Raw genomic sequence first — 55,275 nt, 5'->3', positions numbered from 1 at the left:
TCGGCCTCGCTGGCCGGCTTGTCGTGGCGCCAGCGCAGGATGCGCGGAAAACGCACGGCGATTCCCGATTTGTGCCGTGCACTGCGGTTGACCGCCTCGAAGCCGAGTTCGAACACCTGCTCGGCGCGGACGCTGCGTACCGGCCCGAAGCGCTCGCGGGTGTTGGCGCGGATCCAGCGATCGAGGGCGAGGATTTCCTGGTCGTCCAGTCCCGAGTATGCCTTGGCCACCGGAACCAGCGCATCGCCGTCCCATACGCCGAAGGTGTAATCGGTGTACAGCGTGCTGCGCCGGCCATGGCCGGCCTGTGCGTACAGCAGCACGGCGTCGATGGTGAGTGGATCGACCTTCCACTTCCACCAGTCACCACGGCGCCGGCCGGACTGATACGCCGAGCTGCGGCGCTTCAGCATCAGGCCCTCCACGCCGCGCTCGCGCGCCGCGTCGCGCAGCGCGGCCGCCCGTGCCCAGTCCCCGGCGGGCACCTCCGGCGACAGCTGGATGCGCGCATCGCCGAGCGTGCCGAGCAGTTCCGCCAGCTGCACGCGCCGCTGCTGGAGCGGCAATGCGCGCAGGTCGTTGCCGTCGCGTTCGAGCAGGTCGTAGGCCAGCATCCGCACCGGCGTCGTACGCAGCGTGGTGGCGCCCGGCTTGCGGCGCTGGATGCGGGTCTGCAGGGCGGTGAAGGCTTTCGGAAGATCGGCCGGCTCATCCCAGGCCAGCAGTTCGCCATCCAGCACCGATCCCTCCGGCAGCAGTGCGGCGGCCTGCTCGATCTCGGGGAACCGGCCGTCCAGGCGCTCTTCGCCACGCGACCACAGCGCCACCTCGCCGCGACGACGCAGCAGCTGCAGGCGGATGCCGTCCCATTTCCATTCCAGCAGCCAGTCGTCGATGCTGCCCAGGCGATCACCGGGCTCACCTTCCAGCGGCGAAGCGAGGAAGAACGGATACGGCTGCTGACGGTCCAGCGGCAGTTCTTCCGGCGACAGCAACTGTGCGAGCAGGGTGGGCGAGGGCACCCAGGTGCCCAGCATGCGCTGCGCGATGCGCGCGATGTCCAGCCCGGACAGTTCGGCCAGTGCCTGCTGGACCAGCCGCTGCGACACGCCGACGCGCAGTGCACCGGTCAGCAGCTTGTTGAACACCAGGCGCTCGTTCGCGGGCAGCTGGCGCCAGCCCTCGACCACGGCTGCACGTCGCTCGGGCTCGGGCTGATTGGCCACGGCCAGCAGATGCTGTTCGATCCAGTCGGCCAGAGGGCGGTCCGGCGCCATTGCCGTTGGGTCGTCCAGCAGCAGGGTCAGCGTCTCTGCCAGATCGCCGACCTGCGCATAGCTGTCCTCGACCAGCCACGCAGGCAGTCCGGCTTCCTCGCCGATCCAGCGGCGCAGCTCGCCGCTGGCAGCGATCTTCCGGCGCGCACCCCCGACCTTGCCACCACTGAGCAGGAACAGGGCCCAGGCCGCATCGTGCGGTCGCGCGTGACGGAAGTAATCGACCATCGCCGCGCGCTTGTCCAGCGTGGCGGTGCTGCGATCGAGGCGTTGGTACAGCGCGGCGAAGGCCTTCATTCCTCGCTCCCGAAATCGGTGCGGAAAGCCTCCGCGGCGACACCGCGTTCGCGCAGGAACGGAATCAGCGCATCGGTGTTGCCATGCGTCGCGATGACGCGTCGTGCGCCGGTCTGCTCGATGGTACGCAGCAACGCGGGCCAGTCGGCGTGGTCGGAGATCACGAAGCCACGATCGACGTTGCGGCGCCGGCGGTTTCCGCGCAGCTGCATCCAACCGGAGGCGAAACCCAGCTGGTGGCGCCCGAAGCGGCGCAGCCAGGGCGTGCCGGCGGCCGAGGGCGGGGCGAGGATCAGCCGTCCGGCCGCATCGGCCTGGCGCCCCTGTTCGGCGACGGCGATCGTGTCCAGCATCGGGATGCCCGCAGCGCGATAGACGGCCACGCCATTGGCGATGGCACCGTGCAGCCATGCCGGCGGTTCGCCCCGTGCCAGCAGCTCGGCCAGCACGCGCTGGGCCTTGCCCAATGCGTAGCAGAGCAGGACGGCGGCTTCGCCGCGCTGCGCGCATTCCTCGCGCCAGGACGCGATCTCGGCAGCCACGGCTGCGGTGTCCGGCCAGCGGTAGATGGGCAGGGCGAAGGTCGCCTCAGTGATGAAGGTATCGCAGGGCACCACTTCGAACGGCGTACAGGTGGGGTCGGGCTGGCGCTTGTAGTCACCGGAGGCGACCCACACCTGCCGGCCATCATCGATGCGCACCTGCGAGGAGCCGAGCACATGACCGGCCGGATGCAGCGACACCTGCACCCGGCCCAGCGCAAAGGGTGCGCCCTCGGCATGCGCGTGCAGCGGTACGTCGCCCAGCCGCCAGCGCAGGATCGGCGCGCTGCCCGTGCTGCAGTGGTATTCGCCCATGCCCGGGCGCGCGTGGTCACCATGGCCATGGGTGATGACCGCGCGCGGCACCGGCCGCCAGGGATCGATGTGGAAATCGCCAGCAGCGCAGTACAGCCCTTCCGGGCGCAGCACCACAAGATCGTCGTTGCCTGCCATGGCTGCACTGTGGCGCGCGGCTCGTGCACGGGGTGAGAACCGGCCTGAACGCGGGCTTGGCGCAGCATGCGGCACAATCGGATCGCATACCTCTTGCCGCCGGATGGATCGCATGAGTGGACCGGGTTTCAGCAGCACTGCCCCCTTCGAGACCCATGTGGTGCTCAATCAGCCGCCACCGTTCGCCGGGCGCCAGCTGTGGACCGATGACGCAGCGTTGATGGAGGCGGTGCATCGCGAAGGCGCCGCAGCCTTCGTCCCGCGCCTGGCGCAGTACGGTGCGCTGGCCGGTGACGAGCTGTACCGGCTCGGATTCGATGCCAACCGCGACCGCCCGCGCCTGCGCACCCACGACGCGCAGGGGCATCGCATCGATACGGTGGAGTTCCATCCGGCCTACCACCAGCTGATGACCGCCGCGAAGGCGCATGGCGTGGCCGGCCTGTCCTGGCATGAGCCGCAGCCGGGTGCGCATGTTGCACGCGCGGCGCTGAGCTATCTGCACCACCAGGCCGAGGCCGGTACCAGTTGCCCGTTGACGATGACCCATGCGGCGGTAGCGGTGCTGCGGTCGCAGCCGAACCTGGCCGAGTGGGCGCGCAAGGCCGCCGCACCGGTGTACGACCCGCGCGACGTACCGGTGGCCGACAAGGCCGGCATCACCCTGGGCATGGGCATGACCGAGAAGCAGGGGGGCTCGGATGTGCGCGCCAACACCACGCGAGCAGAGCCCATCGACGGCGAGCGCTATCGGCTGGTCGGCCACAAGTGGTTCTTCTCGGCACCCATGTGCGATGGCTTCCTCGTGCTGGCGCAGGCACCGGGCGGACTGACCTGTCTGCTGATGCCGCGCCGGCTTGCCGATGGCGACCGCAATGCATTCCGCCTGGTGCGGCTGAAGGACAAACTGGGCGATTGGGCCAACGCGTCCAGCGAGGTCGAGTTCTGCGGCGCGCAGGCGTGGCGGGTGGGCGAAGAGGGGCGTGGCGTGGCCACCATCATCGGCATGGTGATGATGACCCGCCTGGACTGCATGCTGGGTGCCGCAGCGGAAATGCGCATGGCGCTGGCGCAGGCGCTGCACCATGCCCGCTACCGCCGCACCTTCGGCCGGTTGCTGGTGGAGCACCCGTTGATGGCCAACGTGCTGGCCGACCTCGCACTGGAATCGGAAGCGGCGACGGTGCTGTCGATGCGCATCGCGCGTGCGGTGGACCGTGCGTCCTTCGATGCCGGCGAGGCGGCGCTGGCCAGGCTGGGCACGGCGCTGGGCAAATACTGGGTGTGCAAGCGGGCGGCGACCTTCGTCAACGAGGCGCAGGAATGCCTGGGCGGCGCGGGCTATGTGGAGGAATCAATGCTGCCGCGCCTGTACCGGCAGGCGCCGCTGAACTCGATCTGGGAAGGCAGCGGCAACATCCAGTGCCTGGATGTGCTGCGGGCACTGGCCCGCGAACCGGAGACGCTGGCCGCACTGCAGGGCGAGCTGTCGGCGGTGGCTGATCGCGATGCGCGCTATGCCGCTGCGCTGCAGCGCTGGGTAACGACCCCGGCACCGGAAGAGTCGCAGGCGAGGATGTTCTGCGAGCGCACCGCATTGCTGCTGCAGGCGGCGCTGCTGCTGCGTGCACGCAGTCCGGTGGCGGATGCGTTCATCCGCAGCCGGCTCGGCGGTGAACATGGATGGGTGTTCGGCACCCTGCCGGCCGGGTTGGACCTGTCGGAAATCCTGGCGCGCGCGCTGCCGTAGCGTGGAATTCTGTAGAGCGCCGCAGCGTGGCTGCGGCGCTCTGCAGTACCGGACGCGGCTCAGCGCTTGGCTTCTTCCTTGGCCGCGTTCGCCTTCGCGTCATTTGCGACATCACGCGCCTTGTCGGCGACCTTCTGTGCGGCGTCCGCGGTCGCATCGCTGGCGTGTGCAGCGGCGTCGGTGGCGGCGACCTTGGCCTGGTCAGCAGCATTGGCGGTAGCGTCGGCCGCCTTGTCCAGCGCCTGCTGGGTATCGGCCGCCGCCTGCTCGGATGCAGCTGCCGTCTTGTCGGCGGCCTCGCGGGTAGCTGCGGCGGCCTGGTCGACTGCGTCACGGGCGGCGGCGCCTGCGCTGTCGGCAGCCTGCCGCGCATCCTGGCGGGCCTGTTCGGCTTCCGGGCCCTTGCAGGCGGCCAGGCCGATCAGCAGCGAAGCGGCCAGCAGGGACAGGGTCAGCGAGCGGATCTTCATGGCGGTCTCCGGTAGTGCACTGCGGCAATGGATGGGGACGCCAGCCTATTCACGCCCTTGTGAAGGCGGGGTCGCGGAACGCGATGCAAAGAAAAAGCCGCTGGCGAACCAGCGGCTTTTCCAGAACAGCGTGAAGAAAGAAGTTATTACTTCTTGGCTTCTTCAGCAGCGTCCTTGGCCTGCTCGGCGGTGCCTTCGGCAGCCTTGGCAGCGTCCTTGGCCTGTTCAGCAGCAGCGTCGGTAGCGGCGCCAGCAGCCTGGGCAGCGGCGTCAGCCGAAGCGTCAGCAGCGGTGGCGGCGGTGTCGGCGGCCTGCTGGGCAGCGTCGGCGGTCTGGGCGCCAGCAGCGGCGGCCTGATCGGCAGCAGCCTGGGCTTCGGTGGCGGCTTCGTTGGCCGAAGCAGCGGCGTCCTGGGCAGCTTCCTGCTTCGAGCAGGCGGCCAGGGCCAGAGCCAGGGACATCGCGACCAGCAGCTTGTTGATGCTCATTGTGTGAATCCTCGTCGTTAGATTAGGCAACGCGCAACTGCGCGCCGACAACATGATGACAAGCCACGTTTGGCTGTCAAGCGATCCCGCATTCATTTTTGCGAAATCGCAGTTAAACCTTTTTAAATCAATTCGATGGCAATTGCGGTCGCCTCGCCACCACCGATGCACAGGGTGGCAATGCCGCGCTTGCCACCGCGCGTGCGCAGGGCGTTGACCAGGGTCACCACCAGGCGTGCCCCGGATGCGCCGATCGGATGCCCCAATGCGCAGGCCCCACCATTCACGTTGAGCTTGTCGTGGGGAATGCCCAGTTCGCGCATCGGGGCCATCGCCACCACGGCGAAGGCTTCGTTGATTTCGAACAGATCCACCTGGTCCAGCGACCAGCCGGTCTTCTGCAGCAATGCGTGGATGGCGCCGATCGGTGCGGTGGTGAACCACTCCGGCTCCTGCGAATGCGTGGCGTGGCCGACGATGCGTGCCAGCGGGGTGATGCCGCGGGCCTTGGCGTCTTCCTCGGTCAGCAGCACCACGGCGGCGGCGCCATCGGAAATGCTGGACGAGCTGGCAGCGGTCACGCTGCCGTCCTTCTTGAACGCCGGGCGCAGGGTCGGAATCTTGGCGATGTCCGAGCGGCCGGGCTGTTCGTCGGTGTCGACCTCGACCTCACCCTTGCGGGTGGCCACCTTCACCGCGACGATCTCGTCGGTGAACGCACCGTTGGCCTGCGCGGCCTGCGCGCGCTTGACCGATTCGATGGCGTAGGCGTCCTGCTCCTCGCGGCTGAACTGATACTTGTCCACGGCGCATTCGGCAAATTCACCCATGGCCTTGCCGTCGTAGGCGTTGACCAGGCCATCGTGGGCCATGTGGTCCACCGCCTGGAAGTTGCCGAAACGGTTGCCGGTGCGCGAGTTGGGCAGCAGGTGCGGCGCGTTGGACATCGACTCCATGCCGCCGGCAACCACGACCTTGGCCGAACCGGCCTTGATCAGGTCATGCCCGAGCATGATGGTCTTCATGCCTGAGCCGCACACCTTGTTGAGGGTGCTGGCACCGACGGACAGCGGGATGCCGGCGGCGATCGCGGCCTGGCGGGCGGGCGCCTGGCCGAGGTTGGCCGGCAGCACGCAGCCCATCAGGACTTCGGAAACGTCGCTGGCCGGGACACCGGACTGCTCCAGCGCTGCGGCGATGGCGGCCGCGCCGAGGGTCGGGGTCGGCACACCGTTGAACTGGCCGAGGAAGGAGCCGATGGCGGTGCGTTTGGCGGCGGCGATGACGATGTTGGACATGGCAATCTCGTTGATGCGTAAGCAATGTTCGGAAAGGAGACCGGGGGGCGTTGGATGCGCTCCGGTTTCCCGGCAGACTGCGTGGGGGTCGGCCCAAGTATAGAGGGTCGGGGATGGCTGCCGCTGGATGGCGCCGCATGCCCGCCGGGATGAAGGCGGGCCAACGTTCATGGGATGGAATCGATGGAACGCACGACGATGGCACGGTCGGTCCTGGCTGCGGCGCTGGCGATGGCGCTGACGGCGTGTGGAGGCGGAGGGGGTGGTGGCAACGTGCGTGTTGACCCGCCGCCCACCACGCCGCCGCCTGCCCCGCCGCCGCCGACCACGCCGCCCCCGCCCAAACCGCTGGAGCCGGCCTTCGATGCGCACCTGTCGGTCACCCAGGCGCGCGCCGCGCAGGCCACGGGTGCCACCGGCAGAGGTGTGCGCATCGGCATCGTCGATTCGGGCGTGCAGCGCACGGCCGCCGCGCTGAACGGGCGGGTACTGGCCAACCTCACCTACATCGACCCTGCCCGCAACAACCTGGCGGTGGACGATGTGGTCGGCCATGGCACGGCCGTCGCCAGCCTCGCTGCGGGCGCAGCGGTCGGGCGCTGGCCCGGCGGCATCGCGCCCGGTGCGCAGATCGTGTCGGCGCGGATCATCTCCGACAAGCCGCCGGCAGACGACGGCAGCGGCCAGGGCAATTCGTTCAGCGGCACCCTCGGTGTGGCCCAGGTGCACCGCGACCTGATCAGCTACAACGTCAAGGTGATGAACAATTCCTGGGGCGGTCTGTACTGGACCGACCTGCCCACCACCGCCCAGGTCGCCGGCGAGTACCGGCCTTTCGTCATCAATCACGGCGGGCTGGTGGTGTTCGCCGCGGGCAACGACGCGCGCAGCGAGCCCAGCAGCCTGGCGGCATTGCCGGGCCAGGCGGGCGTGGCAGGCTCGCGGCCGGCTGCGGATCTGGAGCGCGGCTGGCTGGTGGCCACGGCCGTCGATCCCTACGCGCCGGACACGCTGGCCGGTTACGCCAATGCCTGCGGCCAGGCGGCGCGCTACTGTCTGGCGGCGCCGGGCAGCGCGGTCTATCCGGATGACGCGGGCACCAGCTACTTCTGGAACTACGGCACGTCCTTCGCCGCACCTCTGGTGTCGGGCGCGGCCGCGCTGGTGTGGGAGCGGTATCCGTACTTCGACAACAACCTGGTACGGCAGACCCTGCTCGGCACGGCCAAGGACATCGGCGCTCCCGGCGTGGACCCGGTGTTCGGCTACGGCCTGCTCGACATCGGCAGGGCCATCAACGGGCCGGGACGTTTCGACTGGGGCGACGTGATTGCCAATGTCGACGCCGCATCCACCGGTTCGGTCTGGAGCAACGACATCGTCGGCAGTGGCGGCCTGGTCAAGCAGGGCGCCGGCGTGCTGGCGTTGACCGGCAACAGCAGCTACAGCGGTGCCACCCGCATCGAAGGCGGTGTGCTGTCGCTGCGCGATGGCGGCGTGATCCGTTCCGGCGTGAGCATCCTGCCGCAGGCCGATCCATCATCCAGCGGCCTGCAGTTCAATGGCGGCACGCCCCGCGTGGTCGGCAACGTGACCAACGGCAGCAGCGTGTTCCTGACCACCGCCAATACCACGGCGACCATCGAAGGCAACTACGTGCAGCAGGCCGGCGCACAGCTGATGATCGCGCTGGGGGCCAACGCGCTGCAGGTCACCGGCAGCGCCCGTCTGGACGGTGGCGTGCACGTCCACGGATTCGTCGATGGCTACGTGCCGCAGGACGGTACCCGGCAGGATCTGATCCATGCCGCCGCCGGCGTGACCGGCACCTTCAGCACCGCGGCCACATCCAGTGGCCTGCAGGGGCTGGCCCTGCTGCAGACCAGCTATGGCTATGACAGCAACAACGCATGGTTGAACCTGACCCGGATCAGTGTCACCGCCGCTGCGCGTGGGCTCGATGCCGGTGTGCAGACAACTGCGGCGCGGCTGGAAGGCGCGTTCGTCGAACTGGACGGCAACCACGCGTTGCAGGATTCGCCATTCGGTGGCGCAGCGGCCGGCCTGCAGCGCAGCACGGGCCTGGCGGCCACGCTGGAGAGCCTGTCCGGCAAGGCCCACGCACGGGCCGAGGCGGCAACCTTCGACAGCATCGACATGTCGCGACGCGCGGTGGCCGCCCGTTTCGATCGTGTGCAGGCTCTGCCTGCGCTGCGCGGTGCCTGGCAGAGCACGTTGGGCGAAGCAGGGCAGGGCAGTTTCGCCGGCAGCGCGACCGACAGCCGGGGCTGGATGGCGGGTCAGGACGTGCCGCTGGGCAGCCATGGCCTGCTGGGCATGGCGTTCGGTGAAACACGCAGCAACGGTGGCAGTGCCTTCAACGGTGATCGCGGGCAGGACCGCCAGGCGCAGGCGCAGCTGTATGCCGGCTGGAGCGTTGGGCGCGGTTATGCATTGGCACAGTTCGGCACAGGGCGGTTCACCCGCGAACTGGACCGGCAGCTGCTGCTGGGTGCAGGTGCCTACGGCGTTTCCGCGCGCTACGGCGGTCGATTCAGCAGCGCCAGTGTCGAAAGCGGCTATCGCTTCGGCACCGCCGGCGCGTCGTTGACACCGTATGTCGGTGCCAGTGCCACACGGGTGGATACCGCAGCGTTCAACGAGCGCGGCGGCTTCGGTTTCGGCCTGCGGGGTGAAGCCAATCGTGCGCAGCGCAGTCAACTGCTGGCGGGGCTGCGCGGCGAGCGCGGCTGGGGACGCTGGACGCTGCGCGGGCACGCCGAATGGCAGCAGCGCCTTCAGGGCGGCGCCGGGGAGTGGCAGGCCAGCTTCGTCGGTGTCGACGCGTGGGCACTGTTGCCAGGTGCCGACTCACCGCGTGGCAGCGCCCTGCTCGGGCTTGCGCTGGAGTCGTGGTGGGGGCGGAGTGGCCGCCTGAGCCTGGGCATCGATCAGCGTGTCGGCGGTGATGACGCACGGCAAGCGGCACTGCGTTACAGCGCCGGGTTCTGATCCATCATCGGGTTGCCGGCGCCCGGAGGGGCGCCGTGCCGAGGCCCGGCAGGGGCGGTCAACCGCCGCGCAGATTGCCGAGGCGCGGGGTGCTGCGGCCCAGCGGCATCTTCAGCTTGCCGATCGACAGGATGCGGCTCTCGGCGATTCGGTCGGCCGCACGTTGCGGCGCGATGTTCTCGCGCTGCGACAGTTCAAAGATGCGTGTCAGGTTGTGGTAGATGCTGCGGATCAGGCGCATCGCGCGCTCGCGGTTGTAGCCATCGATCTCCAGCGACACGTTCATCACGCCACCGGCATTGACCGCGTAATCGGGTGCGTACAGGATGCCGCGCGCGTGCAGTTCATCGCCGATTTCCAGGCTGGACAGCTGGTTGTTGGCGGTGCCACAGATGATCTTGGCCTTGATCCGCGGCAGGGTGTCGGCATTGATCGAGCCTTCCAGCGCGCACGGCGCGAAGACGTCGGCATTCACTTCGTGGATCTCGTCCGGCTTCACTGCTTCGGCGCCGAAATCGCTGACTGCGCGATCGACCAGGGCCGCATCCAGGTCGGTGACATACAGCTTCGCGCCGCGGTCGCGCAGCAGCTTGACCAGTTCCATGCCGATGTGGCCCAGGCCCTGCACCGCGATGCTGGTCTTGCCCACTTCCTCGTGGCCGAACTTGAAACGCATCGACGCCATCAACGCCTGCAGCGCGCCGTAGGCGGTGAACGGTGCGGGATCTCCGGAGCCGCCATGCACCTGGTGGACGCCGGTCACGAACTGGCTTTCCAGGTAGATGTTCTCCATGTCGTTGACGTCGGTACCGACGTCTTCGGCGGTGATGTAGCGGCCACCCAGCGAATCGACATAGCGACCGAAGGCGCGGAACAGGACTTCGGTCTTGTCCGCTTTCGGATCGCCGATGATCACCGCCTTGCCACCACCGACATTGAGGCCGGCCAGCGCATTCTTGTAGGTCATCGTCCGGCTCAGCCGCAGCACGTCGGCCAGCGCTTCGTCAGTGCTGGCATAGGGACGCATGCGCACGCCGCCCAGGGCCGGGCCCAGGGTGGTGTTGTGGATGGCGATGATCGCCTTCAGGCCGGCGTCATGGCTGTGGCAGAACACCACCTGTTCGTGGCCGGTGGTGGCGAGGGTTTCGAATAGCATGGCGTCTCCGATGGTGCGAACGGCGGCGAACTGCAGCGAACGACCAGTGAACGGTAGGGTCCCAAAACAAAAAAAGCGACGTCGTCGGTGCAGGGGGACGGGTCGCGCGGCGCCATTCTAGTCCATTCCCCGGGCGTCTGCCGTCGACGTCGATGGGCACTGCGGGTTAAAGAAGATGAAAGTGCGGCCGATGCTGCGTCGATGGCCAGTGGCCGGATCGTGTGAAGAGACAGAGACGGGCCATGGCGAGCGCAGTACGACATCGACAGGATCACGGCCGGTGACGCTGGCCTGGGCACGCAGGGTACGCGGCTGGCTTGCGTCGCTGACCGGCGCGGCGCCGTCGCGTCTGTCTGCGGGGCCGCGTCAGGCGGTGGCCGCTGCGGCTGCCCGCCTGCAGGGAGACCCGGTGCCCCCGGGAGAGATCGCCGCGCAGCTGCAGCGTGGCCTGCACGCGCTGGCGCTGTACCCGCGACTGGCGGGCGAGGCCGGCCCTGTCGATGCTGCCAGCGCCGGACTGGCACAGGCGGTGGCGGACGCGCTGCAGGATCGCGACTGGGCGACGCGGCAGCTGCCGCGCCGGCCGCAGCTGCTGCCGCAGCTGATCCAGACCGTCAACGATGATGCCGCCTCGGCACGGGTGATGGCGGCGATCATCGGCCAGGATCCGGTACTCACGGGCAATCTGCTGCGCATCGCCAACAGTCCCGCATACAAGGTGCACGAACGCCCGGTCGAGAGCCTGCAGCGGGCGGTGACCCTGGTCGGCACGGAAGGCGTGCGGCAGATCATCAGTGCGGTGCTGGTGCAGCCGGTGATGCAGGTTCAGTGCGAGCGGTTCCCGCAGTTCAGCACGATCACCTGGGAGCACGCCCTGCTGGCATCGCGTGCTGCTGCCGACCACGCACGCAGCGTGAACTCCGGCGATGCCTTCGCCGCGCAGTGGCTGGGCCTGGTGCAGGGACTCGGTGCGGCGCTGGTGATGCGACAGCTGCTGCAGGAAGCCCAGGCGCGCGGCGAGGACGTGCAGCCGGCCCTGGCCCTGCAGCTGCTGCAGCAGTGGTCGTTGCCGCTGGCACAGCGGGTGGCCGCCGCCTGGGAGCTGCCCGACCCGGTGCACCAGACCCTGGCGGCTGACGCCTCGGGCCCTCTGTCCGACAGCCTGCGGCTGGGCAGCGCAGCGGCGGCGGCGAGCCTGCTGTGCCGGCATGGCCACTCCACCCAGGGCCGCATGCTGGCCCTGCTGGAGCAGCTGCCGTCGGCTCCGCCCCATGCGCTTCGCTGGATCTGGCGGCGCCTGCATGGTCGCAGCGTGGAAACACTGGACGACGCCCCGCATGAAGGCGAGGCCAGGGCACACTGAGCGCTACAGCTGCGATTCCACCGGCAGCCAGCTGATGATCCGCGACAGCCAGCGCTGGCGCCGCGTAGCACCTGGCTCGTCCTCCACCCAGCGCGGCGGAGGCTCACGCTCCAGCCAGCGCAGCCGATCGCGGTTGTCCACTGCCAGCCACCAGCTGTGCCTGGCGTCGGCCAGGCGCAGGTACTCGTCGCGCAGCTGCGCGCCCAGCACGGGATCGTCGAACAGCACCCCCATTTCGGTGTTGAGATAGGCCGAGCGCGGGTCGAGGTTGAAGGAACCGACAAAGCCACGGCGGTCGTCCACCAGGAAGGCCTTGGTGTGCAGGCTGGCCCCGCTGCTGCCGAACAGGCCTGCATCGCCCGCCTGGCCCTGTGCCTTCAGCTCATACAGGTGCACGCCGGCGTTCAGCAGGGGCACGCGGTAGCCCATGTAGCCGCCGTGCACGGCCGCAACGTCGTTGGCGGCAAGGGAGTTGGTCACTATGCCCACGTGCACGCCGCGCGACGCCATTGCCGAGAGCCCGTCCAGGCCCTCGTTGCCCGGCACGAAGTAGGGCGAAATCAACAAGGCCTTGCTGCGCGCAGACTCCAGTTCACCGATCAGCCCGGTAACGAGCCAGCTGCCGCGGTCGTCGTTGCGGTGTTTCATCGGCGGATCCGAGACGATGCGCACGGTGCTGCTCCAGTGCAGCGGCTCGGGGCTGGGACGCTGCCGATGGCGTGATTCGGCCACGCGCGCAAGATAGGGCCGGGCAGCATCGCGCTGCGCTTCATGGTCGGACTCACGCACCAGAAGGCGAAGCTGCGCGTCGGTATGGAAGGCCAGCGCGGAGACCGGAATCGCCGCCGGGCTGTTCCAGTAGTCGTCGAATATCCGGTTCGCCTGTGCAACGGCAGGGCCGGCGACCAGCAGGTCCAGGTCCTGGAAGTTCACATCCGTGCGCGCGCTGAAATACTCCTCGCCGATGTTGCGGCCACCGACGATGGCAACACGGCCATCGGCGATCCAGCTCTTGTTGTGCATGCGGTGGTTCACGCTGAAGAAGCGCTGCACCATCTCCACCATGCGCAGGATGCCGCTGCGGTTGCGGAACGGATTGTAGAGCCGGATCTCGATGTTCGGATGCCGGTCCAGCGCCATCATCAGCGCGTCCTTGTCCTTGGCATTCATGTCGTCGAGCAGGATGCGCACGCGCACCCCGCGCTCGGCGGCGTCATGCAGCGCTCTGGCCATCAGGTGACCGATCAGGTCGTCGTGCCAGATGTAGTACTGCAGGTCCAGACTGCGCCCGGCCTGCGCGGTGATCATCGCGCGCGCCGCGAATGCATCCATGCCATCGCCGAGGAAGGCCACGCCGGATTGCCCGGGGTGCGCCTGCTGTAGCGGCACGACCTGCTGGTCGATGCGGGTCTGCGCCGGTTGTAGCGGCAGGACGTGCGACGGCTCACCGTGCGCCTGTGGCGTCAGGTGGTCGGCCAGCAGCAGTCCGGACAGGACCAGCAGCAGGAGAATGGCGAAGATGATCGCAACGACGCGCAACAGGCGTCGCCATACAGGCGCAGGCGGGCTCATGGCCCCATGCTAGTGGATTGGCGTGCCGCGCGGCGGCGGGCGTCAGAACCGTTCGTCGCTGCCCATGTAGCGCCATTGTCCCGGCGGCAGCGGGCCCAGCGCCACCCGGCCGATGCGCAGGCGGCGCAGGGCGGTGACCTGCAGGCCGGCGGCAGCCACCGCGGTCTTCAGGCCCTTGGCCGTCAGCCCCTTGCCGGCGAAGCGCAGCCGCTGCTCGCTCTGCCAGCTCACCTTGGCTCCGCCCGACTCCTGCTGCAGCCGGGCCAGCAGCCAGGGGCCCCGTTCCGGCCCGCCTTCTGCCACTTCGACCAGATACTCCTGTTCGGTGCGGCCGAGATTGCGCTGCAGGTGGGCCAGCGTGGCCGGGTCCTGGCTGACCACGACCAGGCCGCTGTCTGCCGCGGGCAGGGACGCGGCCAGCTGCAACCCGTGGAAATGGCGCTGCAGTGGCCGGATGCCGCTGGCATCGAGGGCGCTGTGGCTGTTGCTGCTGACCAGCGCACACAGGGTTTCGGCGGCAGCACCGGCCGGCTTGTGCAGCAGCATGCCCACGCGCTCGGCCTTGCTGTCATTGGCCTGTTCATCGAGCACGATCACCGCCGTGTCATCGACCGGGCGCTGTGGCTGTTCGACCACCTCGCCATCGACCGTGACCCAGCCGCCTTCAATGTAGCGCCGCGCTTCGCCGCGCGGGATGCCGAGCAGGGCGGACAAGCGTTTGTCGAGGCGTATCGGTTCCATGGGCGGGCAGGTCGGGCGGGGGCCGCGCAGTGTAGCCCCTGCGCGCGGTCAGCGCTGGCTGCGGTTGGCCAGCTCGGTCAGGTACAGGCGGGTGTCGAATTCCAGTTGCAGGTAATCGGGCTCCATGTGCTGGCAGAGCTGGTAGAAGGCCTTGTTGTGGTCGGCTTCCTTCAGATGCGCCAGCTCGTGCACCACGATCATGCGCAGGAAGGCGGCCGGCGCCTGCCGGAACACGGTGGCGATGCGGATCTCGCGGCTGGCCTTGAGGCGGCTGCCGTGCACGCGGGAAATGGCGGTATGCGTGCCCAATGCATGCTTGATCACTTCCAGCGTGTTGTCGTAGCAGACCTTGTTGAGCGGTACCGACTTGCGCAGGTAGCGGTCTTTCAGCTCCTGGGTGTAGTCGTAGAGCTGACGGTCGCTGCGCACCTCATGGGGCTCGGGATAGCGCTGCTGCAGCCACGGGCCGAGCCGGCCCTGCGCCAGCAGTTCGCTGACCTGGGCGACCAGGGGTTCGGGATAACCGGTGAGGTACTTCAGGACGGCCATGCAGGGGCGGCGGGGCGTCGGTAGAATGGGGGCATCCAAGATTACACGCGGTACGCACCGACCATGGCAAAGCCCAACGCGCTGCAGGAACAATTGCTCAAGGCCGGCCTGGCCAAGAAGTCGCAGGCCAGCGCCGCCGCACGCGAACAGGCCAAGGCGCGCCAGGGCAAGGCTGAATCGACGTCGGCCGAGGTCCAGCGTGAGGCTGAACGCGCCCGCGCCGAGAAGATCGAGCGCGATCGTGCCCTGGCCGCCGAGCGCAACGCACAGGCCAGGCTGGCCGAGCAGAAGGCGCAGGCAAAGCAGATCATCGCCGCCCATGCCGTGCCGCATAAGGGCGAGGACGAGTACCGCTTCAGCGATGGCAGCACGATCCGCACCCTGCTGATCGACCCCAAGCTGCGCAAGGCGCTGTCGGTGGGCGTGCTGGTCATCGTCGCCCAGGGCGAGGGTTACGCGTTGCTGCCCCGTGCTGCGGCGGAGAAGGTGCGCGAGCGCGCGCCGGAAGCCATCGTGGTCGACCACGGGCAGCCGGGCTCGACGGAGGAGATCTCCACCGGCAACGCCGAAGATGATGCCTATTACGCGCAGTTCCAGATTCCTGACGATCTGGTCTGGTAAGCCGCTGCCGCAGGCGTCCCCACGGGCAGACAGGTAGCTGAAGCACGGGCCTGGCGGGGCACTGCCCGGCCTTTTCCGTGGGTGTATCGTCCCCATATCAGGCCACACACCTGCGGAGGACGGATATGGCTACCGGTTGGGCGGGAGATGGCGCGGTCCAGGACCAGATCGACGCGACGGTAGACGATGCGATTGCCCGCGCTCGGCGCCAGCTGCGCCAGGGCCCGGGTCTGGAGCACTGCGAGGAATGCGACGCACCGATTCCGTTGGCGCGGCGCAACGCCGTGCCCGGCGTGCGGCTGTGCGTGGCCTGCCAGCAGGCGCACGATGAGGAAGAGCAGGCGCACAGCAGCTACAACCGTCGCGGCAGCAAAGACAGCCAGCTGCGTTGATGGGGGCGGCTCAGCCGTCGCCCTGGATGCCGCCCGGTGCCTGTGCCGGATCGCGCCAGCGGCGTACGGTGCGCTGGAAGAACAGGTTGTTCGGCAGCTGCAGCACCGTGCCTTCGTGGCCTTCGCCGGTCTCCTGCAACGTGGTGTAGATCAGGTTCACATCGATCACCCGGCCCTTCAGTCCGGGCTTCTCGCCGTTCTCCAGCACCTCGATGTAGTCATGCAGGCGGAACGGGCGGGTAGTGAAGATCAGCAGCGTGCAGAAGATGTTGGAGAGCACGCTCCAGGCCGCGAAGAAGGCCACCGCACCGACGGCTGCAAAGCCCGTGAACGCCGTCCACAGCACTGCCGGTGAGGCCCCCAGCAGGCTCAGGATGTACAGCAGTGCACTGAAATAGACCACGAAACTGGTGATGCGGCGCGCGCCCATCACCATTTCCGGCGGCAGGGTGTAGTGGTCGGCGAAGCGGCGGATCAGGCGGCGCGCCAGCAGCCGCAGCAGCCAGGCGGCCAGCAGGACGAGCGCGATCTGCAGGGCGATGCCCATGTTGTGCAGCCAGGGATGGGTCCAGGCCGGCAGGTGATCCTTCAGCGACAACATCATGGGGCGACAGCAGGTAGCGGTGGTGGTCGCCGATGTTACCCGGCACGTGCCGGCGATTCGACCATCGGCCTCCACGCCAGGCACACCAGCTCCTGGCGCTGCTGCTGCAGGCAGGCCCGGCCGCGCTCCGGGTGGAGCTGCAGCGACAGGCCAAGCACCTGCAGCGCGACGCAGGCAGCGACGGCCAGCAGGGCGGCACACGATGGGCTGGACATGGCGGGCTCCCGGACGGTATTTCACGAAGGACCCTCCATGGATGCAGCGGCCGCCGAAAAGGTTGCATCGTGCCTGGCAGGAATCGGATCTAAACCTTCTGCGGGACTGGCGCATCCAAGGACTATGCTCGACACCACCATGCCCGCACCGCCTGCTGCCTCCGACGCCGTCGACGAACCTGCCCTGGTACGGGCGGCAGCCGGTGGCGATACAGCGGCCTACGAACTGCTGTATCGACGCCATGCGCCACGGGTGTTCGCCGTGCTGTGGAGGCTGTGTGGCGGCCAGCAGGCACGTGCGGAGGATGCGCTGCAGGAAGCGTTCCTGCAGGCATGGAAGGCACTGCCCGGGTTCCGTTTCGAAAGCAGCCTGTCGACCTGGCTGCATCGTCTCGGGGTCAACGCCGCGCTGATGGAACTGCGCGGCCGGGCGGGAGGACACGATCACGACAGCCTGGATGACGTGGACGGTGGTGTACCGGAGCTGGCCGTGCATGACCGCTGCGCCGGCACGGAGCGCGACCTGGAACGTGCGCTGGCGACGCTGCCCCCGCGGGCGCGGGCGGTGCTGGTGCTGCACGACATCGAAGGCTGGAAACACCAGGAAATCGCCGAGCAGCTGCAGATGGCTGTCGGCAGTTCCAAGGCACAGTTGCATCGTGCGCGTGGCTTGCTGCGTGCACGGCTGGGAGACATGACATGACGATGAACGACCCCGACTACGACCACGACCTGATCGCGCGCCTGCGCGCCTTGCCCCGCGAGCGCAGCGTTCCGGAGGACGGCTGGGCGCGGCTGTCGGCCAGCCTGCCACCGCGCGGGTCCGCCCCCGGACCGCTCCCGGCAGCAGGCAAGGTGGTGGCGATGACGCCGCGTCCGCGACGGCGCTGGTGGCTGCCGGTGGGCGCGGCGCTGGCCGCCAGCCTGGCGGTCTACGCGGTGGCACCGTGGTGGCAGTCGCCGCAGGCCACGCCAGCGCCTTCCGGGCTGCAGCTGCAGGCCGCAGCGATGACCGAGCAGTACCAGCAGGCGGTGGCCTCCCTGCCGCAGGGCGGGGCAGCGGAGTGGCAACCGGCCCTGCACGAACTCGACCGCAGCGCGGAGCAGATCCGCGCGGCGATGGCGCAGGATCCACGTGCGCCGCACCTGCTTGGACAGCTCAAGCGCACCTATGCGCTGCGGCTGGAACTGACCCGGCAGGCGGCGCAGGCCGCCGCCGGACTGACAACCTGAGGAGACCCATGATGCGACCCCTTCTTTTCTGCTGCGCCGCGCTGCTGCTGGTACCGGCTGTGGCACTGGCCGACACGCGCGTCGACGAACGCCATGCACTCGCCACCGGTGGCCGGATTGAACTGAGCAACGTGGCCGGCAAGGTCACCGTGCGCGGCTGGGACCGCAACGAGGTCCAGCTCACCGGCAGCCTCAGCGACGGCCTGCAACTACGTCAGGAGAAGAGTGCCAACCGCGTGCGGTGGGAGGTGGAATATCCACGGCGCAGCAACAATGGCGGGGCCACCCTGGTGCTGAACGTGCCGCGCTCGGCGGAACTTCTGCTCAGCACCGTCAGTGCGAGCCAGGACATCAGTGGCATCGATGTGCGTCGGCTGCAGGCCGATACGGTCAGCGGCAGCCTGTCCGCGGCAGGCCGCAGCGGCGACACCAAGCTCAACACGGTCAGCGGCAGCGTCACTGCCCGCCTGCAGACGCCGCGGCTGGACGTGAACACCGTCAGCGGCCGCATTGACGCGGGGGGAGGCGTGTCCGGCGACATCGGTGCGCAGACCGTGTCCGGACGCGTGGATGTCGATGCCGGGCGCATCCAGCGCCTGGCGGTGGAGACGGTGTCAGGCAGCATCGAACTGGCCGCTTCCGGTCTGGCGCCGGGGGGCCGCATCAACGTCGAATCGGTGAGCGCATCGGTCAATCTGCGGTTGCCGCGGACCGTGTCGGCGCAGCTGTCGGTGAACAGCTTCAGCGGCTCGATCAACAGTGATGCCGGCACGGTGGAGCGGCCGCGTTATGGGCCGGGCAGCAATCTCGACACGCGGCTGGGGGGCGGTGACGGCGATATCCGCATCCAGTCGCATTCGGGCAGCGTGCGGGTCCGACTGGACCGCTGAGCGCGGACCGGCAGGCCGCGGCGGCAGCGCCGCCGCGGTCAGGGAGGGTCAGCTGGCTTTCTTCAGCGCCCAGGTCGTACCCAGCACTTCGATCTTGCCACCGGCCTTGCGGAACGCGGCCAGGTCAGACGCGATCGAGTCGCTGCTGACCACAGTACTGGCGGCTGCACCCTTGCGTTCGCTACGGATGCTGTTGTTAGCCTTCGCGGGGGTCTTTGCCTTGCGGGGCATGGTTGCTCCTGTCAGGTGGAAGGGGAGGAAAGCGCACAGGCATCGGCCTGGCGCAGGTAATCCTGCCGCTCGCGGCGGCAGTCATCGCCGCCCATCGAAAACTGGCGGCAGATCGCCGGGCGCTGCGAATAGATCGTGCAGCGCAGGTGATAGGGATCGATCGCCGCGCACCAGCCTTCCTCGTTGCGCGCCATCACGGCCCGGCCGTGGGCGTCGCGCGCGAGGAACTGGCCGGGCACGTGGTCGCCGGGCTGCAGCAGTACCGGCAGCCGGCAACAGACCGCGTCACAACGGCGGCAGTCGATGGGTGCAGGTGCGGCGTCAGGTTGTAAGGCCACAGGGGCCTGGCGGGTGCCCAAAGCGGGTCTCGATGGCGGCTCGGGTGATGCGCGGCCATGAACGAGCCAGGAAGGCACGGCCGCAAGACCCGCGTGGCGGGCCGCGCTGCACCCGGAACACACACCGGCAGGGCCGATGGAAGGTACAGCTGTGGATCAAGCCTACCGAGGGTAGCAAACCCTGCGTAACGTTTTGTTAATCCCGGCTGGCTGCGGCCAGCGCCAGGCCTTGTACCACCCCGAGCGAAGGCTCCCCGTGGACCATCCGGGCACCCGGAAACGCCTCCGCCACGGCCTGGCGCAGGTAGCCCGCACGGGACATGCCACCGGTCAGGAACACCGCGTCCGGGTCGCCGCCGATATCGCTGCGCACCTGGGCCAGCAGCGTGCGGATCTGTTCCAGGTAGCCATGGGCCGCACTGGCCAGGCCGTCGGCACTGCTGTCGGCGTGCAGGTCGCGCTCGATGTAGTCCAGCGTGCTGCGGTGCGTGGCAGACGTGCTCAGGGCGATCTTGGCGCGCTCGACATCACGGTACAGGCGCGCGGTGTTGCCGGTGTCCTGCAGTGCCTGCAGTCGCGGGCCCCAGGGCGCATCGACCGCATCGTAGTTGTGCTGGCGGAAGTCGCGCTGGCGGGTCATGTCCTGCACGGTGGCGGCTTCTACGTAGTGGTGGGCGGGCACGCGGGTGATGCCACGACCGAACAGCGGCATGTAGCTGGACAGGCTCAGGGCCAGGTCGATGTCGGTGCCGCCACGGGCGATGCCCCAGGCACGGTGGATATGCGGGGGCACTGGTCCCCCCACTTCGGCATGGGCGATGTCGGTCGTGCCACCGCCGATGTCGACGATCACGGCCTGGTGCCGTGTCGCGCTTCCGGCGTGATAGTGCATCGCCGCTGCGGCAGGTTCTTCCAGGAAATCGATGCGGTCGAAGCCGGCCTGCGCCGCCGCCTCGCGCAGGATGTCCAGCGCCTGCGCGTTGCCGGCCTCGCCGATCGAGCTGCGGAACTGCACGGGGCGGCCGAGCAGGGCGGTGCGCAGCGGCTGGCCAAGCTGCGCGCTGGCGGTCAGGCGGATGTGCTCAAGGATATGCGCGGCAATGCCGGTAATGGTCTGCTTCGCGCGCGGGTGCAGGTTGTAGCCGAGCATCGACTTGGGGCTCTGCACGAGGTTGCCTTCATGCTCCTCGAAATAGGCTTCCAGCGCGTCATCGCCGTAGATCGCGTTCTGCAGCAGGTCGCTGGCGCTGCGCGCTTCGCGGGCACGGGCTTCCATCCATTCGCGGCGCAGTGCGCGCAGTGCTTCGCGGCGCAGTGCCTGCGGCGGGCGCTCCTGGCCGGCAGCGCGGGCGGCACGCGCTGCGCTGTCGATCATCTGCTCCAGCGCATGCTGTTGGCTGGCATCGGGCTGGAAGTCGTCCGGATCGGGTACCACGCCGGGGAAGTAGACGCTGGTGCGGAACTGTTCGGCATCGCCGAAGCGGATCGGCAACAGGCGACCCTCGTGCACGATGGCGGCGGCAGAATTGCTGGTACCGAAGTCGATGCCGAGGCGCATGCGGAATTCCAGGGACGGACAAGGGCCGCGCACTCTGCTGCAGTTTGCGGTCCGCTGCAAGCGCCCGCCGGCCGCGTCGGGCCGGCAGGGGGAGCGGCCGCGGGAGAACGGGTAAAAAGAGCGGGCGGTTACAATGGCGGCCGTTGATTCATTTTGAGGTACTTGCAATGTCGTCCGTTCCCGCCTGTCCGCAGTGCACCCTGGAAAACACCTATGCCGATGGCGCGCTGTGGATCTGCGCCGATTGCGGCTTCGAATGGACCGCCGAGGAGGGCGCGGGGCAGGCGCTGGTCGTGCGTGACAGCAACGGCAACACCCTGCAGGCCGGCGACACCGTGACCGTGATCAAGGACCTGAAGGTCAAGGGCTCCTCGATTCCGCTCAAGCAGGGCACGGTGATCCGCAACATCCGGCTGGTCGAGGACGATGCGGAGCACATCGAAGGCAACTCGGACAAGATCAAGGGCCTGGTGCTGAAAACCTGCTTCCTCAAGAAGGCCTGACCGGCCCTCAGCGCCTGGCCTGCTGCTGCGCCCGCCAGCGGGCCAGGCTGTCCAGCTTGGCCTGGTAGCGGGCCTGCTGTGGCGCCCCGCCGAGTTCCTGGGCCCGTGTCAGTTCCTTGTCGGCGCGGGCCAGCTGGCCGGCGAGGAAGTACACCCTCGCCAGGCCGAAATGGAACTGGTGTGCGGCATCGTACAGGCGCACCGCCCGGCGGTAGCAGCGGATGGCCTCCGCCAGGTCGCCTGCGCGTTCGGCGCGGGCCCCGAGCATGTACTGGGCAAACGGATCCTCGCGCTGTACGGCGCGCAGGCGGCGCTCCAGCTGCTGCGCTGCTGCCACCAGGCCCAACCGCCGGTAGAGCGCACTGGCGTTGTTCAGTGCCGCATCCTGACGGCCGTCCAGGCGCAGTGCCATTTCCAGCGCACGACGTGCGCCGGCGGTGTCTCCCTTCCGGTTGTCCAGCACGCCCAGGTTGTTCCAGGCCGGTGCGAATCGCGCGTCCTGCGCCACCGCTGCATCGAAGAACACCCGGGCACCGTCCAGATCGTCGCTGGCCATGCGTTCGGCGCCACGATTGTTGTAGAAGTGCGCCAACGCACGGGCACGGTCGATCGGCTGCGGGCCGTGGCGGTCATACAGCACGTTGCGGTCCAGATCGACCGTGCCGAAGCGGCCGCCGACGTCGACCCCGGCATTGACGTGGCCGACGCTGTAGACCACGCCCTGGTCCTGCTCCTGATACCAGGACACCACGCTGCCGACTTCCTGCACCCGGGCCTGGATGCCGGCCTCGCGTGCCAGCGACACGAACAGCAGCGTGAATGCCAGGCAGTTGGCGCGGCGGTACTGCCAGACTTCGCCGACGGTATAGGTCGCGTCGGCGTCGTACTGCAGATCCAGTCCCTGCCGATCGAAGATCATCTCCACCAGGGCCTGCAGGCGCTGGTCGCGCGAGTGGCTGCGCGCGATCACCTGTCGGGTCAGCATCTCGCGCAGTGCCGGTGGAATCGCCAGCACTTCGTCTGCGGTCGGCACGCCTGCCGGCGCGGGGCGGTACTGACCGGCCGGTGCGGCGGCAGGACCGTCCAGGGCGACGGCGGCCGGCGCCGCCAGCGCGAGCAGGGCGAGCAGCAGGAATCGGGTGGCAGGACGTTGCATGGCAATTCCCGGCAGCGGCGGGCGCATCCGCCTGCTGCCGAGTGTAGTCCTGCCCGTGCGCCCGTGCATCGACCGTCGGTCGGCGGCGCGGTCATCCACAGGCGATGTGGACCAGCGCTCGGCAAAGCTGTGGACAACTGTGCTCCGCCCTTGCCGGACGGCGGCTGTGAGTGCGTGGTGAATTATTGTCCAGCTTGCTGGCCGGGGCGTCTGGCAGGATCATGCCGGCATGGACTTCGCCCCGATCCCGCTCGATCCGGCGCAGTGGCAGGCGTTGCAGGACCGATATGCCACGCCGCCACGCGCGTACCATCACTTCGGCCACGTGCGCGCGGTGCTGCAGCACTGCCAGGACGTCGCCGATGGACCGGGTTGGCGGCAGCCCGCCGAGGTCTTTCTGGCCGCGCTTTACCACGATGCGGTCTACGAGGCGGGGCGCAAGGACAACGAGGCACGCTCGGCGGCACTGGCCGTGCAGGCCATCGCGCAGGAGCCTGCGCTGGCGGGCATCGACGCCGCCCGCGTCGAGCAGCTGATCCTGCTGACTGCCCGTCATGGCGAACTCGGTCCTGCGGATGTCGACGCCGAAGCGGCGCTGTTCCTGGATTGCGACATGGCGATCCTGGGCGCGCCTGCACCGGTGTTCGATGCCTACGATCGTGGCGTGGCCGAGGAGTACCAGGGGGTGGTCCCGGGTTTCCTGTACCGCGCCGGCCGCCGCCGCTTCCTGCAGGGGCTGCTGCGCGCACCGCGGATCTTCCTCAGCGACTTCTTCCACCAGCGCCTGGATGCCGCGGCACGCGCAAACCTGCGCCGCCGGCTGGACACCTGAGCGGGGCAGTTACACTGGCGACCTGCATCTGCAAGGTAGCGCCGCCCACCGTGTCCGTTCCCGATCCTGATCCCCGGCCGACCGCACCGGAAGAACCTGGTCCCAACGAGTGCTGCGGCAGCGGCTGTCCGTTGTGCGTACTCGATCTGTATGCAGAGGAACTGCAGCGTTACCGCAAGGCGTTGGCCGAATGGAAGGCGCGGCACCCGGAGGCCACGCCATGACCGGAGCGCGTCCGGCTGCGCTGCTGGCCCTGGTGGCGCTTCTGTTGTTCGTGGCGACGGCCCTGTGGACCCAATTCGCGCGTGCTGATCTGGATTGGATGCGCGCGACCCTGAGCCTGTACCTGCACGGTCCCTGGGGTCTGGCGCTGCGCGCCGCCTACTGCCTGCTGGCGGTGGCGATCACCGCGCTGGGCATCGCGCTCTATCGTCACAGCGTGGGGCCCCGCCGCAGCGCGGCCGCGCCGCTGCTGTTCACCGTCTCCGCTCTGGGCCTGGCGACGGTCGCCATCGGCGACAGTTGGCTGCCGCAGGCGACGCCGCTGCTGGCGCCGCTGGTGCATGGCGTGGCTGCCAACACAGCCTTCCTGTGTGCCAGCGTCGGCATGCTGCTGCAGGCGTGGTACCTGCGTCGCGAACCGGGTTGGCAGCGCAGTGCTGCCCTGCTGTGGGGCTGGGCCTGGCTGGCCTTCGCGTTGCTGTGGCTGCATGTGCTCTGGCGTGAGGGGCCGCCGCGCGGGCTGGGGCAGAAGCTGGTGATCGCCGTGATCGTCGGTTGGCTGCTCTGGCTGGCCGTCACCCTGTACCGGCGCGGTCTGGCGCGCACACGCGCCTGAACCCTGGCCGCGGGCCCGGCGAACGGCCGTGACCGGTACGTGTCGTGCACGCGGTGGCGGCGTATCGTGTGCGCATTCCACTGGGGTTGCGACATGACGCGTGCAGGGTTGGGCAGGGCGATGGGACTGGTGATGGCGCTGGCGGCGTTGCCGGCGGTGGCCGCGGCATCCGTGCAGCAGGTCAGCCATGGCCGATTCGAGCAGGTGCCGGTGCATCTGCCGGCGGGAGTGCCACAGCGGGTGGTGATCTGGTTCCACGAAGGTCCCTATGGCGCTGCCAGCCTGGCGCCGATCGAAGCACTGCGCGCCGACGGTGCACTGGTGGCGGCGGTGGATGTGGCGCACCTGCGGGGCGTGCTTGAACGCGAAGGCGACAGCACCTGTTCGTTCGGCGCTGGCGACGTCGAGAATTTCTCGCGTTGGGTGCAGGCGTTCCTGCACCTGCCGGGGTATCACCTGCCGCTGGTCGGCGGCGATGGTGAAGGTGCCGAGCTGGCCTACAGCCTGGCCGCGCAGGCCGATACCCAGGTGTTCGCCGGCCTGCTGACGTCCGGTTTCTGCCCCGACCATGCCCACGAACGCATGGTCTGCGGAGACGGCGTCAAGCAGGGGCGGCTGCAACCGGCTGAACTGAACTTTCCCTGGTTGAATGCCATCGGCGATGTGGGCTGCAGGGGCCAGGGAGCGGGTCCGTTCGTGCAGCAGGTCGCGATGGCGCGCGGGTTCAAGCGCAGTGCCCGCGGCGATGCCACGCCGGGACTGGTGGCTGCCGCGCGGGTGATCGGTGCGCAGGCCGGCATCAGCCTGGCACCGCCGCCGGCGGCGTTGAAGGGCCTGCCCGTGGTGGAAGTCCCCGCGCGCGGTGACGGCGATACGCTGGCGATCTTCGTTTCCGGTGATGGCGGCTGGGCGGGACTGGACAAGGACGTGGCATCGTCGCTGGCCGAACACGGCGTGGCCGTGGTGGGCATCGATTCGCTGCGTTATTTCTGGAGCGAACGCACGCCGGAGGGGTTTGCCGCTGACCTGCAGAAGATCATCGACCACTACCGCCAGCAATGGCGGCGCGACAAGGTGATGCTGATCGGCTTCTCGCAGGGCGCCGACGTGCTGCCGGCCACCATCAACCGGCTCGATGCCGGCAGCCGCGAGGCGCTCGAGCGCATCGTGCTGCTCTCCGTGGGGCGGAAGGCCGATTTCGAGTTCCATGTCAGCAACTGGCTGGGCGGTGGCGGCGATGGCCTGCCGATTGCGCCGGAAGTGGCCAGGCTGCCGGCGGCCAAGACCCTGTGCGTCTATGGCGACAAGGATGAGGACGCACTGTGTCCGGACCTGCCTGCGAACGAGGGCGTGCGCAGGATCCGGTTGCCCGGCGACCACCATTTCGGTGGCGACTACGATCGTCTGGCCGAGGTGATCCTCAAGGGCGACGCGTAATCAGCACACGCCTGCAGGAGCAGCGCCGGGCCATGCCCGGCGGTCGGGCGGCTCAGCCGCGGCGTGGATCCAGCGAGATCAGGCGGGTGGCGTCCAGCAGGGCGGCCGGCAGGTGCATGCCACCGGGCGCCGCCAGGTAGCGCGGGCGCCACTGCGGATCGAACTTCGACTTGAAGCGGCGCAGGCCACTGAAGCCATAGAAGCGCTCGCCATGCCGTGCCAGCAGGCCGGCAAGACGATTCCAGCGGCCCGCCAGGCGATGCTGGGCCAGTCCGGACAGGGGCGCCATGCCCAGCGAGAAACGCGCATGTCCCTGCGCCCGGCCCCACAGGAACAGTTCGATGAACAGGAAATCCATCGTGCCTTTCGGCGCGTCGCTGACGTGCCGCATCAGGTCCACCGACAGCTCGGCACCGGCGGGTGCCTGCCACAGGTTGGCGAAGGCGACGATCCGACCTTCGGCCTCGACCAGCGCGATCGGGAAACGCACCAGGTAATCGGGATCGAAGCTGCCCAGCGAGAATCCTTTTTCGTCACCGGACTTGTCTTCCAGCCAGGCATTGGAGATCGCATGCAGGCGCGGCAGCAGGCTGGGGACCTCTTCCACCGGCGCCACCCGGAACGACAGGCCACTGCGCTTGCCGCGGTTCCATGCCTGGCGCAGGTCGGCGCGTTCGCGGCCTTCCAGACCGAAGTCGTGCAGCGGCACGATCGCTTCCTCGCCCAGCTTGACCAGGCCCAGGCCGAGATCCAGATAGGTCTGCCAGTAGGCTTCGCCCACCTGGTAGAACACCGGGCGCAGGCCGAGGCGGTCGGCTTCCTCACGGAAACGCCAGATCAACGCACGTGCGACCTCCGGCGGGCCGACCGGATCACCCATCGCGATCAACGAGCCGCCGTAGCGCTGCATCATCACGAAGCCCTGCCGGGCATCGTCGCGCAGCACTGCCTTGTCGGCGGTCAGCACCAGGCAGGCCTGGGTGTCGGTGGCGCTGGCCAGCACCGGCGCCAACGCCTGCAGCGTGGCTTCGTCAGCGGCCGGCAGCGGGCTGCGCGTGCTGTGCAGCAGACGGGCGAGGCCGAACATCACCAGGGCGATGGCCACCACCAGCAGCGCACGCAGCGCACGCGGCGCGTTGCCGGACAGTGCGAACTGCCACCAGAGTTCGTTCTGGTACTCGACATGGCTGTACGTGAAGAACAGCAGCCAGGTGACCGCGACCAGCACCAGCCCCAGGTTGCGCAACCATGGCCACGACCACGCCTCATCCAGCAGCGCACCCTGGCGGTAGAACTCACGGCGTGCGGCCCACAGTGCCATCGCGACCAGTACGGCCGATACCGCGATCAACGGCTGGCCGCCCCGCAGCCACAGCGGCAGCGGCGTGATCACGCAGACCGCCATCGCCAGCATCCACGCGGCGTGGCTGCGCCGGGCCAGGCCCTGGCCGATCAGCAGCAGGGCGACACCGCCAAGACTGCCGATCAGGTGCGATGTTTCCAGGATCGGCAGCGATGCATTGAGCAGATGGCGGCGCGGAGTCGGCAAGGTGCCATCGATGACCAGGGCGGCGCCGATGCTGAAAGCGGCCAGCGCGATGATCTGCGGCAGCCAGGGGCGCAGCGCGTTCCAGCCGGCACGGGTGGCGCCGGCGCTGGCCCGCAGCGGTCGCCGCAGTGCAGGCGCAAGCGCGAGCACGGTGGCCAGCAGCAGCGGCAGGACGTAGTAGGTGACGCGGTAGATCAGCGCGGCCGCCAGCACCGCTGCCGGTGCCACCTGCGGCAGCAGCTTGAGCAGGCTCCACTCGAACACGCCCAGGCCGGCCGGAACGGTCGAGACCAGACCGGCCAGCACCGCCACCAGATACAGGCCGACGAAGCCGGGAAGCCCGGTGGGCGTGGAGTCCGGAAGCAGCACGTAGAACGCTGCGCTGGCCAGCACCAGTTCGATCACGCTGAGCGCGGTGACGCCGAGCATGGTCAGCCGGTCGGGCAGCCACAGGGCGTGGCCGAACACACGGAACTGGCGTCCGCTGCGGCCGACCAGCAGCACCGTGGCCAGATAGGCGAGCAGGGCGGCAATGCCGACCGCGCGCACGGCGCCGGAATCCAACGGCAGCGCCAGCGCCGCCGCTGAGGGTTCCAGGCATAACGCCAGGCCGATCAGCAGCCATGCACCGAACATGAAACCGAGCGTGCTCATCAGCACGACCTGGCCGATCTGGGCCAGATCCAGCCCGGCACCGCGATAGCCCCGCAGGCGCACCGCGCCGCCGGTCAAGGCCGCAAAGCCGACGGTCTGGCCCAGGGTGTGGGCGAGAAACGCGGTGATGCCGATGCGCGCGGGATGCACGCGGATGCCGCTGCGTCGCAGGCCGATGGCATCGAAGCCGATCAGGCAGGCATAACTGGCCAGGCCCAGCGTCACGGTCAGTGCGATCTGCGTTGCACTGAGTGCATGGAACGCCTGGCGGATGGCGCGGTAGCCATGTTCGTCGAACTCGCCGGCCAGGCCATGCAGGGCCAGGGCCAGGATCAGCAGGGGAACGAAGATGGTAAGCAGCCGCTTCCAGACCGGGATGGACGGAGCGGTTGCGGGATCGGAAGGGACGGTCATCGGCGCAAGGGTGCGGCAGGGAGGGCGAGGGCGGTGTCAACGCGGGCGTGGCGCATCGTGCGCCTCTCGAAGGCATTTGAACAGCGGTGGTGCAGGACACCCACCCGCCGCCGGTTTGGAGGACAATGCAGGTCTGATCACCCGCAGGAGCCACGCCCATGATGGAGCGTTACGACGTCGGACCGCGCATGTCCGAAATGACCGTGTACAACAAGGTTGCCTACCTCTCCGGCCAGATTCCGGAGGACACCAGCCAGGACATCACCGGACAGACCCGGCAGGTGCTGGCCGAGATCGACAAGCTGCTGGCACTGGTGGCCAGTGATCGCCAGCATGTGCTGCGCGCGGAAGTGTTCCTGGCCGACATGGCCGACTTCGACGGCATGAACAAGGCGTGGGACGAATGGGTGGTCGAGGGTGCGACCCCGGCCCGTGCCACGGTCGAAGCCAAGCTGGCACACGCCGAGTGGAAGGTCGAGATCGTGGTGACGGCGGCCGTGCCGTAACGGCGGGAGGGTGTCAGCTCCTTTCCTGCCTAAAGGGAGCTGGCACCGCTACCGTTCCAGCAGCACGATGCAGTCCACCGGACAGGGCGGAATGCACAACTCGCAGCCCGTGCACAGGTCGGCGATCACGGTATGCATGTACTTCGCGCCGCCGACAATCGCGTCCACCGGGCAGGCCTGGATGCACTTGGTGCAGCCGATGCAGTCGGCTTCGACGATCACCGCGACCTGCGGCGCCTTGTGTTCGCCGCGCGTGCGATCAAACGGCAGTGCCGGCACACCCAGTACCTGGGCCAGTGCACGCGCGCCCGCATCGCCGCCCGGCGGGCAGCGGTCCACGCCCGCCTCGCCGCGCGCCATCGCCTGCGCATAGGGGCGGCAACCGTCATAGCCGCATTGCCCGCATTGCGTCTGCGGCAACAGTCGGTCCAGGCGTTCGGTCAGCGGCGGAATCAGGCTCATGCGTGGCGAAGGCTGCGCGTATGGATCATTTCAGGGGTTTGCCACGGAACCAGCGTTCGTGGGCGAGGGCAAGCATCGGCCGGTCCTCGGCGCTGTCGCCATAAGCGTGGATGCGCGTGTAACGCGACAGATCGAAACGGCGGCGGATCTGCTCGACCTTGCGAGGACCGCAATCGCCGCCGTGGTAACGGCCGGTCAGGCGTCCGTCCCGGCTCTCAAGGCGGTTGCAGATCAGTTCAAGACCCAACGTTTCGCACCAGGGACGCAGGTACAGATCCAGCGAACCTGACACGACCACCACGGTGTGCTGCTGTTCCTTGTGCCAGCGGATCTGTTCCAGCATTTCCGGGCGCACCACCTCGGGCAGGAACTCGCGCGAGAAGCCGGTGGCCAGCGCTGCGATGTCGTCGGCGTGGCGCTCGCTGAAGGTGAGGCGGGTGACGCGGGCGCGGATGCGTTCGGCCGAGATCAGTTTCAGCCGGTACGCCGCCAGCCACGGCCCCACCTTCCACCACGCCTGCGCAAGCTGCTCGGCGGTGGCCACGCGGCGCAGGAAGCGGCCATAGGTATCGCAGGTGGTGACGGTATGGTCGAAGTCGAACAGCGCCAGTTCCATTCCGATGCCTCCCGTGGTGCGTCCCGTCGTTGCCGTGACCGGCGGGAGCGGCCGTGGCCGCACCCGCGCAGTGCATCAGCGGACCGGCATGCCCGGCTGCGCGCCGCTGTCGGCGTCCAGCAGCGCCAGCGCGCCACCATCGAAACCTGCCGACAGGATCATGCCTTCACTCAGGCCGAAGCGCATCTTGCGCGGGGCCAGGTTGGCGATGAACACGACGCTGCGGCCGACCAGGGCTTCCGGCTCGCCGTAGCTGGCACGGATGCCGGAGAAGATCTGCCGCTTGCCCAGTTCGCCGGCATCCAGCTCGAAGCGCAGCAGCTTGTCCGAACCCTCGACGAACTCGCACACCAGCACCTTGCCGATGCGCAGGTCGAGCTTGGCGAAGTCGTCGATGCCGATGTAGGCCGGTGCCTCGGCGCTGGCCGTTGCGGCACTGGCCGGCACCGCAGCCGCCGGCTTGGCAGCGTCGGCCTTGGCGGCGGGGGCAGCGGCGGTCGGCTGCAGGGTGTCCTTGGAGGCGTCGATCATGGCGTCAATCTTCTTCGGGTCGATACGGGTGAACAGCGGGGTGTAGTCGGCGATTCGATGGGCCAGCAGCGGCTGCGCCAGGTCGGTCCAGTCGGCCACTGGCGCGGCCAGGAACGCCTCGGCCTGGGCGGCGGTGGAAGGCAGTACCGGCTTCAGTGCGGTGACCAGTACACGGAACAGGTTCAGGCCCTGGCTGCACACGGCCTGCAGCTGCGCGTCGGCGCCTTCCTGCTTGGCGATCACCCATGGCTTGACGTCGTCGATGTAGCGGTTGGCTTCGTCGGCCAGGGTCATGGTCAGGCGGATCGCCGCCGCCGGATCGTTGCGCTCGTAGGCTTCACGGATCGGTGCCAGGCTGTCGATGAAGCGCTGGTACTGGGCGGCATCGGGCAGCTGCGCGGCGAGCAGGCCGTCGAAACGCTTGCTGATGAAGCCCGCGCAGCGGCTGGCCAGGTTGACGAACTTGCCGACCAGATCAGCGTTGACGCGGGCAACGAAGTCACCCAGGTTCAGGTCGAGGTCGTCGACGCCACCGCCGGACTTGGCCGCGTAGTAGTAGCGCAGCGCTTCCGGTTCCAGTCCTGCATCGAGGAAGGTGCGCGCCATCACGAAGGTGCCGCGCGACTTGCTCATCTTGGCGCCGTCAACGGTCAGATAGCCGTTGACGTGCAGGCGGGTCGGCGCGCGGTGGCCGGTGCCGTGCAGCACCGCCGGCCAGAACAGGCCATGGAAATTGACGATGTCCTTGCCGATGAAGTGGTGCAGCTCGGTGGCGGTGCCGGCGCGCAGGTGGGCCTGGAAATCCTCGCCGAGCGTGCCGCACAGGGTCTGGAAGCTGGACAGGTAGCCGATCGGCGCGTCCAGCCAGACGTAGAAGTACTTGCCCGGATGGCCCGGGATCTGGAAGCCGAAGTACGGCGCGTCACGCGAGATGTCCCACGCGCGCAGGCCGCCCTCCGCGTCCAGCCACTCCATCAGCTTGGCTTTCACCCCGGGCAGCGCGACGTCGCCGGCCAGCCACTCGCGCAGGAAGCCCTCGAAGCGGCCGACCTCGAAGAAGAAGTGCTCCGAATCGCGGATCTCGGGCGTAGCGCCGGAGATCACCGATTTCGGCTCCTTCAGATCGGTGGGGCTGTAGGTGGCGCCACAGACTTCGCAGTTGTCGCCGTACTGGTCGGCGCTGCCGCAGTTCGGGCAGATGCCCTTGATGTAGCGGTCCGGCAGGAACATGCCCTTGGCCGGGTCGTAGAACTGGGCCACCGAACGGCGGCTGATGTGGCCGGCCGCTTCCAGCTTCAGGTAGAACGCCTCGGTCAGCGCCTGGTTGGCTGCCGAATTGGTCGAATCGTAGTGATCGAAGGCCACGCCGAATTCGGCGAAATCACGTTCATGGCTGGCCTGGATGCTGGCGATGAAGGCCTCCGGGGTCACCCCGGCCTTCTCGGCTGCCAGCATGATCGGCGTGCCATGGGTGTCGTCGGCGCAGACGAACCAGGTCCTGCCGCCGCTCATTCGCCGTGCACGCACCCAGATGTCGGCCTGGATGTAGCCGACCAGATGGCCCAGATGCAGCGGGCCGTTGGCGTAGGGCAGGGCGGTGGTGACGAGCGCGGTACGGGTCATGGTCGCGGGGTGAAGCCGAGGGGAACCGCAGATTATCGCATGCCCGCAACGAGGTGACCCGGCCGGGGCCGGGTCACGGATATGCACGGACAGGCCGGTGGCTTACTCGCGTACCCAGGTCTGCGCCCGGCAGATGAAGGCGATGCAGCCGGAGACGTCCAGCTTGTTGCCACCCGGCTGCAGTTCCATCTTCGACTTGTAGGTCTTGCCGTTGGCGGGGTCGAGGATGGTGCCGCCGGACCACTTGCTGGCGCCGTCGGCCTTCAGGTTCCAGAGGATGGTCATGCCCTTCACCGGCTTGTTCCTGTTGGCACCCTCACAGCCGTCGCAGACCGGGTTCGGTCCCTTGTCCGAGTGCAGGATGTCCACCACCTTGCCGGACAGCGTGCCGTTGGCGGCCTGGCTGATCTCGACGATGGACTTCACCTGGCCGGTCTTGTCGTCGATGGTCTTCCAGCGGCCGGCCGCGCCATCGGCGGCCTGCGCCGAGAGCGCCGCCAGGCACAGCGGCAGCGCCAGCAGCAGGGTCTTGAAGGTCTTGCGCATGGTCCCCTCCCAGGGTTCATTCCGGCACGGTGCCGGTACCCGCCGACTGTATACCCATTCGGCGGGGTATGGGGAAGGGGGGCCGGGTCGAGCAGGTGAGTGGGGCCAGATCCTTTCCCGATGGAAAAGGGATCCGACCCCATGCCGTCAGCCGACTTCGTAGAGTTCCAGCGGCAAACCGTCCGGGTCGGCGAAGAAGGTGAAGCGGCGGCCGGTGTATTCGTCCACGCGGACCGGTTCGCAGTCCACGCCGCAGCTGGCCAGGCGCTGGATGAACGGCTCCAGCGCGGCCACGCGGAAGGCCAGGTGACGCAGGCCCTGTGCCTCCGGGCGGCTGGGCCGGGGCGGTGGTGACGGGAACGAGAACAGTTCCAGCTGGCCGCCATCGGGCAGTGCCAGGTCCAGCTTCCACGAATCGCGCGCGGCACGGTGGTTCTCGGCCAGTACGCGCAGGCCGAGGATGCGCACGTAGAAATCCTTCGAGCGCGCATAGTCGCTGCAGATCAGCGCGGCATGATGGATGCCCAGCAGGGCGGCAGGATCGTCGGTCATTGCAGGATGTCCAGCCAGCGCTGGGCGATCTTCAGCGCCAGCGGATAGGGTTCGGGGTCGTTGCGGTTGCTCAGCACGATCACTGTCAGATGCCGGTCCGGATAGCGCAGGATGACGTTGCGGAAGCCGATGCTCTCGCCGCTGTGCCACTGCATGCGGCCGTTGAGGCGCCAGCCGAAGCCGTAATGCGGTACGTCCGGTTCGGTGGTTGCGGTGGCCGGGCTGAACATCGCCCGCCGCGATGCGGCTGACAGCAGGCGGTCGTCGTACAGTGCGGCATCCCAGCGGGCGAGGTCGTCCAGCGAGGAATAGATGCCGCCATCACCCAGCACGGCACTGGTGGTGCTCTGGTCGGTGCGCTGCCAGCGACCGTCGAGCCAGCTGTAGCCGTAGGCCCGCGCAGTGACCGTATCGACGCCGTCCTGGTGGGCGACGGTGTGGGTCATGTGCAGCGGGCCGAAGATCCGCTGCTGCAGGAAGGTGGCGAAATCCTGGCCAGACGCGCGACCGACGATCAGCGCCAGCAGCGCATAACCGCTGTTGCTGTAGCGGTACGCAGTGCCCGGTGTGAAATCCAGCCGGTCCTCGCGCGCGAGCAGCGCCAGCACGTCCGCGTCGTGCACCTGGCGGCTGTCGGTGGGGTCCATCAGGTCCTCATAGTCGGGCAGACCGCTGGTATGCGACAGCAGGTGACGGAGGGTGACGGAGGACGCCGCAGTGGGAAGTTCCGGCAGCCAGCGTCGCACTGGCTGGTCCAGGCCCAGGCGGCCCTCTTCCACCAGCAGCAGCACAGCGGCGGCGGTGAACTGCTTGCTCACCGAGGCCAGCCGGAAATTGCTGGCCGCGGTCACCGCAGTGCCATCTTCCACCACCGCCAAGCCGTACCCGCGGCGGAACACCGCCTGCCCGTCGTGCAGCACCAGTACCGCTGCTCCCGGGACCTGGCCATCGTAGGCCTGCATCAGGCCATCGATGCCCGCATCCGGTGGCATCACCGCCGGTGCGGCAGGCGCAGCCTGCGGCAGCAGGGCCAGTACGGCAGCGAACACGACGGTGGCGGGACGCATGAGGGCTCCGTGGCGATCAGGGGGCCGGCGCGGCCCCCGGCGGTTGTGACAGCCATCGTTCCATCTTCCGCTCCAGCACGTCCAGCGGCATCGAGCCGTCCTTCAGCAGCTCGGCATGGAAGCGGCGCAGGTCGAATGCCGCACCCTGGCGTGCCTTGGCCTTGTCGCGCAGTGCCAGCAGGGTGGTCAGGCCGGCCACATTGGACAGCGCCTGCGCGGGCTGGGCCATGATCCGCTCCACTTCGGCATTGGCATCGTCGCTGCTCATGTCCACGGTCTTCTGCAGGTAGGCGACGGCCTGCTGCTTGCTCCAGCCCTGGGCATGCACGCCGGTGTCGGCGACCACGCGTGCTGCGCGCAGCAGGCGCGAGGAGAGATAGCCGATGCGATCGTAGGGATCGGTGTAGACGCCCAGCGTTTCCCCCAGCGTTTCCGAGTACAGGCCCCAGCCTTCGATGAAGGCCAGGTCGCCGCCGGCACGCCGGAAGCGTGGCTGCTTGGCCAGCTCCTGCTGCAGGCCCAGCTGCACGTGATGGCCGGGAATGCCTTCATGCAGGTACTGCACCGGCACGTTCCAGCGCTTGCGGCTGGGCAGGTCGCGGGTGTTCACATACAGCACCCCGGCCTCGCCGGGCTGTGTCGGCTGGTAGGAGGCCGCGGCCGCGGTGAGCGCACGCTCGGGCTCCACTGCTCGGATGTCCAGGGCAGCCTTCGGCAGCGTGTCGAGCACCTGCGGCAGGCGCGTGGCGACCTGCTGCTGCACCTGGCGGTAGCGGCCGAGCAGCGCGTTGGCGTCGCCATACTGGAACTGGCGGTCACTGCGCATGCTGCGCAGAAGCTTGGTCGGCGTGCCGCGCAGCTTCGCATCCTTCATCACTGCGGCGATCTGCGCCTGCAGCTCCTGCACGCGCTGTTCGCCGAGCGCATGCCATTGCGCGGGTGTCTGTTCGCTGGCCGTGGTCTGCACGATCAGGTTGGCGTACCACGCCTGGCCATTGGGCAGGGCGCCCAGACCGCTGCTGGTCCGCGTGGCCGGCAGGTACTCGGTGGCGATGAAGCCGCGCAGGGCGCGGTAGGACGGCATGATGCGCAGTTCGATCATGCGCTTGTACTCGGCACTGATGCGCGCCTTGTCCTCGGCGGAAATCGACTCCGGCATGGTCCGGATCGGCGACCAGAAGATGCTTTCCTCGGCGGTCGGCTTGATCACCGCATCCAGCTGCGGCAGCACTTTTTCCATCAGGTCGCGCGGCTGCACCACCCCGGCCTTCATGCCCTGGCGCATGTTGTCGATGGCCTGGTCGAACAGCGCCGGAATGCCCAGCGAGCGGCGCGACCAGGTGTCGTAGTCCTGCACGGTATTGAACGGCTGCGCACCCGCGCCGGCACCGAGAATGGCCATGATGCTGCCGACGTTGTAGTACTGGCTGATCGGCATCATCCAGCTGGGATACGGCTCGGCGGCCAAGGTCGCGCGCGCGTCGCGCACGAAGATCTCGTAGCTCAGCAGGTCCTGGCCCTGCAGGCCATCGCTGCCGATCTTCTCGACCTTGCCCAGCCACTCCACGGTGAAGTCATGCGACTGCTGGCGCCACGCCGCGGACAGGATGTTCGGCAGCTGGTCGTTGTAGCGGGTTTCGCCCTGGAAAGTCGCCTGCAGCGGGTTCAACCGCATCGACGCATCCCAGTATTCGTCATACAGGCGCTCCAGCTGGACCGTTTTGGGCACAGTGCGGGCGGCGGCGGCCGGGCGCGCGGGGGAGCGGGTGGCGCTGCGTGCCGGTGCGGTGGCGCGCGTGCTGGGCCGGGCCTTGGGCTTGGCCGCCGGACGGCTCTGCGTCGCAGCGGGCCGGCTGGCCTTCTTCTTTGCAGCTTCGGCCGACGGAACGGCGCTGAACAGGAACAACGCGGCAATGGCGGCGGCCAGGGCGCGGGTGGAATACGGCATCAGGAGCTTCCGTGGAACACAGACCGTGGAGCTTGCACGATCCGGCCGCGTACGGCCAGCGCGGGGGCGCAGTCAGCTGGCGCCCGCTGGGCCTTCAGTCAGCCGCGGCCGCAGCGCGAAGCGCGGCCGCGCGCTCGACACCCAGGTATCGGGTGATTGCACGGCGCATCAGGTACAGCAGGGGAATCAGGGCGATCGCAAAGCCCATCTTGTAGACGTAGTTGACGCTGCTCACCGCCAGGAACAGCGATGTCGGCCACTGCTGCGGGCCGAGCACGAAAGCGATCCAGATCACCACGAAGCTGTCCACCAGCTGCGAGACCGCGGTGGAACCGGTAGCGCGCAACCAGACGTGGCGCTCGCCGGTGGCCTGCCGGATCCGGTGGAACACGGCCACGTCGATCAGCTGGCCGAGCAGGAAGGCCACCAGCGAACCAGCAATGGTCCACATGCCCTGGCCGAACACCGCTGCGAACGCGGCCTGGTAGTCGGGCACGCCATGGGCGTTCATCGAGGTGACCCACCAGCTGGCCGGCGCCAGCGAGATCGCCGCGAAAGCGAACAGGAAACCGTAGGCGATCAGCACCACCGCCAGCCACGAGATGAAACGCACCCCGCGCTTGCCGAAGAACTCGTTGATGGTGTCGGTCATGATGAACACCACCGGCCAGAGCAGTGTGCCGGCGGTGAAGCTCAACGAGCCGGTCTGGCCGAACAGGTTCCAGTTCAGCGGGTCGATGCCCAGCGTGTCTTCCAGCGCGAAGATCTTCACCCCGATCAGCTCGGCCAGTACGGCATTGCCGCAGAAGAACGCGGCCAGCACGATGAACAGCAGGACCGCGCGATCCTGCAGCGGGCGCTCGACCGGCGTCGTGCTCATTCGGTGCGTTCGCCCGCGCGGGTGAACGGCACGCTGGCCGGCGCGACAGCACCGCCGGAAATGATGAAGCTCATCGCCTGGTCCACGGTCCAGTCGGTGGGTGTGAGCAGTTCCACCGGCACGATTTCAAGATAGCCGGAGGTCGGGTTCGGCGTGGTAGGCACGTACACCGCTGCCAGTTCGCGGTCGGTACCGTGTTCCTTGATCACCCGCGTGACCAGGCCGACCGATTTCATGTCGCGGTGCGGGAAGTCGATCAGCACGACGCGCTGCGTGCTGCCGGGTTCGGTCTGCAGCATGTCCAGCAGCTTCTTGGCGCTGTCGTAGATGATGCTGGCCAGCGGGATCCGCTTGATCACCGCGCCGATCCAGCGCAGCAGGCGCTGGCCAAGCACGCGACGGCTGGCCACGCCCACGGCCAGGATCACCAGCAGCGTCGCCAGCAGCGCGATGGTGTTCTGGATCCACTCCGCGCGCACCCAGCCCAGGTAATGCGGGAAGCTGGTCGCGATCTGTTCCGACAGGGGCACCACCAGCGGGCTGGAAATGCCCGACAGCAGCACGAACACGAATTTGACCACGACCCAGGTGAGCCAGATCGGCAGCAGGGTCAGCAGGCCGGTCAGGAACAGGCGCTGCAGGGAGGGGCGGGGGACCAGGGAGGGGGCTTCGAGCGACATGGGCGCATTGTAGCGGCCAGCGCTTGCCGATGATGCGGGGGAATGCGGCCGGGATCAGCGTGCGTGCGGCTTCAGCCGCAGGTAGACCTGCTTGCGCACCTGGGCGACCACCTCGCCGCTTTCATCGACCACATCGTTGCTGAACCAGCGCAGCACTTTGCCGCCGCCGGCAGCGTCGGCGCGCAGTTCGTCCAGCAGCGCATCGTCGATGCGGAACGACGTGCGCACGGTGCCGCGCCCCGGCTTGAGGAAGTCGATCGCACCGGCGCGGTCCCACACGTAGTAGTCGCGGCCGAGGATATGCAGCAGGCCCAGCATCCAGAACGGGTCGGTCATCGCAAACAGGCTGCCACCGAAGTGGGTGCCCACGTAGTTGCGGTTCCAGGGGCGCTGGCGCAGCTCGACGTCGATCTGCCGGTAGTCCGGGCTGACCCGGGTGACGTGGATGCCGGTGAACAGGAAGGGCGGCCACAGGTTGATGCCGAAACGGAACAGGCGGGCGTTCATGTGCATCGCGAGGGCGGAGGGCGGGCCCCAAGTCTAACCATTCGCATGCGTATGTTGTAGCTGTGCGCGGCGCGGCGCGTGTCACCCTGCGGCGTCGATCACGTAGCCGTCGCGACCATTGGCCTTGGCCTGGTACAGCGCCGCGTCGGCACCTTCCACGAAATGGTGGGGTTGCAGTTCGCCGTTGGGGATGCGGGTATAGACGCCGATGGTCAGGGTGATGCCGCCGTCATGGCCTTCGCCCGGTGCGGGCAGGGCGCGGATGCTCTGGATGAGGTCTTCGATCACCTGCCGCGCGCCCTCGGCCGGCGTATCCGGCAGCACCAGCGCGAACTCGTCGCCGCCGTAGCGTGCCGCCTTGTCGCGCGGGCGACGCGCGTGCGCGGCGATCTGCCGCGCCACTTCGCGCAGTACGCGATCGCCGACCTGGTGACCGTGACGGTCGTTGTGGTGCTTGAAGTGATCGACGTCGATCAGCGCGAGCGTGAGTGGCTTGCCGCTGCGCCGTGCGGCATCGCATTCCTGCTGCAGTGACTGTTCGAAACGCAGCCGGTTGCCCAGGCCGGTCAGCGCGTCACGGTTGGCCAGCCGGTGCCAGGCCGCGATCCGCCATATCGCCCAGGCCAGCAGCACCAGCACGATGCCCAGCATCGCGCTGGCCGGTGCCCACCACAGGTTGCCGGCGCGCAGCAGTGCCCAGCTCAGCAGCGGGGCCAGCGGCAGCGAACAGAGCGCCGTCAGCCAGGGCAGGCGCAGGCCGAGGAGGATCACGCACAGCGCCACCAGCAGGCCACCGATGGCGTCCTGGCAGAGCCGTGGCAGGACGTGGATCTGCCTGCCCTGCAGCAGCATCGAGGCGATGTTGGCCTGGTACTCGCTGCCGCTCATCCAGTACTCGCGCGTGGTCGGCGTGAGCAGGCGCGGGGCGATGCCGCTGGCGGTCATGCCGACCACGATGCGGCGCCCATGCAGCATCGCCATGTCCACGTGGCCCTCGAGCACGTCGGCATAGGACACCTGCGGCAATCGTTCCGGCGGGCCGGCGTAGCGCACCCGCACGTAATCGTCGCGGCGCCACTGATAGGGGGAATCGACCTCCGGCTCGGGATCCGGCAGGCCGTCGATCACGCTGGCGGGCAGTCCGGACAGGGCCAGGCCCAGCGCAGGCCAATGCGGCTGGCCGATGCCGGCGCGCAGGTACACCCCACGGGCGACGCCATCGCCATCCACTTCGACATCGCTGTGGCCGATCGCCGCAGCGCTGGCCGCGATCAGTGGAATGGGCAGCAGCTCCTCGGCCATGCGGTCGCCGGCTGCCGGCGCCGCCAGCACGGGCAGTACGACGTGGCCATTGCGCCGGATCGCGGCGGCCAGGATTTCGTCCTGGCGGCTGTCGCGGCGGTCGGGTTCTGACAGCATCAGGTCCAGTGCGATGCGTTCGGCGCCGGCGTCGGTAAGGCGATCAAGCAGGCGCGCATGGACCGAGCGCGGCCATGGCCATTGGCCGATGCGCTGCAGGCTGCCTTCGTCGATGGCGATGATCAGCACGCTGGGGTCGGGTCGATAGTCCCAGCCGCCGACCATCGCGTCGTAGGCCGCTTCATCCTGGCGCCACAGCCACTGGCCATGGCTGGCCACGGCCGTCAGCACACCGGCCAGCACGGCCAGTGCGATCCGTCGGGACCACGGAAGCGGCGAACGCCTCATAACAACAGCCAGAGCAGCAGCGCACCGCCGCCGCCGGCGCCGTAGCACAGGCGGCAGGGCAGCTTGACCTGCTGCGCGGGCGAGAAATCGCCTGCGTGCCCGTCGTCGTCGATGTACTGCACGCGCACGTGCAGGGTGCCGCTCCACGGCCGCTTGAAGCTGACCTGGGGCTGCTCGACGGTTTCATCGAGCATCGGGCTGGCGAAGTCGCCACGACGATCCACCTGCACGCGGTAGCGCTGGCCTTCGCTGCCGGCCTGCCAGCGCAGGGTCAGTTGGCCGTGCGCCGCCTCGGGCGGCTGCAGGGCGGGGTCCACCGGTTCGTTGGTCAGCTGCAGCGGCAGCGCCTGTCCATAGCGCCCCTGATGGCCGTTGTCATCGCGCGAGGCGACGCGCCAGTAGTACTGGCCCGGCGGCAGGGGCTGCGCCAGGCGCAGGTCGGTACCGGTGCTGGCCTGCTCCTGCAGAGGCTGCATGAACGTCGGTTCGGCGGCGACCTGCAGCACGCTGCTGCTCGCGCCCGGGGCCTGCGTCCAGCGGAACCGGGGGCGATCGCTGTTGACGGTCTGGCCATGCAGCGGAGAGACGGTCAACGGCGGCGGCGGTTGGTCGTCGAGTTCGAAGTCGGCACTGGCGTCCAGGCCCTCCACGCCCTGTGCGTCGACCGCACGCAGCAGCACACGCAGCTCACCGGGCGGCAGATCGCCGATCGCCAGTCGCGTGTCGGCGGTGGTGGCGGCGAACAGCAGGATTTCCGGCGTGGCCGCCTGCACCACCTCCACCCGGTAGTGGTCGGCCCCGGCGACCGCGTCCCAGGCCAGCAGGCTCGGCAGGGGCGCCAGTCTCAGCTCATCCTGGCGCAGCGTCGGCGCCGGCAGCAGCGCGGCCACGGCGGCGGGCGCCTTGTCGGCGCTGGCGTTGCGGCTGGCCTGGCCCGGACGGACAAGGCGCTGGCCGTGGGTGTTGGCGACCTGCACCCGTCCTTCCAGCACTTCGGTGGCACCGATCCGGCCGGCATCGCCATCGCCGGCGCTGACGCGGAAGACCGTGCCGCGCACGCTGCTGGTCGCCGTCGGTGCATCGATGATGTAGCGCGATGCCGGGCCACGTGCCGGGGTGACCCGGTTGCTGGCGCGGCCCTGCTGCAGGCGCAGGCGGGTATCGACCATGCCGGTGCGGCCGTAGCGGCTGAGCTGGTCCAGGCGCAGGCGCGAATACTCGCGCAGCTGCAACCGCGAGGCATCGGCGAATTCGAGGGTGATGCTGGAGTCGCCTTCGGTTTCCACGGTGTCGCCGATGCGCAGCTGCTCTCCGGCCCGCACCGCGCGGGTGGCGCTCCCGTCGCCGCCCACCAGCCCGACCTTGCCGCGCACGGACAGGACCCGTGCCGGCGCAGGCTCGGTGCGCAGCCAGCTGATCGGGAAGCGCAGCAGTTGGCCCGGCGGCAGCTGATAGGGATTGGCGATGCGGTTGTGCTGCTGCAGCTGCTGCCAGGGCACGGAAGGCTTCAGGTACAGGCCACCCAGGTCCCAGAGGGTGTCACCGGGACGGACCCGGTAGTTCCAGTCCTGTGCGGCGGCGATGGCCGGCAGCAGCAGGAGGGCACACAGCAGGACACGTTGGAGGCGCGTAATGAAAGGCGAAGTGCGGACGAAGGTCACAGTTTGCAGTCCCGGCAATGCGGAGGCGCAGCAGCAAGACCCAATGGCCCCGACCCTCATCCCCCCGAATGGATCGCGGCGGCCGAACGGCCGCCATCGATCACATTATCGCCCGCGTTCAGTGCAGGGATTCTGAACGGGACAGGCTTCCGTTCAGAACAGCAGCGAGGCCATCTTCCTGCGGTACTGCCCGACCAGGTCCTCGTCGGAGATCACATTGAAGGCGTCGATCAGGGTCCTGCGCGGCAATCCGTCCTCGAAACCACGGTCGATCCGCAGCATTTCCAGGAACTGGGCCAGGGCCGCCTCGTCCTGGCCCTCCAGCAGCAGCTGCACGCCGCGCAGATGGCGCGCCTTGAGGTCGCGGCCATCGGCGGCGATGCGTGATTCGAGCACCTCGGCGGCCGGGGCGTCCTTGAGTGCGGATGCGAAGGCCAGGCGTGCACGGGCGCGCACGGCACGGTCGTCGGTGGCCAGGTTGGCCGGCAGGCGGTCGATCAGCGTACCGGCTTCATCCACGCCGCCGATCTGCAGCAGGGCCAGGGCCAGGTCGAGCTTCAGCTCGTCCTTGTCGGGCTCGGCGGCGATCTGCGCGCGCAGCACGTCCACCTGTGCCTGCGGGTCCAGCGGTGCCTCCTCCTCGCTGACGGTATCGCCGACATCAGCGGGGACGATGCCGTGCTGGGCGAGGAACTCGCGCAGCTGGCCCTCCGGGATGGCGCCGGGGAAGCCGTCCACCAGCTGTCCGTCCTTGACCAGGAAGACGGTCGGCACCGAGCGGATCTGGAAGGCGGCAGCGATCTGCTGTTCCTTGTCGACATCGACCTTGGCCAGCTCGAAGGCGCCGTTGTACTCGCCGGCCAGCTTTTCCAGCATCGGTCCCAGGGTCTTGCACGGACCGCACCAGGTGGCCCAGAAATCGACCAGCACCGGCGTCTGCAGCGACTTCTGCAGGACTTCGGCCTCGAAGGTCGCAGTGGTGGCGTCGAATACGTAGGTCGTCTCGGTCATGGAGGAGGCATCGCTTGGCATCTGGAGAGGGACTCTATGGTGGCGGAACCTGCTCGTCTCAACCCGGGCCGCTGCAAATGGCCGACAATGCAGCCTTCCTGTTGCCGCTGTCGTGGAGCCTGCATGTCGTCGCCGTCCCCCTTGCTGCGCCTGTCGGGCGTGATCGCCGCACTCGTCTTCGTGGCTGCGGTCATCGGCTTCGGTGCCGGCCTCGACGGCTATGCGCAGGCCCGCCATCCGGTGGCGTTGCTGGGCGCGCAGGGCGTGCCGCATGCCCTGGGCTTCAATCTGCTGGGCTTCATGCTGCCGGGCCTGCTGGCGGTGGGGGTGGCCGAATGCCTGCGCCGGCAGCTGCCGGCCACCGCGGGCTGGGCCCCGCGCGTGGGCAGCCAGATGCTGCTGCTGGCCGGCCTGGCGTTCGCCGCCATGGGCGTGCTGCCGCTGGATGTGGATGATCTGCACGGGCCGGCCAGCCAGCTGCATGCCAGCGCCTGGATGGTATGGGTGCTGGGCTTCGTTGCCGGCGCCCTGCTGCTGGGCACGGCACGTCTGCGCGACACACGGGGCCGGGCATTGGGCGGGGTGGCGCTGGCCTGTGGTGTGGTTGCCGCGTTGGCCGCCTTCGCCCTGCAGGGCGTACTGCCGGCGCCCCTGTCGCAGCGGCTGGCCTTCGCCTGCTGGGCGGTCTGGCTGGCGTTGGCGCTGCCGCTGTCGCGGGCCCGTTGAGACGGTTGCGGGGCCGCCACCGGGCCCACAGCCGTCGGACAGGATTGGAGACGTTTGCCGCACTGCGGTACGCTGTACCGCTTTGCCGCCGCATCCGCGTGTTCCATGACCAGCGCTGAACCCAACGCCTACGACCCGCAGCAGGTTGAATCCGCCGCCCAGCAGTACTGGGACGCCACCCGCGCGTTCGAGGTCGACGAGACTTCCGACAAGCCGAAGTACTACTGCCTGTCGATGCTTCCGTACCCGTCCGGTGCGCTGCACATGGGGCACGTGCGCAATTACACGATCGGTGACGTGATCAGCCGCTACAAGCGCATGACCGGCCACAACGTGCTGCAGCCGATGGGCTGGGACGCGTTCGGCCTGCCGGCGGAAAACGCGGCGATCAAGAACAAAACCGCGCCGGCGGCGTGGACCTACAAGAACATCGACCACATGCGCAGCCAGCTGAAGTCGCTGGGCTATGCCATCGACTGGTCGCGCGAGTTCGCCACCTGCCGCCCGGACTATTACGTCCACGAGCAGCGCATGTTCACCCGTCTGATGCGCAAGGGCCTGGCCTACCGCCGCAACGCGGTGGTGAACTGGGACCCGGTCGACCAGACCGTGCTGGCCAACGAGCAGGTCATCGACGGCCGTGGCTGGCGTTCCGGTGCGCTGGTCGAGAAGCGTGAGATTCCGCAGTGGTTCCTGCGCATCACCGATTACGCCCAGGAGCTGCTGGACGGCCTGGACGAGCTGGACGGCTGGCCGGAACCGGTCAAGACCATGCAGCGCAACTGGATCGGTCGTTCCGAGGGCCTGGAGATCCAGTTCGACGTGCGTGACGTCGATGGCAGCGTGCTGGATCCGCTGCGCGTGTTCACCACCCGCCCGGACACCGTGATGGGCGTGACCTTCGTCTCGATCGCCGCCGAGCACCCGCTGGCGCTGCACGCAGCGAAGAACAATCCGGAACTGGCCGCGCTGCTGTCGGAAATGAAGCAGGGCGGCGTGTCCGAGGCCGAGCTGGAAACCCAGGAAAAGCGCGGCATGGATACCGGCCTGCGCGCCATCCATCCGGTCACCGGCGAGAAGGTGCCGGTGTGGGTCGCCAACTTCGTGCTGATGGGCTATGGCACCGGTGCGGTGATGGCCGTGCCCGGCCATGACCAGCGCGACAACGAGGTGGCCAACAAGTACGGCCTGCCGATCGTGCAGGTCATCGCGCTGAAGGATCCGCGCAATGACGACGAGCGCAATTGGGATGGCGCGCGCTGGCAGGACTGGTACAGCGACAAGAACCGTGCCTTCGAACTGATCAATTCGGCCGAGTTCGACGGGCTGGATTTCCAGGGCGCCTTTGAAGCCCTGGCCGAGCGTTTCGAGCGCAAGGCGCAGGGCCAGCGCCGCGTCAACTACCGCCTGCGCGACTGGGGCGTGAGCCGCCAGCGCTACTGGGGCTGCCCGATTCCGGTGATCTACTGCGCCAAGTGCGGCGCGGTACCGGTGCCGGAAGAGCAGCTGCCGGTGGTGCTGCCGGAGGACGTCGCGTTCTCCGGCACCGGTTCGCCGATCAAGACCGACCCGGAGTGGCGAAAGACCACCTGCCCGGAGTGCGGCGGTGCAGCCGAGCGCGAGACCGATACCTTCGACACCTTCATGGAGTCGAGCTGGTACTACGCGCGCTACACCTCGCCGGGCGCGCGTGATGCCGTGGACAAGCGCGGCAACTACTGGCTGCCGGTGGACCAGTACATCGGTGGCATCGAGCACGCGATCCTGCATCTGATGTACTTCCGCTTCTACCACAAGCTGCTGCGTGACGCGCGGATGGTGGACAGCAACGAACCGGCTCGCAATCTGCTGTGCCAGGGCATGGTGATCGCCGAGACCTATTACCGTCCGAACCCGGACGGTTCCAAGGACTGGATCAATCCCGCCGACGTGGAAGTGCTGCGTGACGAGCGCGGCCGCATCACCGGCGCGACCCTGATCGCCGACGGTCAGCCGGTGGTGGTCGGTGGCACCGAGAAGATGTCCAAGTCGAAGAACAACGGCGTGGACCCGCAGGCGATGGTCGGCAAGTATGGCGCCGACACCGTGCGCCTGTTCTCGATGTTCGCCGCGCCGCCGGAACAGTCGCTGGAGTGGAACGAGGCCGGCGTGGACGGCATGGCCCGCTTCCTGCGCCGCCTGTGGGCCCAGGTGCAGAAGCATGCCGCCGAGGGTGCCGCCCCCGCGCTGGACGTGGCCGCGCTGGACGGGGGCCAGAAGGCGCTGCGCCGCAAGACCCACGAGACCATCGGCAAGGTCGGCGACGACTATGGCCGCCGCCACAGCTTCAACACCGCGATCGCTGCGGTGATGGAACTGATGAACGCGCTGGCCAAGTTCGAGGACGGCAGCGAACAGGGCCGCGCGGTGCGCCAGGAAGCACTGCAGGCCATCGTGCTGCTGCTGAATCCGATCACCCCGCATGCCAGCCACGCCCTGTGGCAGGTGCTTGGCCATGGCGAGACGCTGCTGGAGGACCAGCCGTTCCCGCAGGCCGACGCCAGCGCGCTGGTGCGCGACGCGCTGACCCTGGCCGTGCAGGTCAACGGCAAGCTGCGCGGCACCATCGAAGTGGCCGCCGATGCCGCTCGCGAGCAGGTCGAGGCGCTGGCCCTGGCCGAGCCGAACGCAGCGAAGTTCATGGAAGGCCTGACGGTGCGCAAGATCATCATCGTCCCGGGCAAGATCGTGAACATCGTCGCCGCCTGATGTACCCCGCACCGGCCGCCCTCCCGGCGGCCGGTGTTCCAGCAACGCGGGGGGCATGCGGTTGATGGCCCTGCGTTCACGCGGTCTCGGGCACGCTGTCTGTTGCCGTGATCGCCCGGCTCCGCCAGACTGTTCTCCATGACCCGACTCCTGCTTGCCCTCGTTCTTGTCCTCGGCCTTGCCGGCTGTGGCTTCCATCTGCGCAACAAGCTGATGTTGCCGACCGACACCGCGCCGGTGAAGGTGGTCTCCACGGCCCCGTACAGTGAACTGGTCAAGCTGCTCAACCGCAGTCTGCAGGCGTCCGGCGCCAAGCTGGCAAGCGAGGATGGCAACGAACCCAGCACCCAGCTGCAGGTGTTGTCCGAACGCTGGGGCGACCTGCCGATCGCGATCGACTCGCAGGGCCGTGCGCAGGAATACAGCCTGCGCTACGCGGTGATCTTCATCTTCCGTCGCGAGGATGGCAGTGAACTGGTGCCGCAGCAGGTGATCGAACTGTCGCGCGACTACGTGTCGCCGCCCACCGACGCGACCGGTACCACCACCGAGCGCGAGATCCTGGCCGATGAACTGCGCCGGGAAATGTCGGCCTCGATCATCCGCCGCATCGACAGCGTGGTCCGTGCCGAAGTCGCGAAGGGGGGCAGCCTGTCCGCGCCGAAGCCGGTCGATCCTGCGGTTCCGGCCGAGCCGACACCGGCACCGGCCATCAAGCCCTGAGCCGGGACCGGCATGGAACTGCGTCCGGAGCAGCTGGCCAGCCAGGGCGCTGATACCCCGCTGTCGCCGGTGTACCTGATCGCCGGCCCTGAGACGCTGCGCGTGCTGGAAGCCGCCGACGCGGTCCGCGCGCGGGCGCGCGCCGCCGGCATCGGTGAGCGCGAGGTGTTCGACGCCGATGGTCGCGACTTCGACTGGGGCCAGCTCGACGCCAGCTTCAACGCGCCGAGCCTGTTCAGTGCCCGTCGCCTGGTGGAAGTGCGGTTGCCCAGTGGCAAGCCGGGCAAGGACGGTGCCGAGGTGATCAGCCGGTTCTGCGCCGATCCGGCACCGGATGTCGTGCTGATGATCACCGCCAACGAATGGAGCAAGGCGCACCAGGGCAAGTGGGCTGAAGCGGTGGGCCGGGTCGGCGTGCTGTCGGTGGCCTGGGCGATCAAGCCGCATGAACTGCCCGACTGGATCGAGCGTCGCCTGCGCAGCAAAGGCCTGCGCGCGGATCCGGCCGCGGTGCAGCGCCTGGCCGAGCGCGTGGAGGGCAATCTGCTTGCCGCGGCGCAGGAGATCGACAAGCTGGCGCTGCTGGCCGATGGGCACGCGCTGGACGTGGAGCGCATGGAATCGCTGGTGGCCGATGCCGCCCGCTATGACGTATTCCGGCTGGTGGAAGCCACGTTCTCCGGGCAACCGGCGGCGGTGCTGCGCATGCTTGCCGGCCTGCGCGGCGAAGGCGAGGCGGTGGCCGCGCTGATGCCGATCGTGATCCGGGAACTGCTGGCAGGTGCCGGGCTGGCGCGGGTGCAGGCGCGCGGTGGCAACCTTGCCGCCGAGATGAAATCGCGCGGCATCTGGGAGTCGCGGCAGGCACCGTACAAGCGTGCGCTGCAGCGGCATCCGGAAGGCAAGCGCTGGGAACGTTTCGTGGCCGAGGCCGGGCTGGTCGACCGCATCGCCAAGGGGCGCGCCGACGGCGACGCCTGGCTGGCGCTGGAGCGCCTGCTGGTGGCCGTGGCCGAGCCGCGCGCCGTGCGGCTGCTGGCCCGGGCCTGATCGATGAGCCTGCGGGTCTATTACGGGGGCACCTTCGATCCGGTGCACCTGGGGCACCTGGCGATCGCGCGCGCCGCGCGCGATGAGCTGCAGGTCGCGGTGCGGATGCTGCCGGCGGCCGATCCACCGCACCGCCCGGTTCCCGGCGCGACCGCCGAACAGCGCTGCACGATGCTGTCGCTGGCCATCGGCGACGAGCCGGGGCTGCTGCTGGACCGGCACGAACTGGATCGGGCCGCGCGCTTTCCCGGTCGCCCGTCCTACACCGTCGATACCCTGCGCGAACTGCGCGGCGAGCTCGGTCCCAGCCGGCCCCTGGCCTGGCTGGTCGGCGCCGACAGCCTGCTGGGCCTGCCCGGCTGGCATGAGTGGGAGGCGCTGTTCGGCCTGGCCCACTTCGTGGTGGCGGAGCGGCCGGGCAGTCCACTGCAGGCTTCGGTCGACGGCGAGCTCGGCCGTGTCCTGGAAGGGCGGTGGGCCGACAGCGAACAGGACCTGTTTGCCAGTCCGGCCGGCCGCATCCTGCGCCTGCACCATCCGCTGCGCGGGGAATCGGCCAGCGCCGTGCGCGCGCAGATCGCCGCGGCAGGGCCCTGGCGTGCCCTGCTGCCGCCGGCGGTGGCCGACTACGTGGCCGCGCAGCGGCTGTACCATCCGGCAACACCGTGAATGCCGCGACCGCGCCATCCCCGTATAATCGCCCCCACGTTTATCGAGTCGATCCACTTTGAGCAACCAGACCCAGCCCCAGACCATCAAGGTCGATCTGCCCAGCCCGCCGCCGTCCGTGCCGGAACTGCTGGCCAGTGTCCGTCAAGCCACCGAAGACCTGAAGGCCAAGGACCTGGTCGAGATCGACGTGCGCGGCCGGTCCAGCGTTGCCGATTACCTGGTGATCGTCTCGGGCACGTCGACCCGCCACGTCAAGTCGATCGCCGACGAGGTCGTGCGCTTCGCCAAGAAGATCGACGTGATGCCGCTCGGGGTTGAAGGCGAGCGCGAAGCCGAGTGGGTACTGGTCGATCTGGGCGACGTGATCGTCCACGTGATGCTGCCGCGCGTGCGTGAGTTCTACGCCCTCGAGCGCCTGTGGACGGTCGGCGACCAGCCGCCGTCCAGCGACGACGAAGTGGCCTGAGCCGCACGTTGATGCATCCCTTCGACGGCGCCGATGGCGCCGTCGACGTTTTCGAGGAACGCTGATGAAAGCCCGCCTGATCGCCACCGGTGAACGCGCACCCAGTTGGGTCGCGCAGGGGTTCGCCGAGTACCAGAAGCGGCTCTCGCACTGGCTGCCGTTCGAGCTGGTCGAGATCGAGCCCGGCCTGCGCGGCAAAGGCCGCGATCCACGCCGTGCCACCGAGGACGAGGGCCGGCGGGTGATCGCCGCGCTGCCGAAGAATGCCTACGTCGTGGCGCTGGATGTTCCCGGCCGCCAGCTCAGTTCCGAACAGCTGGCGCAGCGCCTGGAGCATTGGCGGGGACAGGGCAGGGACCTGGCGTTCCTGATCGGCGGTCCCGAGGGGCATTCGCCCGAAGTTTCGGCACTGGCCGACGAGAAGTGGTCGATCGGTCCGCTCACGCTGCCGCACATGCTGGTGCGGCTGGTCGTGGCGGAGCAGCTGTACCGGGCTGCCGCAATGATTGCCAATCACCCCTACCATCGCGCGTGAAGAGCCGTTATACTGTTCGTCTGCCCGAATAGCTCAGCCGGTTAGAGCACTTGACTGTTAATCAGGGGGTCGTTGGTTCGAGTCCAACTTCGGGCGCCACTTTCAGAAACCTGCATCGCGAGATGCAGGTTTTTTTTTGCTCTACAGTGTCAGCGCTCCTCGCCAGAACGCCACCAGTGTGGCGATCGCAACTGCCAGGATGGCGCCGAACAGCACCCACTCCCAAGGCGTGAACACCTGTTCGCCGCGCTGGCGACGGGTCAGCGCGAACAGCACCACGCCCGGCACATACAACAGCACCGACAGCAGCAGGTTGTGCAGGCCACCGGCATACACAAGCCACAGCGCGTATGCGCTCGCCAGCAGCGCGACGCTGAAGTCGCGCCAGCGGATTCCTGCTTCGCCGCCCGCATAGGCCTGGCCACGCCAGGCCAGCTGCACGCCGAATGCCGTGGACAGGAAATAGGGCACCAGGCTCATCGATGCAGCCAGCAGTACCAGGCCGGTATAGCTGCCGGAATTCACCAGCACCAGCAGCAGGAACAACTGGATCAGGCCGTTGCTCAGCCAGAGCGCATTGGCCGGCACGCCACGCGCATTCTCGCGGCCAAGGAACGCGGGCATGGTGCCGTCGCCGGCAGCCGCATACAGCACCTCGGCGCACAGCAGTACCCAGGCCAGCAGGGCGCCAAGCACCGAGATGATCGAACCGATGATGATCACGGTCGCGCCCCATTCGCCGACGATGGCGCGCAGCACGTAGGCCATCGATGGATTGGGCAGGGCGGCCAGCTCGGCCTGCGACAGCACGCCCATCGACAACAGGCTGACCAGGACCAGCAGCAGCCATACGCCGAGAAAGCCGATCACGGTCGCGCGCCCTACATCGGCACGACGCGCAGCGCGCCGGGAATAGATGCTGGCGCCTTCGATGCCGATGAACACCCATACGGTCACCAGCATCATGCCGCGCAGCTGCTGGCCGAGATCGCCGAGTGCGGGCGTACCCAGGAAATCGGCGCCGAACACGTCCATGCGGAACGCGCCGGCGGCCAGGATGAGGAACAACGCAATGGGCAGCAGCTTGGCCACCGTGACCAGGCCGTTGACGATGGCGGCAGTGCGCAGGCCGCGCAGCACCAGCAGGTGCACGGTCCATAGCAGCAGCGACGAGGCAGCCACCGCTGCCGGCGTATTGCCTTCACCGAACACCGGCATGAAGTGGCCGAGGCCACTGAAGATCAGCACGAAGAAGCTGGCGTTGCCGAGTACCGAGGCAACCCAGTAGCCCCATGCTGCGGAGAAGCCGATGTAGTTGCCGAAGCCTTCCCGCGCATACGCGTAGATGCCGGTATCGAGGTCCGGCCGGCGGTTGGCCAGGGCCTGGAACACGAAGGCGAGCATCAGCATGCCGGCGCCACTCACCGCCCAGCCGATGATCGCGGCGGCGGGACCGGCGCTGCGCGCCACGTTCTGCGGCAGGGAAAAGATGCCGGCGCCGACCATCGAGCCGACCACCAGAGCGGTCAGTGCAGCCAGGCCCAGCCGTTGTGAGGTCGCAGCCATGAATCTCCCCTGCGGCAGCTCGGCCGCAGGGGCACAGTAGCGGCAGTGCCGTGAAGCCGCATGCAACATCTGCAACGACGGAGGCCCGGGCATGTGCCCGGGCCTCCGAAGGTGCTGCTGCAGCGACGATCAGTTGAAGGTGTACTTGGCACCGACCGTGAAGTAGCGGCCGATGGCTCCGCTGAAGTGCAGCGGGTTGTAGTTCACGCCGCCATAGGTGGTCGGATCGAGCGGTGCGATGCGATCAAACACGTTCTGCACCGATGCGTTCAGTTCAAAGGCTTCGGTGATGTTCCAACGACCGGACAGGTCGAAGGTGGTGAACGAGGAGATCTTCTCGACCGGCGAGCCATCCTCGTAGAACGCCAGGTAGTCGCCGCCACGGCGGTCCTTGTTCTCCAGCTTGCTGATGTAGTTGGCGACGCCGCTGACACTCCACGGGCCCTGCCTCCAGGTGGTGCCGAAGTTGATGCGGTCCTTCGGCGTGCCGATGCAGTTGGTGACGTCGCAGTTGCCGTGGGTGCCGGCGTAGTCGACCGTCACGTCGGCATCGGTGCGCTCGAACTTCAGCACATGGCTCCACTGCAGATCCATTTCCAGCTGGCCCGGACCGATATCGAAGGTCTGGCGGATATCGGTGTCGATACCGCGCACACGGGTGGACGCGGCGTTGATGTACTGCGTGTTGACCGCCAGGATGCTGCCGGTGCCGGCAATGCCGTTGAGCAGGTTGGTGTCGCGCAGGACGTTGCCGGCGGCAATGGCGTCGGCGGTGCTGCCCTGGGCGATTTCGTTGGTGCGCTTGATCTGCCACGCATCCACCGTCATCGAGGTGGACGAGGTCGGCTGCAGCACGATGCCCACCGAATAGCTCTTGGATTCCTCCGGCTTCAGGTCGCTGTTCGGGCGGGTGATGATCGCCACCGAGCGTGCGGTGCATTCGGCTTCACTGATGGCGCAGCGCACCGGGTCGCGGGCGTTGGAGAAGGCGGCCAGGCCACCGTCACCGTTCTCGGCCGGGTTCGGCGCGCGGAAACCTTCGGCGTAGCTGGCGCGCAGCGCGATCCAGTCGGCCGGGGTCCACTTCACGCCCAGCTTCGGCGTCGCCTTGCCTTCACCGCTCTCGTACTTGTCGTAGCGCAGTGCACCGGACAGCTCCAGCTGTTCCAGCACCGGCGCGGACAGTTCGACGTATCCGGCGTACACGTTCTGGGTACCGTCATAGGCCGAGTAGCCCAGGCCGATGATGTCGCCGGTGTCGGTGAACGTCTGCGGGGTCAGGCTGTTGCTGGTCTTGCGCCACTCGGTGCCCATCGCCAGGCCGAGCGGGCCACCCTTGAGGTCCATCAGGCTGCGCGACACGGTGAAGTCGAACATGTCCAGGCTGGACTTGGCGCGTGCACTGATCTCCGGCGAGATGAAATCGTACAGCGCCTGCGAGTTGAGGTTGGCGTTGTCGCCGATGCGCCATACGCCACCGGCACAGTTCGGGTTGGCCAGTGCACAGCGGACGTTGTCGTAGTGCAGGAAGCCGGTACGGCGGTTGATCAGGTCGGTGCCGGAGTGCAGGTAGGCGGTGTCATAGTTCCAGTCGCCCCAGTTGCCCTTGACGCCCACCAGGAAGCGGTTGAACTCGTTGGTGTTGTTGGTCACGCGCGGACCAACGTCCCAGGCCGAATAGCGCAGGCGCGAGGCCTGGCCGGGAATCGGGTTGTCCGGATGATCCGGGCCGAGCACGGTGGCACCGGAACCGCTGTTGGCGTTGACCGGTCCTTCCGGATAGCCCCAGCCGCCGGAGACGCCCGAGGGCGTGTTGCTGAAGGTGGTTTCCTTCTTCGAGTAGCCGATCTCGGTGTAGATCTCGCCGCCTTCGCCGAAGGCGAAGCTGGCACGTCCGAACACGTTGATGTACTTCTCTTCCGGGCTCAGGTCACGGAACTTCTGCGCCGGATCCCACAGGCAGCCCTGCTGCTGTGCGGTCGCATCGGTCTGGCCGGGAATGCTGGTCAGATTGGCACAGCCCGGCAGAGCCACCAGGAACGCGGGATTGTCGTCGTCGACATTGCGGTCGTCGAACACCGAGCCGTTCGGGCCCACGCCACCGGCAGTACCACCGGACAGGTAGGCACCGCCCAGGAACTGCGCGTCGGCGGCGGAATAGCCCCAGCGACGGATGTCACCGGTGCCGATCCACTTGCGGTTCTTGCGATCGCCGATCTTGATCGCGTCGGTCTTGCCGACGTCCAGGCTGAAGAATGCGTTCCAGCCATCGGTGGCCAGGTCGCCGGTGCCGGCGGTCAGCGTCGCCTTCTTGGCATCGCCGTCGCCGTCGCCGGAGACGCCGTAGGAACCGCGCAGGATCGCGCCCTGGAAGTCGCTGCGCAGGATGATGTTGACCACGCCGGCGATGGCGTCGGAGCCGTAGATCGCCGATGCGCCGTCCTTCAGAACTTCCACGCGTTCCACCGCATCCAGCGGAATGGTGCTCAGATCGGTGAAGACCTTCTGGCCGTCGTCAGCCAGGCCGTAGGTGGCCATGCGGCGGCCATTCAACAGCACCAGCGTCGAGCCGGCGCCGAGGCCACGCAGGGAGATGCCGGCGCCGCCGCCGGCAAAGCCGTTGCCGAAGGTCTTGGGAATCGAGCCGGAACCGTCGGCGGTCAGGGTCTGCAGGTATTCGGCGACCGTGGTCTTGCCGGTGCGGTCGATCTCCTGGCGGGTCACCACCTGCACCGGGGACGGTGTCTCGGTATTGGTGCGCGGGATGTTCGAGCCGGTGACCGTGATGCGGTCGAGATTGGTGGCCTGCTCCTGGGCGAAGGCGGAGGAGGAAACCACGGCGCCGGCCAGCAGCAGGGCGCTGCCGGTAAGGATGTGAGTGATGGACGATGCCAGGGTGTCACGGCGGCTGGCGGGCCGATGGATCGGGTGTTTCACAGCTTCTCTCCTAACTGGAAAACCTTGCGTTGAGGGCTGTCGCCGGATCAGGTCCGGGACGGGCCAATCTAGGTTTCCGGCAGGTGACGGAGTCGTGAATTTTTGCTTAATCGGCAGCGCGCGGGCGGGCGGTGTGCGGATTCGCAAACCCGGTCGCGGATTCCGGCCCGGCCTGAGGCCGGGCCGGTACGACCGTCAGTCGGGCAGCGAGAACTGCACCGGCACCATGCCGATGGCAGGCACCGCCACGCCGTCATGCTGGGCAGGCTCAAACCGCCAGTGGCGCAGCACCTGTTGGCGTGCGGCCTGGTCCAGGCTGCGCGAACCGCTGCTGCGTTCGATGCTGACCGCAACAGGCTGGCCGTTGCTGTCCACTTCCACGCGCAGCAGGACCGTGCCCTGTTCGCGGTTGCGCAGCGCGGGGATGGGATAGGCCGGGGGCGGCGCACTGCGGTACTGCAGCTGGGCTCCCGCCAGCGGCGCAGCTGCCGCCGGCGTCGGCGGCGCCATCACGGCGGTCGGTTCGGCGGCCGGCAGGACGATGCCCGGCGCGTCTTCGACCGTTGCGGTGGGGGCTGGCAGCGCCGGTGCGGTCGGCACCGCCTGGGAGCGGGGGGCGACCTTCACCTGTTCGGGTTCGGTGGGCAGGATCGGCGGAGGTTCCGGTGTCTCGACCTTTTCGATCCAGCGGACCGTGGTCGTGTCACGCGGGGCCTGTACCGCCTGGTAGGTGGCGGGGATGAGCAGCAGCAGCAACGCCAGCAGATGCAGGGCGATGGCCGCGCTCCAGGCGGCGATGCGGGCGGGGTCGAAGTGCGCGGATGCAACGGGATACGTACGAACCATGGTCCACCTCCGTGCCAGTGTCGAAAGACGTCAACGCACCAGGGCCGCCATCGGGGTTTGCCGCACGCGGCTGGCAGCCAAGCATTAGCGCGTCGTGGCCGCCATTGCCTAGAGGCATGTCAGGCGATGTTGAACTGGCCTTCATCTACGCAACGGGGCCGGAGACCTTTCCGCTGGAAAGGCATCCGGCCCCGTGGGCAGCAGATCGGGGCAGGGCGCTGTCCGGCGGACAACGCCCCCCCCGTGCCGGGGCGTCAGCGACCCAGCAAGAACACC

Annotated in this window: 53 protein-coding genes and 1 tRNA gene (1 of these 54 only partly in view); 22 read left to right on the top strand and 32 right to left on the bottom strand. The window is 68.3% G+C overall.

The window, feature by feature from the left end; genetic code table 11:
• Together ACVOKU_RS15390 and ACVOKU_RS15385 are read right to left on the bottom strand one after the other, a co-directional pair.
• On the bottom strand, positions 1-1,574 hold the 5' portion of the coding sequence (locus ACVOKU_RS15390; protein ID WP_481560323.1) for an ATP-dependent DNA ligase. Its footprint begins 34 nt before the window's first position; the window shows 1,574 of its 1,608 coding nt (coding positions 1-1,574); it begins with the start codon at positions 1,572-1,574; the stop codon falls past the left edge of the window.
• Positions 1,571-2,569 carry a ligase-associated DNA damage response exonuclease gene (locus tag ACVOKU_RS15385; RefSeq protein WP_053519546.1) on the bottom strand — a complete coding sequence of 333 codons (999 nt, stop codon included), beginning with the start codon at positions 2,567-2,569 and terminating at the stop codon, positions 1,571-1,573. Before ACVOKU_RS15385 ends, ACVOKU_RS15390 begins: the two co-directional genes overlap by 4 nt.
• Positions 2,570-2,681: 112 nt before the next feature.
• Here ACVOKU_RS15385 and ACVOKU_RS15380 point away from each other — a divergent pair, with 112 nt between their 5' ends.
• A complete protein-coding gene (locus tag ACVOKU_RS15380) occupies positions 2,682-4,319 on the top strand; it encodes an acyl-CoA dehydrogenase family protein (protein WP_053519547.1) in 1,638 nt (545 codons plus the stop codon).
• 59 nt (positions 4,320-4,378) lie between these two features.
• Here ACVOKU_RS15380 and ACVOKU_RS15375 read toward each other — a convergent pair whose 3' ends face one another.
• The 3 genes from ACVOKU_RS15375 to ACVOKU_RS15365 form a co-directional block, all read right to left on the bottom strand.
• Complete coding sequence (locus tag ACVOKU_RS15375) at positions 4,379-4,789, bottom strand: hypothetical protein (RefSeq protein WP_481560322.1); 411 nt, start codon at positions 4,787-4,789, stop codon at positions 4,379-4,381.
• 146 nt (positions 4,790-4,935) lie between these two features.
• Positions 4,936-5,277, bottom strand: coding sequence for a hypothetical protein (locus tag ACVOKU_RS15370; protein ID WP_053519549.1), 342 nt, complete (start codon positions 5,275-5,277; stop codon positions 4,936-4,938).
• 122 nt (positions 5,278-5,399) lie between these two features.
• Positions 5,400-6,575, bottom strand: coding sequence for a thiolase family protein (locus ACVOKU_RS15365; protein WP_481560321.1), 1,176 nt, complete (start codon positions 6,573-6,575; stop codon positions 5,400-5,402).
• 183 nt (positions 6,576-6,758) lie between these two features.
• Between ACVOKU_RS15365 and ACVOKU_RS15360 the strand changes: the two genes are divergently transcribed.
• On the top strand, positions 6,759-9,587 hold the full coding sequence (locus ACVOKU_RS15360; RefSeq protein ID WP_481560320.1) for a S8 family serine peptidase: 2,829 nt from the start codon (positions 6,759-6,761) through the stop codon (positions 9,585-9,587).
• 58 nt (positions 9,588-9,645) lie between these two features.
• On the opposite strand, the gene ACVOKU_RS15355 is transcribed toward ACVOKU_RS15360, so the two are convergent.
• Positions 9,646-10,743 carry a Glu/Leu/Phe/Val dehydrogenase dimerization domain-containing protein gene (locus tag ACVOKU_RS15355; protein WP_053519551.1) on the bottom strand — a complete coding sequence of 366 codons (1,098 nt, stop codon included), beginning with the start codon at positions 10,741-10,743 and terminating at the stop codon, positions 9,646-9,648.
• A gap of 280 nt (positions 10,744-11,023) precedes the next feature.
• On the opposite strand from ACVOKU_RS15355, the gene ACVOKU_RS15350 reads away from it, so the two are divergent.
• Positions 11,024-12,106: an HDOD domain-containing protein gene (locus tag ACVOKU_RS15350; RefSeq protein WP_481560319.1), complete on the top strand. Its 1,083-nt coding sequence runs from the start codon at positions 11,024-11,026 to the stop codon at positions 12,104-12,106.
• 3 nt (positions 12,107-12,109) lie between these two features.
• Here ACVOKU_RS15350 and ACVOKU_RS15345 read toward each other — a convergent pair whose 3' ends face one another.
• Genes ACVOKU_RS15345 through ACVOKU_RS15335 form a run of 3 tightly spaced genes read right to left on the bottom strand, consistent with a single transcriptional unit; the run spans position 12,110 to position 14,968 of the window.
• A complete protein-coding gene (locus tag ACVOKU_RS15345; RefSeq protein ID WP_481560318.1) occupies positions 12,110-13,678 on the bottom strand; it encodes a phospholipase D family protein in 1,569 nt (522 codons plus the stop codon).
• Positions 13,679-13,720: 42 nt separating this feature from the next.
• On the bottom strand, positions 13,721-14,419 hold the full coding sequence (locus tag ACVOKU_RS15340; protein ID WP_481560317.1) for an RNA pseudouridine synthase: 699 nt from the start codon (positions 14,417-14,419) through the stop codon (positions 13,721-13,723).
• Positions 14,420-14,467: 48 nt separating this feature from the next.
• The gene (locus ACVOKU_RS15335) at positions 14,468-14,968 is read right to left on the bottom strand and encodes a M48 metallopeptidase family protein (protein WP_053519555.1); all 501 of its coding nucleotides are present in this window, start codon (positions 14,966-14,968) and stop codon (positions 14,468-14,470) included.
• 63 nt (positions 14,969-15,031) lie between these two features.
• On the opposite strand from ACVOKU_RS15335, the gene ACVOKU_RS15330 reads away from it, so the two are divergent.
• Both ACVOKU_RS15330 and ACVOKU_RS15325 read left to right on the top strand, forming a co-directional pair.
• Positions 15,032-15,589, top strand: coding sequence for a DUF2058 domain-containing protein (locus tag ACVOKU_RS15330; protein WP_053519556.1), 558 nt, complete (start codon positions 15,032-15,034; stop codon positions 15,587-15,589).
• Between the two features lie 125 nt (positions 15,590-15,714).
• Positions 15,715-15,981, top strand: a complete 267-nt coding sequence (locus ACVOKU_RS15325) for a DksA/TraR family C4-type zinc finger protein (RefSeq protein ID WP_053519557.1) — start codon at positions 15,715-15,717, stop codon at positions 15,979-15,981.
• Positions 15,982-15,991: 10 nt separating this feature from the next.
• On the opposite strand, the gene ACVOKU_RS15320 is transcribed toward ACVOKU_RS15325, so the two are convergent.
• A complete protein-coding gene (locus ACVOKU_RS15320; protein ID WP_080375333.1) occupies positions 15,992-16,585 on the bottom strand; it encodes a mechanosensitive ion channel family protein in 594 nt (197 codons plus the stop codon).
• A gap of 35 nt (positions 16,586-16,620) precedes the next feature.
• Positions 16,621-16,800: a hypothetical protein gene (locus ACVOKU_RS15315; RefSeq protein WP_053519558.1), complete on the bottom strand. Its 180-nt coding sequence runs from the start codon at positions 16,798-16,800 to the stop codon at positions 16,621-16,623.
• 124 nt (positions 16,801-16,924) lie between these two features.
• On the opposite strand from ACVOKU_RS15315, the gene ACVOKU_RS15310 reads away from it, so the two are divergent.
• From ACVOKU_RS15310 to ACVOKU_RS15300, 3 genes are read left to right on the top strand one after another with little or no spacing between them, the layout of a single operon-like run.
• On the top strand, positions 16,925-17,503 hold the full coding sequence (locus ACVOKU_RS15310; RefSeq protein WP_065174854.1) for an RNA polymerase sigma factor: 579 nt from the start codon (positions 16,925-16,927) through the stop codon (positions 17,501-17,503).
• Positions 17,500-18,033: a hypothetical protein gene (locus tag ACVOKU_RS15305; RefSeq protein ID WP_481560316.1), complete on the top strand. Its 534-nt coding sequence runs from the start codon at positions 17,500-17,502 to the stop codon at positions 18,031-18,033. The genes ACVOKU_RS15310 and ACVOKU_RS15305 overlap by 4 nt, the downstream gene beginning before the upstream one ends.
• 8 nt (positions 18,034-18,041) lie before the next feature.
• On the top strand, positions 18,042-18,923 hold the full coding sequence (locus tag ACVOKU_RS15300; RefSeq protein WP_481560315.1) for a DUF4097 family beta strand repeat-containing protein: 882 nt from the start codon (positions 18,042-18,044) through the stop codon (positions 18,921-18,923).
• Positions 18,924-18,971: 48 nt separating this feature from the next.
• Here ACVOKU_RS15300 and ACVOKU_RS15295 read toward each other — a convergent pair whose 3' ends face one another.
• The 3 genes from ACVOKU_RS15295 to ACVOKU_RS15285 all read right to left on the bottom strand — a co-directional run bounded on the left by ACVOKU_RS15295 (position 18,972) and on the right by ACVOKU_RS15285 (position 21,050).
• On the bottom strand, positions 18,972-19,154 hold the full coding sequence (locus ACVOKU_RS15295) for a hypothetical protein (RefSeq protein WP_053519936.1): 183 nt from the start codon (positions 19,152-19,154) through the stop codon (positions 18,972-18,974).
• Between the two features lie 11 nt (positions 19,155-19,165).
• A complete protein-coding gene (locus tag ACVOKU_RS15290) occupies positions 19,166-19,459 on the bottom strand; it encodes a YkgJ family cysteine cluster protein (RefSeq protein WP_080375345.1) in 294 nt (97 codons plus the stop codon).
• Between the two features lie 229 nt (positions 19,460-19,688).
• A complete protein-coding gene (locus tag ACVOKU_RS15285) occupies positions 19,689-21,050 on the bottom strand; it encodes an Hsp70 family protein (protein WP_481560314.1) in 1,362 nt (453 codons plus the stop codon).
• A 167-nt stretch (positions 21,051-21,217) separates the two neighbouring features.
• On the opposite strand from ACVOKU_RS15285, the gene ACVOKU_RS15280 reads away from it, so the two are divergent.
• On the top strand, positions 21,218-21,553 hold the full coding sequence (locus ACVOKU_RS15280) for a zinc ribbon domain-containing protein YjdM (protein ID WP_053519938.1): 336 nt from the start codon (positions 21,218-21,220) through the stop codon (positions 21,551-21,553).
• 7 nt (positions 21,554-21,560) lie between these two features.
• On the opposite strand, the gene ACVOKU_RS15275 is transcribed toward ACVOKU_RS15280, so the two are convergent.
• Positions 21,561-22,709, bottom strand: a complete 1,149-nt coding sequence (locus tag ACVOKU_RS15275) for a transglutaminase-like domain-containing protein (RefSeq protein WP_481560313.1) — start codon at positions 22,707-22,709, stop codon at positions 21,561-21,563.
• 229 nt (positions 22,710-22,938) lie between these two features.
• On the opposite strand from ACVOKU_RS15275, the gene ACVOKU_RS15270 reads away from it, so the two are divergent.
• The 4 genes from ACVOKU_RS15270 to ACVOKU_RS15255 all read left to right on the top strand — a co-directional run bounded on the left by ACVOKU_RS15270 (position 22,939) and on the right by ACVOKU_RS15255 (position 25,816).
• On the top strand, positions 22,939-23,541 hold the full coding sequence (locus ACVOKU_RS15270; RefSeq protein ID WP_053519939.1) for an HD domain-containing protein: 603 nt from the start codon (positions 22,939-22,941) through the stop codon (positions 23,539-23,541).
• 50 nt (positions 23,542-23,591) lie between these two features.
• Positions 23,592-23,765 (top strand): oxidoreductase-like domain-containing protein, encoded by a 174-nt coding sequence (locus ACVOKU_RS15265; protein WP_065174857.1) that lies wholly within the window; start codon positions 23,592-23,594, stop codon positions 23,763-23,765.
• Positions 23,762-24,379 (top strand): DUF998 domain-containing protein, encoded by a 618-nt coding sequence (locus tag ACVOKU_RS15260; RefSeq protein WP_481560312.1) that lies wholly within the window; start codon positions 23,762-23,764, stop codon positions 24,377-24,379. The genes ACVOKU_RS15265 and ACVOKU_RS15260 overlap by 4 nt, the downstream gene beginning before the upstream one ends.
• Positions 24,380-24,472: 93 nt before the next feature.
• Complete coding sequence (locus tag ACVOKU_RS15255) at positions 24,473-25,816, top strand: virulence factor family protein (protein WP_481560311.1); 1,344 nt, start codon at positions 24,473-24,475, stop codon at positions 25,814-25,816.
• A gap of 52 nt (positions 25,817-25,868) precedes the next feature.
• Here the strand turns inward: ACVOKU_RS15255 and mprF are convergent, their stop codons facing one another.
• Complete coding sequence (mprF, locus tag ACVOKU_RS15250) at positions 25,869-28,433, bottom strand: bifunctional lysylphosphatidylglycerol flippase/synthetase MprF (protein WP_481560310.1); 2,565 nt, start codon at positions 28,431-28,433, stop codon at positions 25,869-25,871.
• A 158-nt stretch (positions 28,434-28,591) separates the two neighbouring features.
• Between mprF and ACVOKU_RS15245 the strand changes: the two genes are divergently transcribed.
• Positions 28,592-28,939, top strand: coding sequence for a RidA family protein (locus ACVOKU_RS15245; RefSeq protein ID WP_049426796.1), 348 nt, complete (start codon positions 28,592-28,594; stop codon positions 28,937-28,939).
• A 48-nt stretch (positions 28,940-28,987) separates the two neighbouring features.
• Here ACVOKU_RS15245 and rnfB read toward each other — a convergent pair whose 3' ends face one another.
• The 13 genes from rnfB to trxA all read right to left on the bottom strand — a co-directional run bounded on the left by rnfB (position 28,988) and on the right by trxA (position 42,730).
• Positions 28,988-29,401: an Rnf electron transport complex subunit RnfB gene (gene rnfB / locus ACVOKU_RS15240; protein WP_074899475.1), complete on the bottom strand. Its 414-nt coding sequence runs from the start codon at positions 29,399-29,401 to the stop codon at positions 28,988-28,990.
• A 25-nt stretch (positions 29,402-29,426) separates the two neighbouring features.
• The gene (locus ACVOKU_RS15235) at positions 29,427-30,017 is read right to left on the bottom strand and encodes an HAD family hydrolase (RefSeq protein ID WP_065174860.1); all 591 of its coding nucleotides are present in this window, start codon (positions 30,015-30,017) and stop codon (positions 29,427-29,429) included.
• Between the two features lie 75 nt (positions 30,018-30,092).
• The gene (metG, locus tag ACVOKU_RS15230) at positions 30,093-32,171 is read right to left on the bottom strand and encodes a methionine--tRNA ligase (protein ID WP_065174861.1); all 2,079 of its coding nucleotides are present in this window, start codon (positions 32,169-32,171) and stop codon (positions 30,093-30,095) included.
• Between the two features lie 102 nt (positions 32,172-32,273).
• Entirely contained in the window at positions 32,274-32,717 is a 444-nt protein-coding gene (locus ACVOKU_RS15225; RefSeq protein WP_053519945.1) for a DUF2147 domain-containing protein, read from the bottom strand.
• 147 nt (positions 32,718-32,864) lie between these two features.
• Positions 32,865-33,269: an SMU1112c/YaeR family gloxylase I-like metalloprotein gene (gene gloA2, locus ACVOKU_RS15220; protein WP_481560309.1), complete on the bottom strand. Its 405-nt coding sequence runs from the start codon at positions 33,267-33,269 to the stop codon at positions 32,865-32,867.
• Entirely contained in the window at positions 33,266-34,336 is a 1,071-nt protein-coding gene (locus ACVOKU_RS15215; RefSeq protein ID WP_481560308.1) for a serine hydrolase domain-containing protein, read from the bottom strand. The genes gloA2 and ACVOKU_RS15215 overlap by 4 nt, the downstream gene beginning before the upstream one ends.
• A gap of 16 nt (positions 34,337-34,352) precedes the next feature.
• Positions 34,353-36,284: a DUF885 domain-containing protein gene (locus tag ACVOKU_RS15210; RefSeq protein ID WP_481560307.1), complete on the bottom strand. Its 1,932-nt coding sequence runs from the start codon at positions 36,282-36,284 to the stop codon at positions 34,353-34,355.
• Between the two features lie 94 nt (positions 36,285-36,378).
• Positions 36,379-37,164, bottom strand: coding sequence for a queuosine precursor transporter (locus ACVOKU_RS15205; protein WP_053520127.1), 786 nt, complete (start codon positions 37,162-37,164; stop codon positions 36,379-36,381).
• Entirely contained in the window at positions 37,161-37,844 is a 684-nt protein-coding gene (locus ACVOKU_RS15200) for a DUF502 domain-containing protein (RefSeq protein ID WP_053520126.1), read from the bottom strand. The genes ACVOKU_RS15205 and ACVOKU_RS15200 overlap by 4 nt, the downstream gene beginning before the upstream one ends.
• Before the next feature lie 54 nt (positions 37,845-37,898).
• Complete coding sequence (locus tag ACVOKU_RS15195; RefSeq protein ID WP_065174907.1) at positions 37,899-38,351, bottom strand: DUF4442 domain-containing protein; 453 nt, start codon at positions 38,349-38,351, stop codon at positions 37,899-37,901.
• Positions 38,352-38,432: 81 nt separating this feature from the next.
• Positions 38,433-40,058 (bottom strand): CHASE2 domain-containing protein, encoded by a 1,626-nt coding sequence (locus tag ACVOKU_RS15190; protein WP_481560306.1) that lies wholly within the window; start codon positions 40,056-40,058, stop codon positions 38,433-38,435.
• On the bottom strand, positions 40,055-41,719 hold the full coding sequence (locus ACVOKU_RS15185) for a FecR family protein (protein WP_481560305.1): 1,665 nt from the start codon (positions 41,717-41,719) through the stop codon (positions 40,055-40,057). Before ACVOKU_RS15185 ends, ACVOKU_RS15190 begins: the two co-directional genes overlap by 4 nt.
• Before the next feature lie 153 nt (positions 41,720-41,872).
• Entirely contained in the window at positions 41,873-42,730 is an 858-nt protein-coding gene (gene trxA / locus ACVOKU_RS15180) for a thioredoxin (protein WP_262218626.1), read from the bottom strand.
• A gap of 123 nt (positions 42,731-42,853) precedes the next feature.
• Here trxA and ACVOKU_RS15175 point away from each other — a divergent pair, with 123 nt between their 5' ends.
• The 8 genes from ACVOKU_RS15175 (at position 42,854) to ACVOKU_RS15140 (ending at position 49,749) form a co-directional block, all read left to right on the top strand.
• Entirely contained in the window at positions 42,854-43,456 is a 603-nt protein-coding gene (locus tag ACVOKU_RS15175) for a DUF998 domain-containing protein (protein WP_481560304.1), read from the top strand.
• A 105-nt stretch (positions 43,457-43,561) separates the two neighbouring features.
• Entirely contained in the window at positions 43,562-46,204 is a 2,643-nt protein-coding gene (leuS, locus tag ACVOKU_RS15170) for a leucine--tRNA ligase (protein WP_481560303.1), read from the top strand.
• A 138-nt stretch (positions 46,205-46,342) separates the two neighbouring features.
• Positions 46,343-46,927 carry an LPS-assembly lipoprotein LptE gene (locus ACVOKU_RS15165; protein ID WP_053520122.1) on the top strand — a complete coding sequence of 195 codons (585 nt, stop codon included), beginning with the start codon at positions 46,343-46,345 and terminating at the stop codon, positions 46,925-46,927.
• A gap of 12 nt (positions 46,928-46,939) precedes the next feature.
• A complete protein-coding gene (holA, locus tag ACVOKU_RS15160; RefSeq protein WP_053520121.1) occupies positions 46,940-47,977 on the top strand; it encodes a DNA polymerase III subunit delta in 1,038 nt (345 codons plus the stop codon).
• 3 nt (positions 47,978-47,980) lie between these two features.
• Complete coding sequence (gene nadD, locus ACVOKU_RS15155; protein WP_053520120.1) at positions 47,981-48,646, top strand: nicotinate-nucleotide adenylyltransferase; 666 nt, start codon at positions 47,981-47,983, stop codon at positions 48,644-48,646.
• 58 nt (positions 48,647-48,704) lie between these two features.
• Positions 48,705-49,115: a ribosome silencing factor gene (rsfS, locus tag ACVOKU_RS15150; RefSeq protein ID WP_053520119.1), complete on the top strand. Its 411-nt coding sequence runs from the start codon at positions 48,705-48,707 to the stop codon at positions 49,113-49,115.
• Between the two features lie 64 nt (positions 49,116-49,179).
• On the top strand, positions 49,180-49,650 hold the full coding sequence (gene rlmH, locus ACVOKU_RS15145; protein WP_019662111.1) for a 23S rRNA (pseudouridine(1915)-N(3))-methyltransferase RlmH: 471 nt from the start codon (positions 49,180-49,182) through the stop codon (positions 49,648-49,650).
• 22 nt (positions 49,651-49,672) lie between these two features.
• Positions 49,673-49,749 (top strand) — tRNA-Asn (locus tag ACVOKU_RS15140).
• A 42-nt stretch (positions 49,750-49,791) separates the two neighbouring features.
• Here ACVOKU_RS15140 and ACVOKU_RS15135 read toward each other — a convergent pair.
• The 3 genes from ACVOKU_RS15135 to ACVOKU_RS15125 form a co-directional block, all read right to left on the bottom strand.
• Entirely contained in the window at positions 49,792-51,216 is a 1,425-nt protein-coding gene (locus ACVOKU_RS15135) for a basic amino acid/polyamine antiporter (protein ID WP_481560302.1), read from the bottom strand.
• 129 nt (positions 51,217-51,345) lie between these two features.
• The gene (locus tag ACVOKU_RS15130; RefSeq protein ID WP_065181829.1) at positions 51,346-54,153 is read right to left on the bottom strand and encodes a TonB-dependent receptor; all 2,808 of its coding nucleotides are present in this window, start codon (positions 54,151-54,153) and stop codon (positions 51,346-51,348) included.
• A 195-nt stretch (positions 54,154-54,348) separates the two neighbouring features.
• The gene (locus ACVOKU_RS15125; RefSeq protein WP_481560301.1) at positions 54,349-54,999 is read right to left on the bottom strand and encodes an energy transducer TonB; all 651 of its coding nucleotides are present in this window, start codon (positions 54,997-54,999) and stop codon (positions 54,349-54,351) included.
• Positions 55,000-55,275 lie beyond the last annotated feature (276 nt).

The organism is Stenotrophomonas sp. STEN147, from assembly GCF_056757995.1.
Note: the sequence above shows the minus strand (reverse complement) of the source record. Positions and strands in the feature narration are given on the sequence as shown.

Bases quoted from the DNA above. Each gene is read 5' to 3' on its own strand.
- ACVOKU_RS15385 (WP_053519546.1), bottom strand. From the start codon at position 2,569: ATGGCAGGCAACGACGATCTTGTGGTGCTGCGCCCGGAAGGGCTGTAC.
- ACVOKU_RS15380 (WP_053519547.1), top strand. From the start codon at position 2,682: ATGAGTGGACCGGGTTTCAGCAGCACTGCCCCCTTCGAGACCCATGTG.
- ACVOKU_RS15375 (WP_481560322.1), bottom strand. From the start codon at position 4,789: ATGAAGATCCGCTCGCTGACCCTGTCCCTGCTGGCCGCTTCGCTGCTG.
- ACVOKU_RS15370 (WP_053519549.1), bottom strand. From the start codon at position 5,277: ATGAGCATCAACAAGCTGCTGGTCGCGATGTCCCTGGCTCTGGCCCTG.
- ACVOKU_RS15365 (WP_481560321.1), bottom strand. From the start codon at position 6,575: ATGTCCAACATCGTCATCGCCGCCGCCAAACGCACCGCCATCGGCTCC.
- ACVOKU_RS15360 (WP_481560320.1), top strand. From the start codon at position 6,759: ATGGAACGCACGACGATGGCACGGTCGGTCCTGGCTGCGGCGCTGGCG.
- ACVOKU_RS15355 (WP_053519551.1), bottom strand. From the start codon at position 10,743: ATGCTATTCGAAACCCTCGCCACCACCGGCCACGAACAGGTGGTGTTC.
- ACVOKU_RS15345 (WP_481560318.1), bottom strand. From the start codon at position 13,678: ATGAGCCCGCCTGCGCCTGTATGGCGACGCCTGTTGCGCGTCGTTGCG.
- ACVOKU_RS15340 (WP_481560317.1), bottom strand. From the start codon at position 14,419: ATGGAACCGATACGCCTCGACAAACGCTTGTCCGCCCTGCTCGGCATC.
- ACVOKU_RS15335 (WP_053519555.1), bottom strand. From the start codon at position 14,968: ATGGCCGTCCTGAAGTACCTCACCGGTTATCCCGAACCCCTGGTCGCC.
- ACVOKU_RS15330 (WP_053519556.1), top strand. From the start codon at position 15,032: ATGGCAAAGCCCAACGCGCTGCAGGAACAATTGCTCAAGGCCGGCCTG.
- ACVOKU_RS15325 (WP_053519557.1), top strand. From the start codon at position 15,715: ATGGCTACCGGTTGGGCGGGAGATGGCGCGGTCCAGGACCAGATCGAC.
- ACVOKU_RS15320 (WP_080375333.1), bottom strand. From the start codon at position 16,585: ATGATGTTGTCGCTGAAGGATCACCTGCCGGCCTGGACCCATCCCTGG.
- ACVOKU_RS15315 (WP_053519558.1), bottom strand. From the start codon at position 16,800: ATGTCCAGCCCATCGTGTGCCGCCCTGCTGGCCGTCGCTGCCTGCGTC.
- ACVOKU_RS15310 (WP_065174854.1), top strand. From the start codon at position 16,925: ATGCTCGACACCACCATGCCCGCACCGCCTGCTGCCTCCGACGCCGTC.
- ACVOKU_RS15305 (WP_481560316.1), top strand. From the start codon at position 17,500: ATGACGATGAACGACCCCGACTACGACCACGACCTGATCGCGCGCCTG.
- ACVOKU_RS15300 (WP_481560315.1), top strand. From the start codon at position 18,042: ATGATGCGACCCCTTCTTTTCTGCTGCGCCGCGCTGCTGCTGGTACCG.
- ACVOKU_RS15295 (WP_053519936.1), bottom strand. From the start codon at position 19,154: ATGCCCCGCAAGGCAAAGACCCCCGCGAAGGCTAACAACAGCATCCGT.
- ACVOKU_RS15285 (WP_481560314.1), bottom strand. From the start codon at position 21,050: ATGCGCCTCGGCATCGACTTCGGTACCAGCAATTCTGCCGCCGCCATC.
- ACVOKU_RS15280 (WP_053519938.1), top strand. From the start codon at position 21,218: ATGTCGTCCGTTCCCGCCTGTCCGCAGTGCACCCTGGAAAACACCTAT.
- ACVOKU_RS15275 (WP_481560313.1), bottom strand. From the start codon at position 22,709: ATGCAACGTCCTGCCACCCGATTCCTGCTGCTCGCCCTGCTCGCGCTG.
- ACVOKU_RS15270 (WP_053519939.1), top strand. From the start codon at position 22,939: ATGGACTTCGCCCCGATCCCGCTCGATCCGGCGCAGTGGCAGGCGTTG.
- ACVOKU_RS15260 (WP_481560312.1), top strand. From the start codon at position 23,762: ATGACCGGAGCGCGTCCGGCTGCGCTGCTGGCCCTGGTGGCGCTTCTG.
- ACVOKU_RS15255 (WP_481560311.1), top strand. From the start codon at position 24,473: ATGACGCGTGCAGGGTTGGGCAGGGCGATGGGACTGGTGATGGCGCTG.
- mprF (WP_481560310.1), bottom strand. From the start codon at position 28,433: ATGACCGTCCCTTCCGATCCCGCAACCGCTCCGTCCATCCCGGTCTGG.
- ACVOKU_RS15245 (WP_049426796.1), top strand. From the start codon at position 28,592: ATGATGGAGCGTTACGACGTCGGACCGCGCATGTCCGAAATGACCGTG.
- rnfB (WP_074899475.1), bottom strand. From the start codon at position 29,401: ATGAGCCTGATTCCGCCGCTGACCGAACGCCTGGACCGACTGTTGCCG.
- ACVOKU_RS15235 (WP_065174860.1), bottom strand. From the start codon at position 30,017: ATGGAACTGGCGCTGTTCGACTTCGACCATACCGTCACCACCTGCGAT.
- metG (WP_065174861.1), bottom strand. From the start codon at position 32,171: ATGACCCGTACCGCGCTCGTCACCACCGCCCTGCCCTACGCCAACGGC.
- ACVOKU_RS15225 (WP_053519945.1), bottom strand. From the start codon at position 32,717: ATGCGCAAGACCTTCAAGACCCTGCTGCTGGCGCTGCCGCTGTGCCTG.
- gloA2 (WP_481560309.1), bottom strand. From the start codon at position 33,269: ATGACCGACGATCCTGCCGCCCTGCTGGGCATCCATCATGCCGCGCTG.
- ACVOKU_RS15215 (WP_481560308.1), bottom strand. From the start codon at position 34,336: ATGCGTCCCGCCACCGTCGTGTTCGCTGCCGTACTGGCCCTGCTGCCG.
- ACVOKU_RS15210 (WP_481560307.1), bottom strand. From the start codon at position 36,284: ATGCCGTATTCCACCCGCGCCCTGGCCGCCGCCATTGCCGCGTTGTTC.
- ACVOKU_RS15205 (WP_053520127.1), bottom strand. From the start codon at position 37,164: ATGAGCACGACGCCGGTCGAGCGCCCGCTGCAGGATCGCGCGGTCCTG.
- ACVOKU_RS15200 (WP_053520126.1), bottom strand. From the start codon at position 37,844: ATGTCGCTCGAAGCCCCCTCCCTGGTCCCCCGCCCCTCCCTGCAGCGC.
- ACVOKU_RS15195 (WP_065174907.1), bottom strand. From the start codon at position 38,351: ATGAACGCCCGCCTGTTCCGTTTCGGCATCAACCTGTGGCCGCCCTTC.
- ACVOKU_RS15190 (WP_481560306.1), bottom strand. From the start codon at position 40,058: ATGAGGCGTTCGCCGCTTCCGTGGTCCCGACGGATCGCACTGGCCGTG.
- trxA (WP_262218626.1), bottom strand. From the start codon at position 42,730: ATGACCGAGACGACCTACGTATTCGACGCCACCACTGCGACCTTCGAG.
- ACVOKU_RS15175 (WP_481560304.1), top strand. From the start codon at position 42,854: ATGTCGTCGCCGTCCCCCTTGCTGCGCCTGTCGGGCGTGATCGCCGCA.
- leuS (WP_481560303.1), top strand. From the start codon at position 43,562: ATGACCAGCGCTGAACCCAACGCCTACGACCCGCAGCAGGTTGAATCC.
- ACVOKU_RS15165 (WP_053520122.1), top strand. From the start codon at position 46,343: ATGACCCGACTCCTGCTTGCCCTCGTTCTTGTCCTCGGCCTTGCCGGC.
- holA (WP_053520121.1), top strand. From the start codon at position 46,940: ATGGAACTGCGTCCGGAGCAGCTGGCCAGCCAGGGCGCTGATACCCCG.
- nadD (WP_053520120.1), top strand. From the start codon at position 47,981: ATGAGCCTGCGGGTCTATTACGGGGGCACCTTCGATCCGGTGCACCTG.
- rlmH (WP_019662111.1), top strand. From the start codon at position 49,180: ATGAAAGCCCGCCTGATCGCCACCGGTGAACGCGCACCCAGTTGGGTC.
- ACVOKU_RS15135 (WP_481560302.1), bottom strand. From the start codon at position 51,216: ATGGCTGCGACCTCACAACGGCTGGGCCTGGCTGCACTGACCGCTCTG.
- ACVOKU_RS15125 (WP_481560301.1), bottom strand. From the start codon at position 54,999: ATGGTTCGTACGTATCCCGTTGCATCCGCGCACTTCGACCCCGCCCGC.